The 57671-nt window shown below is 68.8% G+C and carries 47 protein-coding genes (2 of these 47 cut by a window edge); 19 read left to right on the top strand and 28 right to left on the bottom strand.

Translation table 11 applies throughout. From position 1 onward, the window contains the following. The 4 genes from Ate02nite_RS20840 to Ate02nite_RS20825 form a co-directional block, all read right to left on the bottom strand. Window positions 1-984, bottom strand: the 5' portion of a protein-coding gene (locus Ate02nite_RS20840; RefSeq protein ID WP_203808015.1) for an AfsR/SARP family transcriptional regulator. It extends 717 nt beyond the left edge of the window; only the first 984 of its 1701 coding nucleotides appear in the window; its start codon is at window positions 982-984; its stop codon lies beyond the left edge, outside the window. Window positions 985-1025: 41 nt separating this feature from the next. Continuing rightward, entirely contained in the window at window positions 1026-1247 is a 222-nt protein-coding gene (locus Ate02nite_RS20835; protein ID WP_203808013.1) for a tautomerase family protein, read from the bottom strand. A 70-nt stretch (window positions 1248-1317) separates the two neighbouring features. Further along, on the bottom strand, window positions 1318-2307 hold the full coding sequence (gene mgrA, locus Ate02nite_RS20830; RefSeq protein WP_438871235.1) for an L-glyceraldehyde 3-phosphate reductase: 990 nt from the start codon (window positions 2305-2307) through the stop codon (window positions 1318-1320). Window positions 2308-2352: 45 nt separating this feature from the next. Further along, window positions 2353-3198, bottom strand: a complete 846-nt coding sequence (locus tag Ate02nite_RS20825; RefSeq protein WP_203808009.1) for an aldo/keto reductase — start codon at window positions 3196-3198, stop codon at window positions 2353-2355. A gap of 104 nt (window positions 3199-3302) precedes the next feature. On the opposite strand from Ate02nite_RS20825, the gene Ate02nite_RS20820 reads away from it, so the two are divergent. Then, the gene (locus Ate02nite_RS20820) at window positions 3303-4232 is read left to right on the top strand and encodes a LysR family transcriptional regulator (protein ID WP_203808007.1); all 930 of its coding nucleotides are present in this window, start codon (window positions 3303-3305) and stop codon (window positions 4230-4232) included. Here the strand turns inward: Ate02nite_RS20820 and Ate02nite_RS20815 are convergent. The 14 genes from Ate02nite_RS20815 to murD all read right to left on the bottom strand — a co-directional run bounded on the left by Ate02nite_RS20815 (window position 4171) and on the right by murD (window position 19377). After that, window positions 4171-4788, bottom strand: coding sequence for a carbonic anhydrase (locus Ate02nite_RS20815; protein ID WP_203808005.1), 618 nt, complete (start codon window positions 4786-4788; stop codon window positions 4171-4173). The genes Ate02nite_RS20820 and Ate02nite_RS20815 overlap by 62 nt on opposite strands. A gap of 14 nt (window positions 4789-4802) precedes the next feature. Further along, window positions 4803-6356, bottom strand: coding sequence for a GAF domain-containing protein (locus tag Ate02nite_RS20810; RefSeq protein ID WP_203808003.1), 1554 nt, complete (start codon window positions 6354-6356; stop codon window positions 4803-4805). 80 nt (window positions 6357-6436) lie between these two features. Further along, a complete protein-coding gene (locus Ate02nite_RS20805; protein WP_203808001.1) occupies window positions 6437-7096 on the bottom strand; it encodes a response regulator in 660 nt (219 codons plus the stop codon). Then, the gene (locus Ate02nite_RS20800) at window positions 7093-8250 is read right to left on the bottom strand and encodes a sensor histidine kinase (RefSeq protein WP_203807999.1); all 1158 of its coding nucleotides are present in this window, start codon (window positions 8248-8250) and stop codon (window positions 7093-7095) included. The genes Ate02nite_RS20805 and Ate02nite_RS20800 overlap by 4 nt, the downstream gene beginning before the upstream one ends. Window positions 8251-8262: 12 nt before the next feature. Beyond that, entirely contained in the window at window positions 8263-9012 is a 750-nt protein-coding gene (locus tag Ate02nite_RS20795) for an ABC transporter permease (protein WP_203807997.1), read from the bottom strand. Beyond that, window positions 9009-9905, bottom strand: a complete 897-nt coding sequence (locus Ate02nite_RS20790) for an ABC transporter ATP-binding protein (RefSeq protein WP_203807995.1) — start codon at window positions 9903-9905, stop codon at window positions 9009-9011. The genes Ate02nite_RS20795 and Ate02nite_RS20790 overlap by 4 nt, the downstream gene beginning before the upstream one ends. A 79-nt stretch (window positions 9906-9984) precedes the next feature. Beyond that, window positions 9985-10884 carry a carbohydrate ABC transporter permease gene (locus Ate02nite_RS20785; RefSeq protein WP_203807993.1) on the bottom strand — a complete coding sequence of 300 codons (900 nt, stop codon included), beginning with the start codon at window positions 10882-10884 and terminating at the stop codon, window positions 9985-9987. A gap of 11 nt (window positions 10885-10895) precedes the next feature. Next, window positions 10896-11801, bottom strand: a complete 906-nt coding sequence (locus Ate02nite_RS20780) for a carbohydrate ABC transporter permease (protein WP_203807991.1) — start codon at window positions 11799-11801, stop codon at window positions 10896-10898. A 23-nt stretch (window positions 11802-11824) separates the two neighbouring features. Next, window positions 11825-13261, bottom strand: coding sequence for an N-acetylglucosamine/diacetylchitobiose ABC transporter substrate-binding protein (ngcE, locus tag Ate02nite_RS20775; protein ID WP_203807989.1), 1437 nt, complete (start codon window positions 13259-13261; stop codon window positions 11825-11827). 16 nt (window positions 13262-13277) lie between these two features. Beyond that, window positions 13278-14132, bottom strand: coding sequence for a carbohydrate ABC transporter permease (locus Ate02nite_RS20770; protein WP_203807987.1), 855 nt, complete (start codon window positions 14130-14132; stop codon window positions 13278-13280). After that, window positions 14132-15112 (bottom strand): carbohydrate ABC transporter permease, encoded by a 981-nt coding sequence (locus Ate02nite_RS20765; RefSeq protein WP_203807985.1) that lies wholly within the window; start codon window positions 15110-15112, stop codon window positions 14132-14134. Before Ate02nite_RS20765 ends, Ate02nite_RS20770 begins: the two co-directional genes overlap by 1 nt. A 73-nt stretch (window positions 15113-15185) precedes the next feature. Continuing rightward, on the bottom strand, window positions 15186-16499 hold the full coding sequence (locus Ate02nite_RS20760; RefSeq protein WP_203807983.1) for an extracellular solute-binding protein: 1314 nt from the start codon (window positions 16497-16499) through the stop codon (window positions 15186-15188). 78 nt (window positions 16500-16577) lie between these two features. Further along, a complete protein-coding gene (locus Ate02nite_RS20755; RefSeq protein WP_203807981.1) occupies window positions 16578-17528 on the bottom strand; it encodes a MurR/RpiR family transcriptional regulator in 951 nt (316 codons plus the stop codon). 502 nt (window positions 17529-18030) lie between these two features. Beyond that, window positions 18031-19377 carry a UDP-N-acetylmuramoyl-L-alanine--D-glutamate ligase gene (gene murD, locus Ate02nite_RS20750; RefSeq protein WP_203807979.1) on the bottom strand — a complete coding sequence of 449 codons (1347 nt, stop codon included), beginning with the start codon at window positions 19375-19377 and terminating at the stop codon, window positions 18031-18033. A gap of 78 nt (window positions 19378-19455) precedes the next feature. On the opposite strand from murD, the gene Ate02nite_RS20745 reads away from it, so the two are divergent. Together Ate02nite_RS20745 and Ate02nite_RS20740 are read left to right on the top strand one after the other, a co-directional pair. Then, a complete protein-coding gene (locus tag Ate02nite_RS20745; protein WP_203808068.1) occupies window positions 19456-20745 on the top strand; it encodes a MurL-like N-terminal domain-containing in 1290 nt (429 codons plus the stop codon). 47 nt (window positions 20746-20792) lie between these two features. Next, window positions 20793-21110, top strand: a complete 318-nt coding sequence (locus tag Ate02nite_RS20740; RefSeq protein WP_307873286.1) for a signal peptidase I — start codon at window positions 20793-20795, stop codon at window positions 21108-21110. Here the strand turns inward: Ate02nite_RS20740 and Ate02nite_RS48850 are convergent. Both Ate02nite_RS48850 and Ate02nite_RS20730 read right to left on the bottom strand, forming a co-directional pair. Beyond that, window positions 21092-23017 carry an FAD-binding oxidoreductase gene (locus tag Ate02nite_RS48850; RefSeq protein WP_239147554.1) on the bottom strand — a complete coding sequence of 642 codons (1926 nt, stop codon included), beginning with the start codon at window positions 23015-23017 and terminating at the stop codon, window positions 21092-21094. The two genes, Ate02nite_RS20740 and Ate02nite_RS48850, sit on opposite strands and share 19 nt — an antisense overlap. Before the next feature lie 105 nt (window positions 23018-23122). After that, window positions 23123-24013, bottom strand: a complete 891-nt coding sequence (locus tag Ate02nite_RS20730) for an LLM class flavin-dependent oxidoreductase (protein ID WP_203807975.1) — start codon at window positions 24011-24013, stop codon at window positions 23123-23125. Between the two features lie 32 nt (window positions 24014-24045). On the opposite strand from Ate02nite_RS20730, the gene Ate02nite_RS20725 reads away from it, so the two are divergent. The 4 genes from Ate02nite_RS20725 (at window position 24046) to Ate02nite_RS20710 (ending at window position 26356) form a co-directional block, all read left to right on the top strand. After that, on the top strand, window positions 24046-24621 hold the full coding sequence (locus Ate02nite_RS20725) for a hypothetical protein (RefSeq protein WP_203807973.1): 576 nt from the start codon (window positions 24046-24048) through the stop codon (window positions 24619-24621). A gap of 17 nt (window positions 24622-24638) precedes the next feature. Continuing rightward, window positions 24639-24833, top strand: a complete 195-nt coding sequence (locus Ate02nite_RS20720; RefSeq protein ID WP_203807971.1) for a hypothetical protein — start codon at window positions 24639-24641, stop codon at window positions 24831-24833. 18 nt (window positions 24834-24851) lie between these two features. Then, on the top strand, window positions 24852-25646 hold the full coding sequence (locus Ate02nite_RS20715) for a TrmH family RNA methyltransferase (RefSeq protein WP_203807969.1): 795 nt from the start codon (window positions 24852-24854) through the stop codon (window positions 25644-25646). A gap of 170 nt (window positions 25647-25816) precedes the next feature. Then, a complete protein-coding gene (locus Ate02nite_RS20710) occupies window positions 25817-26356 on the top strand; it encodes a cellulose binding domain-containing protein (protein WP_203807967.1) in 540 nt (179 codons plus the stop codon). On the opposite strand, the gene Ate02nite_RS20705 is transcribed toward Ate02nite_RS20710, so the two are convergent. Genes Ate02nite_RS20705 through Ate02nite_RS20685 form a run of 5 tightly spaced genes read right to left on the bottom strand, consistent with a single transcriptional unit; the run spans window position 26290 to window position 33429 of the window. After that, window positions 26290-28353: an alpha-galactosidase gene (locus tag Ate02nite_RS20705; RefSeq protein ID WP_203807965.1), complete on the bottom strand. Its 2064-nt coding sequence runs from the start codon at window positions 28351-28353 to the stop codon at window positions 26290-26292. The two genes, Ate02nite_RS20710 and Ate02nite_RS20705, sit on opposite strands and share 67 nt — an antisense overlap. A 53-nt stretch (window positions 28354-28406) precedes the next feature. Then, complete coding sequence (locus Ate02nite_RS20700) at window positions 28407-29738, bottom strand: ABC transporter substrate-binding protein (protein WP_203807963.1); 1332 nt, start codon at window positions 29736-29738, stop codon at window positions 28407-28409. Between the two features lie 27 nt (window positions 29739-29765). Then, on the bottom strand, window positions 29766-30605 hold the full coding sequence (locus Ate02nite_RS20695; protein WP_239147553.1) for a carbohydrate ABC transporter permease: 840 nt from the start codon (window positions 30603-30605) through the stop codon (window positions 29766-29768). Continuing rightward, window positions 30605-31468, bottom strand: a complete 864-nt coding sequence (locus Ate02nite_RS20690; RefSeq protein WP_203807961.1) for a carbohydrate ABC transporter permease — start codon at window positions 31466-31468, stop codon at window positions 30605-30607. Before Ate02nite_RS20690 ends, Ate02nite_RS20695 begins: the two co-directional genes overlap by 1 nt. Continuing rightward, window positions 31465-33429, bottom strand: coding sequence for a beta-galactosidase (locus Ate02nite_RS20685; RefSeq protein WP_203807959.1), 1965 nt, complete (start codon window positions 33427-33429; stop codon window positions 31465-31467). The genes Ate02nite_RS20690 and Ate02nite_RS20685 overlap by 4 nt, the downstream gene beginning before the upstream one ends. Before the next feature lie 131 nt (window positions 33430-33560). Between Ate02nite_RS20685 and Ate02nite_RS20680 the strand changes: the two genes are divergently transcribed. Next, window positions 33561-34592 (top strand): LacI family DNA-binding transcriptional regulator, encoded by a 1032-nt coding sequence (locus tag Ate02nite_RS20680; RefSeq protein ID WP_239147552.1) that lies wholly within the window; start codon window positions 33561-33563, stop codon window positions 34590-34592. Between the two features lie 2 nt (window positions 34593-34594). Here Ate02nite_RS20680 and Ate02nite_RS20675 read toward each other — a convergent pair whose 3' ends face one another. Then, a complete protein-coding gene (locus Ate02nite_RS20675) occupies window positions 34595-35182 on the bottom strand; it encodes a dihydrofolate reductase family protein (RefSeq protein WP_203807957.1) in 588 nt (195 codons plus the stop codon). A gap of 177 nt (window positions 35183-35359) precedes the next feature. Here Ate02nite_RS20675 and pglW point away from each other — a divergent pair, with 177 nt between their 5' ends. From pglW to pglX, 5 genes are read left to right on the top strand one after another with little or no spacing between them, the layout of a single operon-like run. After that, window positions 35360-39493 (top strand): BREX system serine/threonine kinase PglW, encoded by a 4134-nt coding sequence (gene pglW / locus Ate02nite_RS20670; protein WP_203807955.1) that lies wholly within the window; start codon window positions 35360-35362, stop codon window positions 39491-39493. A 14-nt stretch (window positions 39494-39507) separates the two neighbouring features. Next, on the top strand, window positions 39508-40812 hold the full coding sequence (locus Ate02nite_RS20665) for an AAA family ATPase (RefSeq protein WP_203807953.1): 1305 nt from the start codon (window positions 39508-39510) through the stop codon (window positions 40810-40812). Beyond that, the gene (locus Ate02nite_RS20660) at window positions 40802-41647 is read left to right on the top strand and encodes a hypothetical protein (RefSeq protein WP_203807951.1); all 846 of its coding nucleotides are present in this window, start codon (window positions 40802-40804) and stop codon (window positions 41645-41647) included. Before Ate02nite_RS20665 ends, Ate02nite_RS20660 begins: the two co-directional genes overlap by 11 nt. 12 nt (window positions 41648-41659) lie before the next feature. Continuing rightward, entirely contained in the window at window positions 41660-43348 is a 1689-nt protein-coding gene (locus Ate02nite_RS20655) for a DUF262 domain-containing protein (RefSeq protein WP_203807949.1), read from the top strand. 28 nt (window positions 43349-43376) lie between these two features. After that, on the top strand, window positions 43377-46874 hold the full coding sequence (gene pglX / locus Ate02nite_RS20650; RefSeq protein ID WP_239147551.1) for a BREX-2 system adenine-specific DNA-methyltransferase PglX: 3498 nt from the start codon (window positions 43377-43379) through the stop codon (window positions 46872-46874). A 51-nt stretch (window positions 46875-46925) separates the two neighbouring features. Here pglX and Ate02nite_RS20645 read toward each other — a convergent pair whose 3' ends face one another. Further along, on the bottom strand, window positions 46926-47174 hold the full coding sequence (locus Ate02nite_RS20645) for a GntR family transcriptional regulator (RefSeq protein ID WP_203807947.1): 249 nt from the start codon (window positions 47172-47174) through the stop codon (window positions 46926-46928). Window positions 47175-47554: 380 nt separating this feature from the next. Here Ate02nite_RS20645 and Ate02nite_RS20640 point away from each other — a divergent pair, with 380 nt between their 5' ends. Then, window positions 47555-48445, top strand: a complete 891-nt coding sequence (locus Ate02nite_RS20640; RefSeq protein ID WP_203807945.1) for a hypothetical protein — start codon at window positions 47555-47557, stop codon at window positions 48443-48445. 9 nt (window positions 48446-48454) lie between these two features. Beyond that, entirely contained in the window at window positions 48455-48703 is a 249-nt protein-coding gene (locus tag Ate02nite_RS20635; RefSeq protein ID WP_203807943.1) for a PIN domain-containing protein, read from the top strand. Window positions 48704-48914: 211 nt separating this feature from the next. Here Ate02nite_RS20635 and Ate02nite_RS20630 read toward each other — a convergent pair whose 3' ends face one another. Next, entirely contained in the window at window positions 48915-49577 is a 663-nt protein-coding gene (locus Ate02nite_RS20630; RefSeq protein WP_203807941.1) for a hypothetical protein, read from the bottom strand. A 226-nt stretch (window positions 49578-49803) separates the two neighbouring features. Here Ate02nite_RS20630 and Ate02nite_RS20625 point away from each other — a divergent pair, with 226 nt between their 5' ends. The 4 genes in view from Ate02nite_RS20625 to Ate02nite_RS20610 are tightly spaced (at most 8 nt apart) and all read left to right on the top strand, a layout consistent with a single transcriptional unit that may run on beyond the window. Next, complete coding sequence (locus Ate02nite_RS20625; RefSeq protein ID WP_203807939.1) at window positions 49804-53466, top strand: DUF6079 family protein; 3663 nt, start codon at window positions 49804-49806, stop codon at window positions 53464-53466. Next, entirely contained in the window at window positions 53463-56132 is a 2670-nt protein-coding gene (gene pglZ, locus Ate02nite_RS20620) for a BREX-2 system phosphatase PglZ (protein ID WP_239147550.1), read from the top strand. The genes Ate02nite_RS20625 and pglZ overlap by 4 nt, the downstream gene beginning before the upstream one ends. Continuing rightward, the gene (gene brxD / locus Ate02nite_RS20615; RefSeq protein WP_203807937.1) at window positions 56129-57430 is read left to right on the top strand and encodes a BREX system ATP-binding protein BrxD; all 1302 of its coding nucleotides are present in this window, start codon (window positions 56129-56131) and stop codon (window positions 57428-57430) included. The genes pglZ and brxD overlap by 4 nt, the downstream gene beginning before the upstream one ends. Window positions 57431-57438: 8 nt before the next feature. Further along, window positions 57439-57671 carry the beginning of a DEAD/DEAH box helicase gene (locus tag Ate02nite_RS20610; RefSeq protein WP_203807935.1) on the top strand. Its footprint extends 1873 nt past the window's final position, so only the first 233 of its 2106 coding nucleotides appear in the window; the start codon lies at window positions 57439-57441; its stop codon lies beyond the right edge, outside the window.

The following is a 57671-nucleotide window of genomic DNA, read 5'->3' as shown; positions in this document are numbered from 1 at the left end:
CGCCACGAAGGCCAGTTCCCGCCCGGCGGTGGCCGCGGTCGCCCGGTCACCGGTGCTCCGGGCCAGCTCGGCCGCCCGCCGCAGCGCGGCCACCCCGGCCGGCTCGGTCAGCGCGACCGAGTGCACCATCGCCGCGCCGAGCGCCGCCTGAGCCTCGCCCTGCACGCGCTCGTCGCCGAGCTCGCCGGCCATCGCGGCCGCCGACCGCAGCCGCTCGAGCCCGTCGGCGGTCGCCCCCGCCGCGAGCGCGGCCTTCCCCGCCTCCACCTCGAGCCGAGCCAGCAGCCGCCGCCCGTCCGGCAGCACGGTCAGCCCCCAGGCCGCGTTACCGGCGGCGGCGACCCGGGGTGACGGGCGCACGCCCAACTCGCGTGCGAACAGGGCGGCGCAAGCGGACGCGGCGGCATGCGCGGTGATGCGGTCGCCGGTTGCGGCCAATGCGCGTACCAGAAGCTCGTGATTTTGCTCTTCCAACGGGGCCAGCTGGACCAGGCGGCGGGCCAGTGGCACCGCTTCGGCCGGGCGATGGCCGGCCAGCCGGGTGTCGATCGCGGCGCGCAACGACGCGCGCAGCGCGGCGGCCATGCGTTCGCGCTGGTGGGACAGCCACAGGTCGAACTCGGGGCAGTCGGTCAGGTCGATGCCGGCCAGCAGCTCCCCCGCATCGAGATCGGCCTGGCCGGCCAGCACCTGCTGGGCGTCCACCACGGTGTCGCGGCCCAGGTCGAGGGCCACCGGATCGCCGTCGATGCGGGCGTCGGGGCGCAGGCCCCGGCGCAGCTCGGAGAGGGACCAGCGCAGGGCGGCCGGAGCGTCGCCGGCGTCCGGGAACAGCATCCGCACCAGCTCGTGCCGCGGCACCGGGCGCTCGCTGAGCGAGGCCAGGGCGAGCAGGGCCCAGGTCTTCCGGCCGCGTGGCCGCGGGCCCTGCTCGCCCGGCCGATGAATGCCGGGCCGCCCGAGTAGCTGAATCGTCGCCCCCACGTCGGATGATTCTGCACGGGACGACGGCATCCGGCAGTCGCTCAGCTGACGCCGGCGGCCAGCGCCCGGACATCGGCCGTGGTCAGCGGCTTGCCGGCGATCCCCCATTCACCGCTGGCCACCTCCTCGACCACGACCCAGGTCACCGGGCGCATGTTCTCGCCCTCGATCGCGACCATCGCGTTGGTCAGGTCCTCGATCATGCGATTCTTCTGGGCCGTGTCGAAGACTCCCTCGATGACCCGGACATTGATAAGCGGCACAGTGTCTCCCCCCTTGAACGGATGGGAGCACTGTGCCGCCGCGGCGTGTGCGAAACCGTGTGACGCCTGGTCAGGAGTCGCTGGAGCGGGCCCAGAGGTTGATGCCGGACTCGGTGGCGTACTTGTCGATCTCGGCCAGCTCGTCGTCGCTGAACGACGTGTTGGCCAGCGCGGCCACGTTGTTCTCCAGCTGACGCACCGAGCTGGCGCCCAGCACCGTCGAGGTCATCCGCTGGTCGCGCAGCACCCAGGCGATCGCCATCTGCGCAAGGGATTGACCCCGCCGCCCGGCGATATCGTTCAGCGCACGAGTTTTGTCCAAATTGTCCGCGCTGAGCAACTCGGTCGAGAGCGATTTGTCCTGGCTCGCGCGCGAATCCGCAGGGACTCCGCCCAGATAGCGATCGGTGAGCATGCCCTGCGCGAGCGGGGAGAACGCGATGCACCCAGCGCCGACCGATTCCAGGGCGCCGAGCAGTCCCTCCTCGATCCAGCGATTGAGCATCGAGTAGGACGGCTGGTGAATCAGCAGCGGCGTGCCCAGGTCACGCAGGATCGCGGCCGCCTCGACGGTCTTTTCTGGGGAGTACGACGAGATGCCGGCGTACAGCGCCTTGCCGGAACGGACGGCCGCGTCCAGCGCGCCCATCGTCTCCTCGAGCGGGGTGTCCGGGTCGTGCCGGTGCGAGTAGAAGATGTCGACGTAGTCGAGGCCCATCCGCTTCAGCGACTGGTCCAGCGACGCGGTCAGGTACTTCCGGGAACCCAGATCGCCGTACGGGCCGGGCCACATGTCGTACCCGGCCTTGGTCGAGATCACCAGCTCATCGCGGTACGGCAGGAAGTCCTGCGCCAGGATCCGGCCGAAGTTGGACTCGGCCGAGCCGTACGGCGGGCCGTAGTTGTTGGCCAGGTCGAAGTGGGTGATGCCGAGGTCGAAGGCGCGGCGCAGGATGGCCCGCTGCGTCTCGATCGGCTTGTCGTCACCGAAGTTGTGCCACAGGCCCAGCGAGACGACGGGCAGCTTCAGGCCGCTGCGCCCGGTCCGCCGGTACTCCATGGAGTCGTAGCGGTCATTAGAGGCGGCAAATGTCACGAAAGATCCTCAGGGAAGAAGCGCGAGGTCGGAGGCGGCCAGCTCAAGCTCGGAGGCGGCCGCCGAGTCCTGGATGGTGGCCGGGCGGCTGGCGCCCGGGATCGGGATGACCACCGGCGACTTGGACAGGTGCCAGGCGAGGCAGACCCGCTGCGGGCTCACCCCGTAGCGCTCGGCCACCTCGGCGAAGCCGCCGCCGAGACCACCGGCCCGGCCGATGCCACCCAGCGGTGACCAGGGCAGGAAGGCGATGCCGAGCTGGTCGCACAGCTCCAACTCGGCCGTGGAGGAGAGGAACGCGGGCGAGAACTGGTTTTGCACCGAGACCAGCCGGCCGCCGAGGATCTCGTTCGCCTCGACGATCTGGGCCGGGTCGGCGTTGGAGATGCCGGCCATCCGGATCTTGCCGGCGTCGAGCAGGTCGCGGATCGCGCCGACCGACTCCGCGTACGGCGTGGACGGGTCGGGCCGGTGGAACTGGTAGAGGCCGATCGCCTCGACGCCGAGGCGCTTGAGCGACGCGTCACAGGCCTCTTTTACATACGAAGGAGAGCCGTTCAGCGTCCAACTGCCGTCGCCGGGGCGCAGGTGGCCGCCCTTGGTCGCGACCAGCACCTCGCTGGTGTCCCCGCCGTAGGAGGCGAGCGCCCGCGCGATCAGCGACTCGTTGTGGCCGACCTCGTCGGCGTGCAGGTGGTACGCGTCGGCGGTGTCGATCAGGGTGATGCCGGCGTCGAGCGCGGCGTGGATGGTGCTGATCGAGCGCTCGTCGTCCGGGCGGCCCTCGATCGACATCGGCATGCCACCGAGGCCGATCGCGCTGACCTGGACATCGCCGATCCGGCGGCTCTGCATGAGGGGGTCCTCTCGGGTACGGGTACGAACTCCACCCTCCTACCCAACCGACCGCGCGTCCAACAGAAGAAACCGCTCGGATTCAGCACCTAGACTGCTCAATCATGGAGTTGCGGCACCTGGAGTACTTCGTGGCGGTCGCCGAGGAGCGGCACTTCACCCGCGCGGCGGAACGCATGCGAGTGGCCCAGTCGGGGCTGTCCGCCTCGATCCGGGCGCTGGAGAAAGAGCTGGACGCCGATCTGTTCGTGCGGCACACCCGGCGGGTCGAGCTGACCGACGCCGGCCAGGCCCTGCTCACCGAGGCCCGGCGCACCCTGGCCGGGGCGGCCGCCGCCCGGGACGCGGTGGCGGCGGTGCGCGGGCTGCTGCGGGGCAGTCTCACCGTCGGCTCCGAGCACTGCCTCGGCGTCATCGACCTGCCGCCGATGCTTGCCGCGTTCCGGCGCGCGCACCCGGGCGTGGAGATCCGGCTGGCCTACGCCGGTTCCGGCGAGATCGTCGAACAGATCCGGCTGGGCCGGCTCAACGTCGGCTTCGTCGCGCTGCCCGGGCCGGCTCCGGACGGCGTACGCCTGCTGCCGGTGGCCACCGAGGAGATGATGCTGCTCTGCCACCCGGGCCACCGCCTGGCCGAGAAGGACGCCGTCGGCGTCGCCGACCTGGCCGGCGAGGACTTCATCGACTTCAGCGCGGACTGGGGTGCCCGGCAGGTCAACGATCAGAGCTTCGCCCGGGCCGGCGCGGTCCGCCGGGTGAGTGTCGAGGTCAACGACGTGCACACGCTGCTCGACTTCGTCCACCAGGACCTCGGCGTGGCGCTGGTGCCGGCCCCGGTCACCCGCAAGCCGCATGCGAAAGGGCTGCATGCGGCCGCGCTGCACGGGGGCGGCAGCGCGGCCTGGCAGGTGTCGGTGGCGCTGCCCGCAGCGGCCCCGCCCGGTCCGGCCGGCGAGGCGCTGCTGCGGATGGTCAGGCCGCCAGCAGATGCGGCTCGGACAGCGGAGCAACCTCGCACACCCGGCCGGTCTTGAGGCTGTACTGGGTCGCGACCGCGCCCAGGGCACCACGCCGGATGGCGTTGTCGAGCGCCGAGGAACGTTCCCGCAGCAGCTCCAAGGTGTACGCCGCGTGCTGCGCGCCGACCTCCTCCGGAGTGGACGCCCCGGCCAGCCGGGCCCGCAGCACGTTCGGCGCGATCTTCTCGGCGACGTCGCGGATGTAGCCGTGCGGCACCGCCACCTCGTCGATCACCCGGGCCGCGGCGGCCACCGCGCCGCAGCCCTCGTGCCCGAGAACCACGAGCAGTTCGACGCCGAGCACCTCGACCGCGTACTCCATCGAGCCGAGCACCGCCGAGTCGACCGTCTGCCCGGCGGTGCGGACCACGAACAGGTCACCGAGTCCCTGGTCGAACAGGATCTCGGCCGGCACCCGGGAGTCCGCGCAGCCGAGGACCAGCGCGAACGGGTTCTGCGAAGTGGTGAGCTCCGCCCGGCGGACCGCGCCGCGCTGGCCGTCGGCCCGGCTCCGGCCCTCGACCCACCTGATGTTGCCTTCGCTCAGGCGAGCCCAATTCGTGCTGGTCATCTGTCTCTCCCGAATCAGTTGAGGATGGCGCCGGTGACGGCGACCTGCTCCTTGAGGACTCCGCTGATGAGTTCCTGCGTCTCGTTGATCTGCTCCACCGCGGTGTGGATGTCGGCCAGCGAGGCGGTGACCGCGTCGACCCGCGCCTGGATCGTGTTGACCCGGTCGCTGACGTCGGCGGTGGCCCGCTCGGTCTCGCTGGACAGTTCCTTCACCTCGCCGGCGACGACCGCGAAACCCTTGCCGGACTCGCCGGCCCGAGCTGCCTCGATGGTCGCGTTCAGGGCGAGCAGCTTGGTCTGCGCCGCGATCGACTGGATGGCCTGAACCACCTGGTTGATCTCGGCACTGGCCTGGCCGAGTGCCGCCACCTGCTCGTTCGCCTCGTTGGCGAGCCGCTCGCCCTGCGCCGCCACGGTGGCGGCCGAGCTCACGTTCCGCTCCACCTCGGCGATCGAGTCGAGGAGGGTGCGGCCCGCGCTGTGCAGTTGTTCCTTCGAGGTGAACCGCTCGAGCGCCTGCCCGACCAGGAAGGCCGTGTTGCGCAGGGCCGACTCGCGACCCGGGTACATGATCAGGGTCCGGGTCGCGAAGAAGTCCATCGTTCCGACGATCTTGCCGCCCACCCTGATCGGCAGGCAGACGCCCGACTTAACCCCTGCGCGCTGTGCAGCCGGCCGGCGTACGCAGTCGGTCAGCTCACCGAGATCCTCGACGAAGACCAGGTCGCCGCGGGCCCAGGCCCGGCCGGACAGGCCGACCCCCTTGGCGAACGACGCGGTCATCGTGACCTGGCGGAACTCGGCGCCGGCGTCGCCCGATTCGAGGGCGAAGCGCAGCACGTTGCCCTCCTCGTCGAGCCGCCAGAACGAGCCGTACTGCCAGTCGAAGTCCTTGCGGATGGTCTCCAGCGCGGACCGCAGCGCGTCGTCCTGGCTGGTGGCCTGGGTCATCTGGCGGATCACGGTGGAGACGGCCTCGACGTCCTGGGCCGCCTTCTCCTGCCGGACGCCCTCGTGCAGGCGCATCAGGGTGTTCGAGACGAGCAGGCCGACCGTGCGCAGGACGGCGAGCCGGCCCTCGGACGGGTGCAGCTCCTCCAGGGCGAAGAAGTCCATGGTGCCGACGACCTTGTCGTCCTCGATCAGCGGGAAGCAGATGCCGCTGTGCACTCCGGCGCGGGTCGCGGCCGGGGCCCGGGAGCAGTCGGTGAGTTCGGCGAGGCTCTTGACGAAGACCAGGTCCCGGGCCCGCCAGGCGCGGCCGGAGAGGCCGACGCCCTCGGCGAAGGCGGCCTCGAGCGTCACCCGGCGGAATTCCTCGCCGGCGTCGCCGCTCTCCTGCGCGAAGCGCAGCACCTGCGCCGAGGAGTCCAGCTGCCAGTACGACGAGTACGCCCAGCCGAACCGCTCGCGAACCAGCCGGAGGGCGGCGCCGATCGCTTCGTCGGGGGACGTGGCCGTCTCCATGGCCCGCACGATCGCCGTCACCGCCTCGACGTCCGCTCGTGCCTCATCGAGGTCGGCATTCAAAAGGGCGGATTCTGCCTTGTTCTTCGAGCCGAACACGCTGCTCCCTTCACGCGTAGGGCCCGGTGGGGCCGTCGGTGATGGGACTATCGCCGCGAGGTCGTGCTTCTTGAGAAGAGTTACCGGCCGGTATTTGGTCTGACCAAGCCGTTGTCGTACGCGAAGATCACTGCCTGGATGCGGTCGCGGGCCCCGACCTTGGCCAGGACCCGGCCGACGTGCTTCTTCACGGTCGACTCGGTGAGGGTGAAGCGCTCGGCGATCTCGGCGTTGGTGGCCCCCTGGCCGATCGCCTCCAGCACCTCCCGTTCCCGCTCGCTCAGCGCGCCCAGCCGGGGGTCCTCGACCACCACGTCGGGCCGATCGACGAACGCGTCCATGAGCTTGCGGGTCAGGCTCGGCGCCACCACCGAGTCGCCGCCGGCGACGGCCCGGATGCCGGCGATCAACTCCTCGGGGCGGGCGTCCTTGAGCAGGAAGCCGCCGGCCCCGGCGCGCAGGCCGGCGTAGACGTACTCGTCGAGGTCGAAGGTGGTCAGGATCAGCACGTGGGTGCGGTCGCCGGTGGCGGTGATCCGGCGGGTCGCCTCGATGCCGTCCATGCCGGGCATCCGCACGTCCATCAGCACCACGTCGGGCCGGGTCTGGCCGGCCATCCGCACCGCCTCGGCGCCGTTCGACGCCTCGCCCACCACGGTCATCCCGGGTGTGCCGTCGAGCAGCATCTTGAAACCCAGGCGCTGCAGCGGCTGGTCGTCGGCGATCAGCACGGTGGTCACGCGGGCTCCTTGAGGACGACTTCGACCAGCCAGCCGCCGTTCTCGGCCGGGCCGGCCAGCACCGATCCGCCGTACATCGACGCGCGTTCGCGCATGCCGACCAGCCCGTGGTTGGCCGGGGCGGCAATACCGACACCGTTGTCCCGTACGCGTACCCGTACCTCTCCGGACGACGCAGCGACCGTGACCTCCGCGGTGGCCCCGCGCCCCGCGTGTTTGAGGGTGTTGGTCAGCGCCTCCTGGACGATCCGGTAGACGGCGAGCTGGACACCCCGCCCCAAAGCGTGCAGATCGCCCGAGGTCGAGTAGGTGACCGGCAGGCCGGCCGCCCGCACACTCGGCAGCAGCCGGTCCAGGTCGTCCAGGCCGGGTTGCGGGCTCAGCTGCGGGTCGGCGTCCTCCTCGCGCAGCACGCCCAGCACCCGGCGCAGCTCGGCGAGCGCCTGCCGGCCGGTCTCGCCGATCAGCCGGAGGGGTTCGGCGGTCTGCTCATTCCGGGAAACCGCGAGCGCGGCACCGCCGTCGGCCAGGCCGACGATCACCGACACGTGGTGGCCGACGATGTCGTGCATCTCCCGGGCCACCCGGGCCCGCTCGTCGGCGACGGCCAGCCGGGACTGCTGGTCCCGCTCGGTCTCCAGCCGGGCGGCCCGGTCTTCCAGGGCGATCAGGTAGGCCCGGCGGGTGCGGGCCACCAGACCGAACGCCACCGCGCCGGCTGCCGTGCCGAGCACCAGGAAGAACGTGGTGGTCTGGTGCTCGACCCGCGGTTCGAAGAGGTAGACCTCGGCGATCAGTTCGGCGACGGTCAGCCCGGCGGTCCAGGCGATCGACCGCCAGGTGCCGCGGGAGGCCACCCCGAAGATCATGACCAGGATGACCACCCCGCCGCCCACCCCGGCGTCCAGCGATCCCTCGATGACCAGGATGGCCCCGGTGACCAGGAACGCGGCAAAGGGGTAGCGCCGCCGCCGGTACAGCGCCGGCAGCAGGACCGCGGTCGCGATCCCGGCCGACACCGGCCGGTCGACCAGGCTCGGCAGACTGAACAGCAGGATCGGGATGGCCACCAGGGTGTCCAGCAGCCACGGGCGGTGCCGGTCGAGGGCCCGCAGCCGCTCCTGCCGGTCCAGCAGCCATCCCTGCGCGTTCATGATCCGAGTCTCTCAGGCGTCGGTCTTCTTGAGCCGGTATGCGGCGGCCCCGAGGGTTACCACGACATATCCGGCGAAGACCGCGAGACCCGCCCACGGGCCGAGCGATCCGTCACTGTGGGTGAGCGACATCACGGCGCTGCCGGCGCTGCTCGGGAGGTACGGGCTGATCGCGTCGGAGATCGCGTTCGGCAGCAGCGGGACCAGCCCCGGCAGGATCAGCAGCCCGCCGGCCAGGATCGCGATGGCCCCGGCGCTCGATCGCACCAGGATGCCGAGCGCGACGCCGAGGACCGCGACCAGGCCGAGGTAGAGACCGGCCCCGAACAGCGCCCGCAACACGCCGTCGTCGCCCAGGCTCACGCCGGCGATGGCGCTGTTGAGCACCATCCCGCCGAGCGCGAAGGCTACAAAAGCACCGATCGTCATCACGACGAAGGCGGCAAGTCCGGCAACGAGACTCTTCGACCACAGCACCGGGAGCCGGCGCGGCACCGCGGCGAGTGTCGACCGGATCATGCCGGTGGTGTACTCCCCCGCGCCCAGCAGCACGCCGAGCACGCCGACGGCGAGCGCCGCGAGGGTGCTGCCGCCGAGCGCAAGGTCGACGGCGGACATCCCGTTCCCGGAGAAGGAGGCCGAGGCGATCATGCCGAACGCGATCAGCAGGAAGGCCGAGACGCCGGTGGTGATCCAGGTGGAGCGCAGTGAGGAGAACTTGGTCCATTCGGCGGCGACGACGCCACCCGGGGTGATCTTCATCGGGCAGCCTCGTATTCGACAGCGTCGCGGGTCAGGTCCATGAATGCCTCTTCGAGCGAGGCGGTCTTCGGGGTGAGCTCGAACAGCGGGATGCCGTAGTGCGCCGCGGCCATCCCGATCTCCCGGGCGGTGCGCCCGGCGACGAACAGCTCCTCCGGCCCGCCCGAGGTGATCGTGACGCCCGGGCCGCCGAGCACGTTGCGCAGGTTGGCCGGGTCGCCGGAGAGAACCCGGACGCCCTCGGCGGTGGCCAGCCCGGCGACCGTGGTGTCGGCCAGCAACCGGCCCCGGCCGACGATGACCAGGTGGTCGGCGATCAGCGAGACCTCGCTCATCAGGTGCGAGGAGAGCATCACCGTGCGGCCCTCGGCGGCCAGGCCGGCGAGCAGGTTGCGGACCCAGAGGACGCCCTCCGGGTCGAGGCCGTTGACCGGTTCGTCGAGCATGATCACGGCCGGGTCGCCGAGCAGCGCGGCGGCGATGCCGAGCCGCTGGCCCATGCCGAGGGAGAAGGCGCCGACCCGCTTGTGCGCCACCGAGGAGAGGCCGGCCAGGCCGATCACCTCGTCGACCCGGGAGCGCGGGATGCCGTTGGTGCGGGCCATCGCGAGCAGGTGGCTGACCGCGCTGCGGCCGGGGTGTACGGCCTTGGCCTCGAGCAGCACGCCCATCTCCTGCAGCGGGGCGGCGCTCTGCACGTAGGAGTGGCCGTTGACCAGCACATCCCCGGAGGTCGGCGCGTCCAGGCCGACGATCATCCGCATGGTGGTGGACTTGCCGGCCCCGTTCGGGCCGAGGAAGCCGGTGACCTGGCCCGGCTTGGCGGTAAACGAGAGCTTGTCGACAACCGTCTTCGTCCCGTACCGCTTGGTGACTTCGCGTACCTCGATCATGTGTCAATCGTGGCGGGCGGCGAGGCCGGAACAGCGGTACCACGGGCGGCACTTGCCGGCCGCCCGTGGTACCCAGGTACTACTTGACGGCGCCCGCGGTCAGGCCGGCCTGGATCTGCCGCTGGAAGATCGCGTAGACCACGATCATCGGCAGGATCGACAGGGTCAGCGCCGCGAACAGCGTCGACCACTGCGCGTGGTAACCGGCCGAGGTGCTGATGTTCGCGATGCCCTGGGTCAGCAGGTACTTCGACTCGGCGCCCGGCCCGGTCATCACCACCACCGGCAGCAGATATTGGTTCCATTGCCCGACGATGTTGAAGATCGTGATGCTGACCAGGCCGGAGCGGGCCATCGGCATCATGATCTGGAAGAACTTGCGGGTGTGCGAGGCGCCGTCGACGGTCGCGGCCTCCTCGATCTCGTACGGCAGCGATTTGAAGAACGCGGCCAGGAAGAACACCGTGAACGGCAGCGAGTAGGCGATATAAACCAGGACCAGGCCGGTGTACGAGCCGAGCAGCCCCATGTTCTTGAGGATGTAGAACAGCGGCGCCAGCGCCATGAACGTCGGGAACGCGAGCCCCGAGACGAACAGGTAGTAGATGAACCGGTTGCCCGGGAACCGGTAGCGGGCCAGCACGTAGGCGGCCATCGACCCGAACAGCATCGTGCCCGCGGTCGAGACGATGACAACGATGACAGAGTTCAGGAAATAACGCCCGATGTGCGCCTCGGACCAGGCGTCGAAGTAGGTCTGCAGCGAGAACGACGAGGGCAGCGCGAACGGCTTGCCCAGGAAGATCTCGGTGTTGTTCTTGAACGACGCCAGCACCACCCAGATCAGCGGACCGGCCGTGACCAGGGCCCAGGCGATCAGCGCGATGTGCGCGAGCCCGGTGAACGCGTTGATGTCCCGCTTGGCGCTGGGCTTGTCGCCGGCGCTCTTGGTGGCGGGCTTGTCGGCAACCAGAGTCATCGTGCGCCCCCTCAGGCTTCCACGGAGTCGCGCCGGGTGACCCGCAGGGTCAGCGCCGCGAAGGTCAGGGTCAGGAAGAAGAGCACGACACCGAGCGCGCAGGCGTAACCGGCCTGCGAGAAGTCGAACGCGTTGCGATAGATCATGAGGCTGAGCACCGAGGACGCGCCGTTCGGCCCGCCTCGGTCCACGGTCATGATGTTGACCAGCGCGAACGCGTCGAACGCGGCGATGCCGAGGTAGACCCAGGCGACCTGGATGGTGCTCCAGAGCAGCGGGACGGTGATCCGGAAGAACAGCGTGATCCGGGTGGCGCCGTCGAGTGCCGCGGCCTCGTAGATGTCGGTGGAGATCGAGCCCATGCCGGCCGAGAACAGCACGACGTAGAAGCCGACCGCCTGCCAGACCAGCACGATCAGGATGCAGGCCATCGCGTACCGCTCGTCGGCCAGGAACAGCCACGGCTTCCAGGACGCCGGGAACAGGCCGTTGAGCATGCCGCTCTTGTCCGGCCCGAACACCCGGCCGAAGATCACCGCGACGATGGCCAGGGCCAGCAGCTGCGGAAAGAAGAAGATGATCCGGTAGACCTTGGAGCCCCACACGCCCCGGGTCTGTCCGCCCTTGTGCCCGCCGCCGACGTTCAGCAGGAACGCGAAGACCAGCGCGATGACGATGGTGATGATCGGCAGCAGGATCAGCAGGAACAGGTTGTGCTTGATCGATTTCCAGAAGACGTCGTCGTGCCACAGCTTCACGAAGTTGTCGAAGCCGATGTAATCGATCTTGCCGAGGCCGGACCAGCTGGTCAGCGACAGCTGGAACGTCTGGATGTACGCCGCCACCACGAAGGTGGCGTAGAGCGCCACCGGCACGACAAGGAAACCAATGATGAAGGGGTACTTGCCGTGCCGCATGGCGTCCTACCTATCGAAGAAACTCAGCTGCGGGTGAACTTGGTGATCGAGGAGTCCTTGGCGACCGCCTGGGACGCCGCCTCCATCCGGTCGCAGAACTTCTGCGCGTCGCCGCCCTTGAACATCAGGTCGTTGACCGCACCGCGGGACTCGTCGTCGAGCTTCTTGTACCAGGTGTCGAACAGGTAGCCCACGAAGACGTCCTGGCCGGCCTTGGTCAGCATGTCGTTCGCGCTGGTCAGACCGGGAGAAATGGTCTGGCCGTCGGACGCGCCCGCCACCACCGTAAGCGACTTGGTGAGCTTGGTGAAGCCCAGCGCCGCCTCCTTGGAGAGCATGGCCCGCAGGTACTCCTTGCCGCCCTGCGGGTTCTTGCCCTTGGCCGCCGCGAAGTAGATCTCGCCGGCCGCCGCGTTGATGGCGGTCGCCGGGAGCTTGTCGGCGGCGGTGACGCTCGGGAACGCGGCCACCGCGTACTCGAAGCCGGCCGGGGTGTCCTTGGCCTGCTCGTTCTCCAGCCAGGAACCACACGGGTAGAACGCGACCTTGTCCTGGTCCTGCTGCAGCTGCACCTCGGTGTGCTTGAGGCCCAGGAAGGTCTTGTTGATGTACTTGTTGCCGACCTCGCCCCAGGCCTGCGCGGCCTGCTTGATCGGGTCGGCGGTCCAGGCACCCGGCTTCAGGTTGTCGATGTCCTTGAGCGACTGCTCGGTGCCGATCTTCGCGGCGCTGGTGAGCAGGGCCCGGACCATGTAGTACGACGCGTTGGCGCCCGCGTAGCCGAACGGCGTGATGCCGGCCGCCTTGATCTTGTCGAGCAGCGCGGTGAAGTCGGCCCAGGTGGTGGGGATGGTCCAGCTGTTCTTCTCGAACAGCTTCTTGTTGTACCAGAGGCCGAACACGGTGTACGAGTAGTTCATCGCGAACGGCTTGCCGTCGTACGTGCCCTGCTGAACGGCACCCGGCACCAGGGTCTCGGCAACCGTCTTGCCGGCCACGTCCCAGGACGGCGCGGCAAAGAGATCGGTCAGGTCGGCGGCCTGGCCGGCCTTGACGATCGCACCGAAGTCCATCAGGTTCGAGCCCGAGTTGTTGATCATGTCCGGCGGAGAGCCGGCGTTGATCCGGGGCTGGATGACCGTCGAGATCTGCTCGGTGGCCGAGTACGTGATCTTGGCGTCGGCCCACTTCTTGTTGAACAGCGGAGTGTCCACGTCGGTGGCGTACGCCGTGCCCAGACCGCCGTTGAAGATGACGATCTCGACACCGGCCTTGGTGTCGATGCCCAGCGGGTTGTCCGCCGACTTGGTGCCGGTCGACTGGGTCGTCGGCTCGTCCTCACCGCCGCCGACGCAGGCGCTCAGCAGGCCCACCGCGGGGGTGGCCAGCATGCCGACGGCGGCCGCGCGACGCAGCAGCGTACGGCGGTCGACCTCGGTCTTGGCGAATATCTCGGTCACAGCATCTCCTCAGGTGCTAGCCCTTTACAGCACCGGCCGTGAGACCGGTGGCGATATTGCGTTGGATGATCAGGAAGAAGATCACCACCGGGATCGAGGTGATGATCGCACCGGCCATGAGGGGCCCCCAGGCGGTACCGCGGGTGGTTTGGTTCTGCAGCAGCCAGGCCATCAGGTTCTGCTTGGCCGGGCTGTTGAGCGTGTTGATGATGATGAATTCGTTCCAGGCCTGGATGAACCCGTAGACGCTCGTCGCGACCAGGCCGGGGCCGGTCAGCGGCAGGATGATGCGCCAGAACACCTGGGCCCGGGTGCAGCCGTCGATGAGCGCGGCCTCGTCGAGCTCGCGCGGGATGCCGGAGATGAACCCGCGCAGTGTCCACACCGTATACGGCAAGATCAGGACCAAGTAGGTGATACTCACACCGATCAGACTGTTGGTCAAGGACACCGTCTGCAGCATCAGGAACAGCGGGATGAGCAGCGCGATGAACGGAACCAACTGGACCGCCAGGACGACCAGGATGATCGCCTTGCGGCCGTAGAAGCTGAACCGGGCGATCGCCAGCGCGGCCAGGAAGCCGACCACCAGCGCGCCGGCCACCGCCAGCACCGTCACGATCAGGCCGTTCAGCATGTCCTGCATGAACAGCGGCGCCTTGAACGCCGACGTGAAGTTGGCGAAGGTCGGGTGCTCGGGCCAGAACGTCGGGGTCAGCGCGAGAACCTCGTCGGCCGGCTTGAACGCGGTGTTCAGCACCCAGTAGACCGGGAACAGCATGAACAGCGAGAAGATCACGCCGATCGTGTTGGCGGCGATCGTGCCGGCCATCGACCGGCCGACGGTGACAACTCCCTCGTCCCGGGCCATCAGTCCACCTCCCCGATCTTGAACATCTGCCGGATGTAGAACGCCATCACGCCGAGCATCAGCAGCACGGTGATCACCGAGATGGCCGAGCCGATGCTGTACCGCGATTGGCCGAACGCCTGCGTGTACGAGTAGGTCGCGAGCGTCTGGTACACCGGCTCGGGGTGCCCGTCGCGCAGCGCCCAGTTCTGGGTGAACAGGCCGAAGTCCCAGATCACCGACAGCGTGGTGACGATCGTGATGAGCGGCTTGAGGATCGGCAGGGTGATGTTGCGCAGCACCTGCCAGGGCGTCGCGCCGTCCACCGTGGCCGCCTCGACCAGTTCCTTCGGCACCTGGGTGAGCCCGGCGTTCAGGGTGATCGCGAGGAACGGCACGCCGGCCCAGACCACCAGGGTGGTGATGACCCCCCAGCCCTGCCACGGGTTGACGAACCAGCTGTGGTTGTCGAAGTTCACGCCGGGCAGGAAGTTGAGCACGTAGTTGAGGACACCGAAGTCGGAGTCGGTGATCCAGCGGAAGATCTGCGCCGCGACCAGCTGCGGCAGCGCCCAGACGAACATCATCGCGACGATCATCAGCATCTTCACGCCGCGGTTGACCCGGCGCATCAGCAGCGCGATGCCGAGTCCGATCAGGACCGAGATGATGACGCAGACGATCGTGAACAGGACCGTACGGCCCACGACCGTCCAGAAGACCGAGTCGCCGAGAACCTTGGTGTAGTTGTCGAAGCCGACCCACGGTGGGGTGCGACCGCTGAGCAGCTCGCGCAGCCGCATGTTCTGGAACGACAGCACGACCATCCGGATGAGCGGATAACCGAGCAGGCCGGCCAGCAGGATCAGGGTGGGGATGGAGAGCAGCCACGGGGTGCTGGCGCCCTGACGGCGGCGGCGCGCTCGGGACGCGCGGCCGGGTGCCCGGTGCGGTGCGGGCCCGCCCGTGGGGCGGGTCGCCGGTGATTCGACGACGGACATCAGATTCCTCTTCCGGAAGCCGGGAGCCGGGAGCGGTGCCGCCCGCCCCGGACGGGGGCGGGCGGCGACGGGATCAGCTCTCGTTCAACGTGGTGTTGATCTGGTCGTCGGCCCACTTGGCGCCGTCGGCCACGGACTTCTTGCCGGTGAGGATGTCGGTCAGCATCGTCTGCAGGACGTTGCCCTTCTCGACGTCCGCCCACTTCTCGGCGTTCGGCGGGAACCAGCTGCTCTTGGCGGCGAGCGCGGCCGGCGCGATGGCCGGGTTGTCGGTGGCGGCCTTGTCCAGCAGCGCGGTCGCGTTCGGCAGCGCGCTGGCCTTGATCAGGCCGGCCATCGAGGTGCTGTCGGTGAACGCCTTGATCCACTGAGCGGCCAGTTCCTTGTTCTGGCTCTTCTCGGTGACGCCCAGGTTCGAGCCGCCCAGGAAGGACGGGACCTCGGGCATCGGCGCGGCGGCCAGCTTGCCCTTGACCTTGGTGTCGACAAGCGCGGAGTTCGGGTCGTTCGGGTCCTTCTTGATCTGCTCAGCCGCGCCCAGCTCCCAGGCGTTGCCGTAGAACATGCCGGACTGGCCCTGCGCGAAGATGCCGGCCTGGTCGTTCTCGTTCTTGGTCGGGTCCGCCTTCGAGTACTTCTTGACCATGTCGACCCAGCGCTGCAGGCCCTGGACCGAAGCCGGCTGGGACAGCTGGCCGACCCACTTGTCGCCGTCCTGCTTCGCGATGTCGCCGCCGGTCGACTTGACCCAGGACATCGCCGAGTACCAGTACTGCCCCGGCATGTAGACGGCGCCGAACTTCGAGTCCGACTTCTTGGCGGTCTGCAGCTTGTCCGCGTCGGCCAGGAACTCGTCGTACGTCTTCGGTGCGGCGGCGATGCCGGCCGACTTGAACAGGTCGGTGCGGTAGATCAGCACGCGAGCACCGGCGTAGTAGGGCACGCAGTAGGTCTTGCCCTCGAAGTCGCAGGCGCCCTTGAGGCCCTGCAGCCAGGTGTCCGAGTTCTCGTAGTCACCCGGGTTGATGGCCGCGAAGGCCGAGCTGAACACGTACTTCGGGAACTCGGTGTTGCCGAGCTCGACGACGTCCGGCACGTCCGAGCCGGCCAGCGTCGCGTCCAGCTTGGTGAGGTGGTTGGCCCACTGCTGGTATTCCACGTTGACCTGGGCGCCGGTCGCGTCGGTGAACCGCTTGGAGGCGTCGTCGACGACACCCTTCCAGGCGCTCTGCGCGTCGACCATCAGCCAGACCTTGAGGGTCTTGCCCTTGCCGTCGACCGGGCCGGAAGCGGACGTCGTGGGGGAGTCGTCGTCGTTGGAGCCGCAGGCCGCGGCCCCGAGCAGCGTCGCCGCGAGGGCGGCCACTGCGACGAGTTGGCGCTTCATCGCTTCCTCCTGAAGGAATTCACATATGAGGGGATTTGGGGTTATTCCGATTAAGGTGGTGGTGGGGCCGGTGGTGGTTTAAACGGGGGTGCCGTCTTTTGCGGCCTTGTGGCCGTGGACGGCTTGTGCGGTTTTCTGAAAGGCCGCGTGCGAACGTTCGTGGGTCCGCTGTGCGACCGCGACATAGAGCAGGTCGAGAACGACCAGCTGCGGGTGCCGGGCGCTGAGCGCGTCCGGCCGGAAGGTCGTCGCCTGGGTGGCGGTGAGCAGCACGATGTCGGCCAGCTCGGCCAGCGGCGAGCGAGGAAAGCTGGTCAGGGCGATGGTGGTCGCCCCCCGGCTGCTCGCCTCGGCGAGCAGCTCGATCGTCTCGCCGGTCTCCCCCGAGTGCGAGATGCCGAGCGCGACGTGGCCGGCCCGGGAGAGCGCCGCGCTGGCCAGGCCGTTGTGCACGTCGGTCCAGGCCCACACCGGCACGCCGATGCGGTGCAGGCTGAACTGCATCTCCTCGCCGACCAGCGCGCTTCCGCTGGCGCCGAAGATGTTGACCCGCGGGGCCGCCGCGATCGCCACCGCGGCCCGCTCCACCTCGGCCAGGTCGAGCAGCGCGGCGGTGTCATGCATGGCGCGGGTGTCGGCCGCCATGATCTGCCCGAGGACCCGGGCGAGTGGATCGCCGGGCTGGATCTCCCGGCCGATGTCGACCGTCCAGCCGGCCGACCGGGCCCGGCCGGTCTCGGCCGCGATGCCGAGCCGCAGGTCGGCGTAACCGTCGAAGCCGAGCGCGCGGCAGAACCGGGTGACGGTGGCCGGCGAGGTGCCGCTGCGCTCGGCGAGTTCGACGATGGTGGCCCGGGAGGCCGCCGCCGGGTCGGTGAGGACCTGCTCGGCTACCCGCCGTAGTGCGCCGGTGAATTCCGGCAGCAACGACCGAATCCGCAGGAGCACACCGTCGGACGGCCGCGAATCGACGACAAGCGAGTCGACGATCGCCGTCCGCGCGGCGCCGTCCATCTCTGGCTCGCTCATCGGCCACCCTTTCAGGAAGGACTGTTTACTGTCGCGGTAAAAGTTCTTACTAATCACCCACCTGTGTCAAGGCTGTGGGCGAAGTTTTCAAACCGTTACCTGACCAGCGACGATGAACGCGTGTTACGCGGCAACCGCTTGACGGTCATCGATCCGGAAATGTTCTTTACGGAGTGACCGGCGTCACCTGAAAGGAATTGCCCGCTTTTGTCATAGCCGTTTCAGATGAGGCCATGACGACAAAAGCATGAGAGCACCTGGGCCGTTCGGATGACTTCACGAACGATTCGAAACATCCAGGCAACCCCGGAAACATGATCAAAAAATTTACCGTACGCGTCGGGAACGCTCCCAAACGCAGATAGGAAGTCCCGCCGAGGGGACCGGCCAGGCGGTGGTTGCGCTGGTCACCCGGCCTCCGGCCGGGCCCGATGGCCGGGCTCAGGGCAGCAAACATCGTCACCGCCGGTAATGATTACCGGCGGCTCGACGACGGGGTGCTTCAGGCGGATTCGCGGATGGCGGTAGCGAAGGCCTCGGAGCGGTGCTCGAAGTTCCGGTACCGGCCGTAGCTCGGCGCCGCCGGCGACAGCAGGACGACTCCCCCGGACGGGGTCAGCTTGCGAGCCAGCCGCACCGCCGAGGGCAGATCCTCGGCATTTTCGGTCCGCACCCCGGCCAGCCCGGCGAGCGCCTCCAGGATGCGCGGCCCCGAGTCGGGAATGCCGATCACGGTGAGTTCGCGGTCGGCGAGGAACTCGCGTAGCGGTGCGTAGTCGAGGCCGCGGTCGGTGCCGCCGACCAGCACGGTGAGCGGTCGCGACGCGTACGCCTCGATCGCGTGGATCGCCGAGTAGGGGCTTGTCGACAGCGTGTCGTCGACGAAGGTCAGCCCGGACGGGTCCTCAATCTCGGCGAGCCGGTGCGGCAGCCCCTCGAACGCCTCGACCGCCGCCTCCAGCTCGTCCTTCGAGCCCGGCACGTCGACCCCGAGGCCGTCCAGCACGGCCAGCGCCACGCACAGGTTGCGGCCGTTGTGCGCGCCCTTGAGGTGCAGCGCCTCCCGGTGGAACAGCGGCTCGTCGGAGCAGTAGACCCACTCGTCGTGGATCCGGAACCGGGAGTCGTCGGCGCCGGCCGGGATCGGCGGGAAGCCGTGCAGGTCGCTGATGCCCCGGATCTTGTCGCGCAGCCGCAGGTCGGAGCCGTTCACCACGATCATCTCGGGACCGTGCCGGAGCAGGTTGAGCTTGTCCCGGTAGTACTCCTCCTCGCCCCCGTGCGCGTCCAAATGCTCGGGGAACAGCGAGGTCACCACGGCGACCCGGGGCGAGTCGGTGAGGTCGGCACACTGGTAGCTGGACAGCTCCAGCACGTACTGCGCGGCCGGCGGCAGGTCGAGCAGCGGCACGCCGATGTTGCCGCCGAAGCTGTTGGGCCGGCCGACCGCGGCCAGCAGGTGGCTGATCAGGCTCGAGGTGGTGCTCTTGCCCTTGCTCCCGGTAACGCCGATGGTTCGCGCTGCGTTATCGGCCATCCAGAGAGCACTACCCCCGGTGACCGTGACGCCCCGCTCGCGCAGCTCCTTCATCCAGGGGTGCGTCTGCGGCACGCCCGGCGAGCGGACCACCACGTCGGCCGTCACCAGGGCGGGAAAGGCGTGGTCACCACCGGCCAGCGGGGCGGTCTCGGCGAACTCGTCCCAGGGCACGGAGAGGAAGTTCGCGCTGTCGTCGACCGCGATCAGCCGGGACGGCTTCTGCTTGGCGATCGCGGTGACCGCGGCCCGGCCCTCGCGGCCGGTCCCCCAGATCGCCACTGACCGGCCGTTCAGGTCTGCCAGACGCACGTCGAGCCCTCCTAGTCGAATCGAACTAGTATTGCCGGTCGGCTCAAAGACAGGAGTTTCCGGGTGCGGTTCGACGTCATGCGCTTCCCCTCGTACGCGTTCGACCCGGAGACCGGGGTCGCGACGTTCGACTACGTGCTCGACGGCCCGGAACCGCTGGAGTTCACCGAGACGATCACCTTCCCGGTGCCCTCCGGCCGCACCGCCCCGGACGCGTTCTACCGGGTCCTGGACCTGCTCCACGTGGTCGCCGGGGTCAGTTACTACAAGGTCGGCGCGCCGCCGCGGGTGGTCGCGCCCAAGCCGGTCCCGGCCGCGGTGGGCGACTTCTTCACCGCGATCTACACCCACGGCCTGGCCGAGTACGCGTATCGCAACCAACTTGCCCATGTCCTCGATCTGACAGTCGAGGTGCCCGAGGTGGCGTCCACGGCCGAGCCGGTGGACAACTCGCAGGGCCGGCCGCTCTCCGCGGTCGGCGGCGGCAAGGACTCGATCGTCACGCTGGAGATCCTGCGCGCGGCCGGGCTCGACCCGGTCCCGTTCTCGGTCAACCCCAACCCGGTGATCAAGGCGGTCAACGCCGCCTCCGGCCTGGCCGCGCTGGCCGCCCGCCGGCAGCTCGACCCGCGCCTGTTCGAGCTCAACAAGGCGGGCGCGCTCAACGGCCACATCCCGGTCACCGCGATCAACTCGCTGATCGCGATCGCCACCGCGGTCTGGCACGGCCTCGGCCCGGTGGTGATGTCGAACGAGCGCTCGGCGTCCGACCCCAACCTGGTCTGGAACGGTCACGAGATCAACCACCAGTGGTCCAAGGGAGTGGCCGCCGAGGGCCTGCTGCGGGCCGCGGTGACCGCCCACGCCGGGCTGACCGAGCCCTACTTCTCCCTGCTGCGGTCGCTGTCCGAGCTGCACATCGCCCAGCTGTTCGCCCGGCACACCGCCTACGACGACGTGGTGACCAGCTGCAACAAGGCGTTCAAGCTGCACGATCCGACCGTTCGCTGGTGCGGCGACTGCCCGAAGTGCCGGTTCGTCTTCCTGGCGATGGCCCCGGCAATGGAACGAGACCGGCTCACCCACATCTTCGGCCACGACCTGTTCGCCGACCCGGCCCAGGTGCCCGGCTTCCTGGAGCTGCTCGGCATCGACGCGCACAAGCCGTTCGAGTGCGTCGGCGAGGTCGAGGAGTCGCTGGTCGCGCTGGCGATGCTGGACGACGACGCCCCGGTGCTTGTCGCGCTGCGGGCCGCGGTGCCGGCGCAGGCCTGGGCGGAGGCGTCCCGCGAGGCGGTGCTCACCCCGGGCGGCGAAACGTACGTCCCGGAGGCGTACGCCAAGATCCTGGACGCGGCCCTCGCGTGATCTATTTCGGCAAAGCGGACCTTGACGCTCCGAAGGAGCGGGGTTGGTTGGTCGGGCACTTCCTGCCGCCCGGGGACGCCCGGCACAGCACCGACGTCGAGATCAAGTGGGGCCGGCACGAGGCCGGCGACCGGCGGGCCGAGTGGGTCCGCGGCGAGCACCGCACGGCCGTCCTGGTGCTGATCAGCGGCCGGTTCCAGATGATCTTCCGGGAGCGCACGGTGGTGCTGTCCGAGCCCGGCGACTACGTGCTGTGGGGCGCCGGTGACGACCACTCCTGGCTGGCCGAGCAGGACTCGGTGGTGCTGACCTGCCGCTGGCCGTCGGTGCCCGGTTACGCGGTGCCCTACTCGGGCGCGTCGTGATGGATGTGGTCGGGCGCGACGCCCAGCAGCTGTAGCGCGACGGTCGTGCTGGTCAGCATCAGCGGCGGGCCGGCCAGGTAGACCTCGTGCTGCGACCACTCGCCGTAGGCCGCGACCGCGTCGGTGACCAGGCCCGACGCGTACGGCCCGGGGTCGCCCTCGGAGACCACCGGCACCACCGTGGCCCGTTTCGCGGTGCGGGCGATCTCGGCGATGTCGTCGATGTCGTACAGCTCGTCGAGGTTGCGGACGCCCCAGAACAGGACCGCCGAGCGCGGGTCGCCGGTGTCCGCGAGCTCGGTCAGCAGCGCCTTGAGCGGCGCCACCCCGGTGTCGCCCGCGATCATCAGCAGGTTGCGGTCGGGGGCGACCGGCAGCGCCATCTGGCCCTCGGGCCGGCTCAGCTGCAGCCGGTCCCCCTCCCTGGTGCGGTAGACCAGGGTGCCGCTGACGCCATTCTGCGTTTTGGCCCGCACGTGCAGCTCGATCAGGTCGTTGCGGCGCGGGGCGCCGGTCAGCGAGTACGGTCGCCAGATCCCCGGCAGCTCGGCCACCTCGACCCGGGCGTACTGGCCCGGCCGGAACGGCAGCGGCAGATGCGGCCGCAGCAGGATGACGGCCAGGTCGGGGCGGCGCAGCTCGTGCGACACCACCACGGCGGTCCAGGTGGTGCGGTGGTAGGCGGCGGTGGCCCCGCCCTGCCGGATCCACTCGTACAGGTGCTGCCAGGTGGACCGCCAGGCCAGGTCGAACTCCTGACGCCAGTCCCCCGGCGCCATCCCGGCCCGCATCGCCTCGGCCAGGGCGGCCCCGACCAATTGCAGGCGGTCCTGCTCGACCCCGGCCTCGGCGAGGACCTGACCGAGAGCGGCGCAGCCGGCCACCAGCAGCGGCGGCTGGTCGAGGTGGTGCACGAGCCAGACCAGGCCGGCGGCGAGGCGGTCGGCCTGCGCGTCGGCGTCTCCCGGCAGGATCGCGAGCAGCGACGGGTGTGCCTGCCAGAGCGCCTCGCGCAGCCGGATCGCCACCTCGCCGGCGCCACCGGCGAAGGTGAGGCTGGTGGCCAGCAGCCGCTGGGTCTGGCGGAGCAGGGCGTCGTCGGCCGGGTCCATGCCGTCCACCGAGGACGTACGGGCCGGGGCCGTCACGGTCGGCGACACGACGCCCTCGAAGTGCGGGACCCGGGGGCGGGCAGAGTGTTCCGGCTCGTCGCCGGAGGCCCAGCGGGGGCGGCCCGGCACGGCGCTCTCGGGCTCGTCGGCGGCCGGCACGACGGCCTCGCCTGATGCCTTCGCCGGCCCGTGCGACACCTGGGCCGGTCCGAGTCCGGCGAATCGGTTGCGGCTCGGCTCGCCGACCCGGTCCTCGCCGTCGATCCCGTAGCCGTCCTCGGGGCGGTCCTCGGGGCGGCCCGCGGCCGGTTCGGGTTCCGCTTCGGGGGTCTTCCGCAACGGGTCGATGGACGGCAGGCCCGGCGGGCGGAGCAGCGGCCCACGCTCGGCGAACGAGCTGCCGACCGGAGGTTTCGGTGTCTTTCCGGACAAGTCGGTTCTTTCGGGAGGGCGGGGCGGAGATCCGGCGGCGCTCCGGCCGAAGAAGTCCGCCGCCGAGGCCAGCAGGTCGCCGTCGCCGGGCACCGGCTCATCGGCCACGGCCGGCCCGCCCACGGTCTCACTTGGGCCGGTCGGCTCGCTGTCGTGCGGGCTCTCGGCCCAGCCCGGTCGCTGCGGGGCCGAGGCCGGCGGTTCGCTCGCCGCCTTACGCCGGGCGATATCGGTCAGCGCCGCGGCCGTGTCGGCGGCACCCGCCTCCACCGCCTCCGGCGCGGCCTGCCGCAGCCGAATGGCCCGCAGCAGGGCCAGAAGGTGCTGATCCGCTCCCGAACCAGAACCCGATCCGGACGACACAGTCACACCCCCCGTTCGACGGATCACCCGAACAGTACAACCGTACTGCCGCTCCGGACCTTCTGCCTCACCCCAGGATCCCAGCTCGGATCGGAACTTTCTGGATCATTGCCGGACGCGGCCGAGCGCCTCCAGCGCGATCCGGGCCTGTCCCTCCGGATCGTCGCCCAGCGGGCGCAGGATCACCGTGGACGCGCCGGCCTCGTGCAGGGCGGCCACCCGCGCCGGGATGTCGGCGGCCGGCCCGATCAGGGTGAACAGCTCCTCGGGCGGGACCCCGAGCCAGGCCGCCTGCCCGGTGACCATCTCCCGGGTGGCCTCGGCGGCCCGCTCCGGGTCGTCCGACACGTGCAGGTAGGCGAAGACGATCAGCTCGTGCTCCGGCCGGTCACCGGCCGCCCGGCCGGCGTCGATGTGCTTGCGGGCCGCGATGAGCTCGGCCGGTCCGGCCCCCTCGGCCAGGATGGTCCCGTCGGCGACCCGGCCGGACAGTTCGAGCGACCGCGGCTTCACCACGCCGGTCACGATCGGCGGCACCTCGCGGGCCGGGTGCACCAGGGTCAGCCCGTCCACGGTGACCTCGCGCCCGTGCAGGGTGACGGTCTCCCCGGCGACCAGGCCGCGGACGGCCACGATCGTCTCCTCCAGAAGGGCGAGCTTGCGCGGGGTCTCGGCGCCGACCTTGCGCATCCACTCCGGAACGCCGTGCCCCACCCCGGCCACCAACCGTCCCGGGTGGACCCGGGCCAGGTTGGCGACCTCCATCGCCAGCAGGGCCGGGTTGCGCAGCGCCACCGGCGCGATGCCGATGCCCACCCGCAGCCGGCGGGTGGCGGCCAGCGCAAGGGCGGCGGCACTGATCGACCCGGCCCAGCCGAGGTCCTCGACCACCCAGAGGTCGTCGGCGCCCAGCTCCTCGAGCGCGGCCGCGCAGGCCGGCAGCTCCTCCGGAGCACGGTCGCGCTCGAACATGAAACCGACACGTAACCCGATCATGACGCAACCCTAGCGGCCACTAGGATCCGCGCGTGACCCTCACCGTCGAAGATCTCACCGGCTACGTCGAGCGCGATTTTGACGCCGACCTGACCCGCTTCCTCACCGACCGTCCCGCCCTCGACGACCTGGACCTGAGCGACGTACGCCCGATCGAACCGTTCCTCGCGCGCCTGCCCGCACCGGCCGCGGCCGCCCTGGCGGCCTTCGATCGCCTGGTCCGCTCCGGCACGTTGCCCGAGTTCCTGGACGTCGCCGAGTGGTCGTACGGTTTCGACTTCGCCGCCAACGACTGCGGGATCCTCGACTCCGATTACGAGACCCGGCTGAGCGACGACGACGTCTACTCGATCGGCGCCGACGGCGGTGGCAACCTCTGGGTGGTGCTGACCAACGGCCAGGTGGCCATCTGGTTCCACGAGGAGGAGGTCCTCGAGGAGGGCACTCGCTTCGACAACCTGGACGTGTTCCTGTGGAGCTACGTCCGCTACGAGGCGGTCCGGGACGGCACGCTCGACCTGGCCGAGGTGGAGGCGGACTTCCTCGCTCTGGGCCAGGACGGCGCCCTGCAGCCCGAACTGGGCCTGCTCGCCTCGATGCGCGCCTGATCGGCCATACTTACCTCATGGCTGACTCCGAGCAGGTGGAACCAGAAGCCGAGCAACCCGAGGAGTTCATGAATCGGGCCGCTCGGCGGGCCGCCAAGGGCAAGAAGCACGGGCATTCCGACAGTGGCGTCACCCAGACCGGCGGGCAACCGCACGGACGCGGAACGGTGCCGGCACGTAAGTCCTTCGGGAACCGGCGCAGCGGCGGCTGAGAGAAAGCGAAGGGGCCCGTGGTCGTAATTCGGGTTGAGGGCGCGGACGATCCGCGGATCGGCGATTACCGCGCACTGACCGACCTGGAATTGCGCACCCGGTGGGAACCGCCGAACGGGCTGTTCATCGCCGAGGGCGAGCTGGTCATCCGGCGCGCCCTACGGGCCGGCTATCGGCTGCGGTCGATTCTGGTCGACGAGAAGCGGATCGATCAGTTCGCCGATCTACCGGACGACGCGGTCGTCTACTCGGGCACCCCGGCGGTTCTCGAAGCGATCACCGGCTTTCACGTGCACCGTGGCGTGCTGGGCTCGTTTCACCGCCGGGAACTCCCGTCGCTGGAAGAACTGGTGGCCCCGGCCCGGCGGCTGGTCGTGCTCGAAGGGCTGAACACGCACACCAATCTGGGGGCGTTGTTCCGCAGCGCGGCCGCCCTCGGCATCGATGCGATCGTGCTGTCACCGAACTGCGCCGACCCGCTGTACCGGCGGGCCGTGCGGGTGAGCATGGGCGAGGTCTTCGCCATTCCGTACGCCAAGGCGGAGACCTGGCCGGAAGCCCTCAAGGTGGTCCGCGACGCGGGGTTCCGGCTGCTCGCGCTCACGCCCGGGGCGGATTCGGTGGAACTGCAGAATCTGAGCGCGGCCGACCGGGCCCGGCCGGCATTGATGCTCGGCGCCGAGGGACCGGGGCTGAGCCGGTCGGCGCTGGCCGCGAGCGACGTGCGGGTGGCCATTCCGATGCAGAACGGGGTCGACTCGCTGAACGTCGCGACGGCCGCCGCGATCGCATTCTGGGAACTCAGCCGCTGATTTCCGGAATTGCTTTCACGGTCGAAATTCGGGGCTTTCCAGCGACCCCGGTAATAGCTAGCCTTACGTCCGGTGATGCGGGCTATGACCGGGATGTGAATAAGTTGGCCGAAAAATCGGGCTATAAAGGGTTTTTGCCGTGGATAGTCGCTCTGTCAGTCATCGGAATCATGGCGATCCTCATCCTGCGCAGCGTTCCGGGGCGTTCCGAGCCGAGCACTCTGCTCTCGCCCGAGCCCGCCTTCACCCTCCCGGGGGTCACCTCCGGGCCGCAGATCCCGGTCAGCCTCCTGCCGAGCACCCCCACCGACAGCGGTAGCCCCACCCTCGAGAAGACCACCAAAACGGTGCCGCCCCGTGACCCCACGAGCGACCCGCAACCGACCACCGCCCCCGCCGCCGTCACCGTCAGCGGCACCTACCGGATCCTCAACTCCTACCCCGACGCGTTCATCGGCGAGGTGCTGCTGCGGAACCACACCGGCACCGGACGGTCCTGGACGGTCACCCTCAACTACCCGGGCGCCCTCGTCACGTCCTGGCTCGAGTCGCTCCCCCAGCCCACCCTGGTCCAGCGCGGCACGTCCTACACCTGGACGTCCTCGGTCCCGCTGGCCGCCGGATCCACCGGTTCGCTGCGGTTTCACTTCAAGCTCTCCGGCTCCGCCGGACCGGAGAACTGCGCGGTCAACGGGTCGGCCTGCAGCTGAACGAGCGCGCTCACCGGGCCCTCGCCCGGCGGCAGCTCCACGGTCAGGCCGGCCGCCATCAGCGCGGCCCCGGAAACTCCCTGGTAGGTCACTGCCGGATCCAATCCTCGCAGCCGCACACGGACCGTCCTCGCGGCGCCGGAAACACGCCACACGAAGACAACGATCCGGCCGTCCAAAATGTATTGGGACGCGGACAGTGAACCTTCCGGCGGCAGCAACCGGTACAGCGTTCCGTGCTGCACGATCGGCCGGATCTCCCGATAGCGGGCGACCATCTCGGCGGCCAGGTCCAGTTCGTCCGGCGTCCAGGTGGTCAGGTCGCCGCCGAGCCCGAGCACCCCGGCCATCGCGACGTGGAACCGGAACGGCAGCGGCACCCGCCGGCCGGTGATCGAGTTGGGACTGTCGGTGACCCAGGCGACCATCGTCCCCGGCGCGTACACCTGGGTGTATCCGTGCTGGATGCCGAGCCGGTCCACCGCGTCGGTGTTGTCGCTGGTCCACACCTGATCGGTACGGGCCAGAATTCCGAGGTCGACGCGACCCCCGCCGCCGGCGCAGGCTTCCACCCGTACACCGGGATGGGTTGTCCGAAGTTGATCTATGACGGCATAGACGCCTTGCGCGTGCCCGATCGCCGACTGCGGCCGGGCCTGGGTGAAGGACCGGTTGAAGTCCCACTTGAGGAAGGACAGGCCGGTCTCCCGGATGATCCGGTCCAGCGTGGCGAACGCCCAGTCCCGGACGTCGGGCCGGGTGAAGTCGAGGACCAGCTGGTTGCGCAGCTCGGTGGCGCGCACCCCGGGTTGGTGCAGGGTCCAGTCGGGGTGCGCGCGGTACAGATCGCTGTCCGGGTTGACCATCTCGGGCTCGACCCACAGTCCGAAGTCCATGCCGAGCGACCGGATGTGATCAGCGAGCGGCCGCAGGCCGTCCGGAAAGCGGTGCGGGTTGGGGAACCAGTCGCCGAGCCCGGCCCGGTCGCTGGTGCGCGCGCCGAACCAGCCGTCGTCGACCACGAACAGTTCGACGCCCAGCTTGGCGGCGCGTTCGGCGAGGGCCCGCTGCCCCTCGTCGGAGACGTCGAAGGAGGTGGCCTCCCACGAGTTGTAGAGCACCGGCCGCAGCTCGCCGGCGTGCCGCAGGACGTATTTGGCCTGGTAGTCGTGCCAGGCGCGGCTGGCCGCGCCGAAACCGTCGCCGGTGTAGAGCGCGGCGAAGATCGGCGAGACGGCCTGCTCCCCGGGGAGCAGGCGGGTGACGGTGCGGTCGTGGCCGGCGGCGCCGAGGACCGAACAACGACCGGCCGAGGTACGGGACACCGTGATGCGCCACGAGCCGCTGAAGGCGAGCGCCGCCGTCCAGACCTCGCCGGACTCCTCGGTGGCGGTGCCGTCGTCGAGCATCACCCACGGGTTGGTGGCGTGGCTGGTGACGCCGCGCCGGCTGATCAGGGTGGTCTCGGCCTCCGGCACCTCGACCCGGTGCAACCTGCCCTCGCGGACCCAGCCGCCGGTGACGTGGGTGAGGCGGTAGTCGTCGCGGACCGGAACGCACCAGACCGCGGCCGCGTGATCGGTGAGCACGACCTCGTGGCCGGCTCGAACCACCGACCAGCGCTCGATGACGTCGGTATCCGGTCGCACCCGGTAGTGCAGGTCGGCCTCCAGGGCACCGCGGAGCCGGACGATCAGCTCGTCCCCGCGGATCTCGTGCCCGGCCACGTGCAGGTCGCCGCCGTCGAACGACAACGCGGCCGGCCCGAACATGGCGCCGCCGCCCACCGGGAAGTCCTCGGCCCCGTCCAGCCACCCCTCGAAGGTGTCCTGGTAGGGCGAGTCCCAGGCCGGGATCTCGGCGGCCTCGGCGGCACTGATCCGCGGCCCCCAGTGGATCGGGCGGACGGTTCTCTCGTCCAGTCGCACCGCATAGGTGGTGTTCGCGGTGTGCAGGGCGATGGTGACGCCGTCCGGGGACGACTCGATGAGCGACAAAACGGAACTCCAGTAAGAATGGGCCGGCCCGGTTCCGGGCCGGCCCCCTAGATCTATTCCTTGACCGGGATGGACTGCGACTTCAGCGTCGAGATGGTCTTCGACTGGGCGTCGGTCAGGGCCTGGGTGAGCGTGCCCTGGCCGGTGACCGCCTTCTTGAAGCCGTCCGAGGCGTCGGCGTACGTCTGGGTCATCGTCGGTCCCCAGGTGAAGTCGGCCTTCACCTCGGTGGAGGCCTCCGCGAAGACGTCGTAGATCTTCTGGCCGCCGTAGAAGTCAACGCCCTCCTTCAGGGCCGGCAGCGAAGCGCCTTCCTTGGTGGCCGGGTACAGGTTGGCCTCCTTGTTCAGCAGCGTAAGCGCCTCGGTGGAGGTGTTCAGCCAGAGCGCGAACTTCGCGGCCTCGTACGGGTGCTTCGAGGTCTTGAAGACGGCGGTGGACGAGCCACCCCAGTTACCGGCGACCTTGTCGCCCGCGGTCCACTGCGGCATCGGGGCAACCGCCCACTTGCCGGAGGTCTTCGGCGCGCCGCTGGCGATCGAGTTGGCGCCCCACACCGCGGAGACCCAGGTCCACGCGCTGCTGGAGTTGTAGGCGTTGTCCCACTCCGGGGTCCACGGCGGGACCGAGGAGACCAGCTTCTTGTCGATCAGGCCCTGCCAGTAGTCGGCGACCTTCTTGGTGGCGTCGTCGGTCATGCTGACGGTCCAGTTGGTGCCGTCGTTGCCGAACCAGTGGGCGCCCGCCTGCCAGGCCAGGCCGGCGAACTGGTTGATGTCGCTCTGCGAGAAGTTGGTGATGTAACCGCCCGCGGCCTTCACCTTCTCGGCCGCCGCCGCGTACTCGTCCCAGGTCGTCGGGACCGGGATGTTGTTCTTCTCGAACAGGTCCTTGCGGTAGAACAGCGCCATCGGGCCGGCGTCCTGCGGGATGCCGTACACGTGGCCCTGCTCGCCGAAGCTGACCTGGTTCCAGGTCCAGTCGATGAACTTGCTCTGCGACTGGGCGACGATGTCGCAGCTGCCGAGGTCGGTCAGGCCGTCCTGCACCCGGAAGCTGGGCAGCGCGTCGTACTCGATGTGGCCGAGGTCGGGCGCGTTGCCGGCCTTGAGCTGGTTGAAGAAGTTGGCGTAGGTGCCGCCGTTGCCGTTCGGGCCGGTCTGCACCTTGACCTGGATGTCGGGGTTCGCCTTGTTCCAGACGTCGACGACCTTCTCGATGTTCGGGATCCAGGTCGTGTAGGTCAGCGTGACCGGGCCGCTGGAGGGAGCGCAGGAGGCCGTACCGGTGGTGGTAGCGGCATCGTCGTCCCCGCCGGAGGAACAGGCGGTTATCGAAAGAGTGGACAGAAGCAGAATCGCGATGGAGCGAGCGCGAAAGCGCATTTTCCCTCCCGGGATTTCATTACTTTTTTACTTGATGGATCCGGCACCAAGGCCGCTGCGCCAGAAGCGCTGTAGTGAGAGAAATGCGATAACCATCGGAACGATTGACACAAACGCTCCGACAAGAACCAGGGCGCGCAGCTCCGGATGCTGGTTGACCTGGGTGTTCCAGGAATAGAGACCGAGAGTCACCGGGAACAACCGCTCATTGCCGAGCATGATCAGCGGGAGCATGAAGTTGTTCCACACCGCGACGAAATGGAACAGGAAGATCGTCACGAAGGCGGGCGCCATGAGACGCGTGGACAGGGTGAAGAAGGTCCGAACCTCGCCGGAGCCGTCGATCCGGGCCGCTTCCAGCAATTCGTCGGGAACGCTGGCCGCGGCGTAGATCCGGCCGAGGTACACGCCGAACGGGTTCACCAGGCTGGGCAGGAAGACCGCCCAGAAGGTGTTGGCCAGCTCGACCTTGCTGAACATCAGGAACAGCGGCAGGGCCAGCGCGGTCGCCGGCACCAGCACGCCGCCGAGCACGATGTTGAAGATCAGTTCCCGGCCGCGGAACACGTACTTGGCCAGGGCGTAGCCGCACATGCCGGCCAGCAGGGTGCCGAGCAGCGCCGCCCCGACGGTGTAGGCGATCGAGTTCGCCATCCAGCGCAGGAAGATCCCGTCGTTGTAGCGGAACAGCTGGGACAGGTTCTCGCCGAGCGAGAAGTGGTCCGGCAACAGCGGGCTTCCCTCGGTGACCTGCCCGTCCTTCTTGCCGGAGGCGACGAACAGCCACCACAGCGGGGTCAGGAAGTAGAGCGTGAAGACGGCCATCACGAGCATGGCGCCGTACTTCGGCAGCTTGAAGGCAGCCATCACTGCACTCCCTTGCGCTGGGTGAACTTGAGGAACGCGAACGAGAGGATGAACGTGGCCAGCGCCAGGACCACCGAGAACGCGGCGGCCAGGTGGAAGTTGGGCACGGCCGAGGTGGACAGCACGGTCAGGTTCGGCGTGTACGTGCTGGACACCGCGGAGCTGAAGCTGCGGAAGACCTGCGGCTCGGCGAGCAACTGGAGCGTGCCGATGATGGAGAACACCGTGGTCAGCACGATCGCCGGCAGCACCATCGGGATCTTGATGGACCACGCGGTCCGGAAGACCCCGGCGCCGTCGATCTTGGCGGCCTCGTAGATCTCGGTCGGCACCGCGAGCAGCGCCGAGTAGATGATCAGCATGTTGTAGCCGATGTAGACCCAGGTCACGACGTTCGCCATGGCCCAGAGCACGAAGCTCGGGGAGAGCAGATCGGCGCTGGCGGTCACCGCGGTGAACGGCGACAGGTTGGGCGAGTACAGGTAGCCCCACATGATCGCGGCGACCACCCCGGGCACCGCGTACGGCAGGAAGAACGCGAGCCGGAAGAAGCCCTTGCCCTTCACCAGGCCGGAGTCGAGCAGCAGCGCCAGGAACAGCGCCAGCCCGAGCATGACCGGCACCTGCACGATGCCGAACAGGAACACCCGCTCGATGGACTCCCAGAACGGCCCGTTGGTGAAGACCTCGCGGTACTGCACGAAACCGCCGAAGACATCGGTGGCCGGGCCGAACGTTCCGGTGCGCTTCACCGTGTAGAGCGACTGCCACACGGCGTAGAAGATCGGAATCAGATAGAAGAGCGCGAACAGTACGCCGAACGGCGTGACGAAGAAGAAAATCGCGCTGGCATGGCGCTTCACGGCTGGACCTCCTCACGGACGACGCGTACGCCACCGGGCGGCACCCGGAGCCGGCCACGCACGTTCTCGCCGCTGATCAGGTCGCTGCCCGCGACCGCGTACTCGATCTCGCTCGCCCCGTGGTTGATCACGAAGGCGTACGTCTGGTCGGTGGTCCTTCGTCGGACCACCTCGATGGACCCGTCGTTCTCCGGGCCCTGGTTTTGCACGCCGGCCTTTTGCGTGGCCTCGCGCAGCACCGCGCGCATCGCCGGCCGGTCCAGCGCGGTCGCCACGTACCAGGCGTTGCCGTTGCGGGTGATGGCCGGGACGCCGGGCAGCGGGCCGTCGATGTAACTGGCCCAGACCTCGGCGGTGGTCGTGCGCAGCCGCTCCGCCCACAGGCCGGCCTCTCCGCCGTTGTCGAGCGTCACCGTGGTGTCCGGGGAGAGCGGCGCGAACTCCTCGACGCTCACGCCGAGCAGGTCGCGGAACGCACCGGGGTAACCGCCGAGCCGAATCCGGTCGTCGCCGTCGGCGATTCCGCTGAAGAAGGTGACCAGCACGTGGCCGCCGTTGTCGACGAAGTCCTTGATCGCCTTGGCTTGCGCATCGGAGACCAGGTAGAGGCAGGGGATGACCACGAAGCGGTACTTGCTGAGGTCACCGTCCGGGCTGATCACGTCGGCGGTCACGCCCAGTTCGCGCAGCCCCCGGTACGCCGAGTGCACCTGCTCCAGGTAGTTCACCGCCGACGACGGACGGCCCTCCTGCTCGACCGCCCACCAGGATTCCCAGCTGAAGATGACCGCGGTGTCGGTCTCGACGGTGGAACCGGCCACCTCGGCCAGCCGGCGCAACGAGTACGACAGGTCGAGGACCTCGCGCCACTGCTCTGTCTCGGTGCCCGCGTGCGGCAGCATCGCCGAGTGGAACTTCTCGCTGCCCTGGGCCGAGGCCCGCCACTGGAAGAAGCAGATCGAGTCGGCACCCCGGGCCACGTGGGTGAGCGTGTTGCGGAGCATCTCGCCCGGCGCCTTGGTCAGGTTGACCGGTTGCCAGTTGACCGCGCCGGTGGACTGCTCCATCAGCATCCACGGCTTCCCGCCGGCCAGGCCGCGGGTCAGGTCGGCGGCGAAGCTCAGCTCGGTGGCCGGGTGCCCGAGGCGGTGGTCGAGGTAGTGGTCGTTGGCGATGACGTCCATCCGCGGCGCCCAGCGCCAGTAGTCCATGTTGCGGATGTGCGCGGTGACCATGAAGTTCGTGGTGACTGGTATAGAGCTCTGCTTTTTGATGATGGCGGCCTCGGCCTCGTAATAGCCGAGCAACTCGTCCGAGGAGAAGCGCTGGAAGTCGAGCATCTGGGCCGGGTTGCGCAGCGACAGCGCGGCCCGCGGCGGCAGCACCTCGTCCCACGCGCCGTACCGCTGGCTCCAGAACGAGGTGCCCCACGCGGCGTTGAGGGCCTCGACCGTCTGGTAGCGGTCGGTGAGCCACTCACGGAAACGCTCGGCGCTGGCGTCGCAGTAGCAGAGCGCATTGTGACAGCCGAGTTCGTTCGAGACGTGCCAGAGGGCCACGGCCGGGTGCTGGCCGTACCGCTGGGCCACCTGCTCGACCAGGGCGAAGGCCCGCTCGCGGAAGACCGGCGAGCTCGGGCACCAGGCCTGCCGGCCGCCCGGGTAACGCCGGGTGCCGTCGGCCGCCATCGGCAGGATCTCCGGGTGGCGGCTGGCCAGCCACGGCGGCGGGGACGCGGTGGCGGTGCCCAGGTTGATCCGGATGCCGTTCTGGTGCAGTAGTTCGATGATGCGGTCGAGCTGCTTGAAGTCGTACTCACCGGCGCGCGGCTCGAGGTCCGACCAGCCGAAGATATTGATGGCCACCAGGTTGATTCCGGCGGCCCGCATCAAAGCGACGTCCTCGGCCCAGACCTCGGCCGGCCACTGCTCCGGGTTGTAATCGCAGCCCAGGGTGATCACGGGCGTCTCTCCTTTACCTGTGCACGTGCACACATTTCCGGCCGGAAAATTCCGCAGGTCAGATGTGTGAACGTGCACACAGTAGGATTGCCGCTGACCAGCGTCAAGACGCAAAAAGATAAAGTCATGACGTGAGTTCGCCAGGACTGCCGAACAAGACCGGCAAAAGGGCCACCGTGCACGACATCGCCGCCGCCGCCGGGGTTTCCCGGGGCACGGTGAGCCGTGTGCTCAACGGCGGCTACGTGTCGGCGACGGCCCGGGCCGCCATCGAGCGCGCCATCCGCGAGGTCGGTTACGTGCCGAACACCGCGGCGCGCAACCTCGTGATGCAGCGTTCCCAGGCCGTGGGTTTCATCGTGCTGGAGCCGCACTCACTGTTCCTGGAGGACCCCAACATCGGCGGCATCATGCTGGGTGCCAACTCCACGCTGTCCGCCGCCGATTACCAGATGGTCAATCTGGTGGTCGACTCCGAACGCGACACGGCCCGGATCACCCGATACCTCTCTGGTGGCTTCGTCGACGGCGCGATCATCGTCTCGGCCAAGAGCCACGACCCGATCATCCAGGTGGTCGGCAGCCTCAACCTGCCGGCCGCGTTCGTCGGCCACCCGCGCGACCTGCACCCCGACATTCCCTACGTCGGAATAGACAATCTCGCCTCGGCCGAGGAGATCACCCGCCGCCTGCTGTCGACCGGCCGCCGCCGGGTCGGCATGATCGCCGCGGCCGTCGACCGCGACTCCGGCGCCGACCGCCTGACCGGCTTCCGGCAGGCCCTCGGCCCGCTGTTCGACGAGAGCCTGGTGGCCGAGGTCCCGCTGTACGACTTCGCCTGCGGCGCCAAAGGGATGCGTACGCTCCTGGAGCGCGACCCCACCATCGACGGCGTCTTCGCGGCGTCCGACGCGGTGGCGGCCGGCGCCATCGAAGCGCTTCGCGAGGCGGGCCGCAGCGTCCCCGACGACGTGGGCATCGTCGGCTTCGACGACAGCTCGTGGGCCACCCGCACCCGCCCGAACCTCTCCACCGTCCACCAGCCGGCCGACGACATCGGCGCCCACGCCGCCGACATGGTCCTGCGGCGCCTGCGCGGCGAGCAGATCCCCCAGCAGGGCCTCCTGCTCCCCTCCCCGATCGTCTGGCGAGCCTCGGCCTGACCTCAGTTCAGGCGGTAGGTCACGTGGGTGGCCTGGCCGGAGGGGCGCACGTGGATCTGCCGCAGCGTGCGCGGGGTGGCGCCGGCGAAGAGCGGCCGGCCCGCCCCCAGCAGCAGCGGCGCGACGTGCAACCGCAGCTCGTCGACCACGTCGGCCTCGATCGCCCGGCGGATCGTCTCGCCGCCGCCCATGATCACGACGTCGCGGTCCTCGGCCATGGTGATGCCCTTGGCCACCGCGCTGGCGATGCCGTCGACCACGAAGGTCATCCGGTCGGCCAGCCGCACCTCGTCGGGCGGGGTGTGGGTGACCACCAGCACCGGCGGCTCGGCGGCCAGGTCGGCGCCGTAGCCCATCTTGTCGTTCCACCCGGTCGGCGCGTCGACGATGTCGAACAGCCGCCGCCCCATGATGACCACGCCGGTCGCCGCGACGGACTCCTCGAGCACCGCCCGGTCGATCGCGTCCGGCTTGAGGGCCCAGTTGTGCAGCGAGTCCCCGCCGACCCCGAGCCCGCGTTCGGGCCCGGCACCCGTCCCGGCCACGAACCCGTCCAGCGACACCGTGATCTCGGCGATCACCTTGGTCATGACCTGCTCCTTCCCGCCGCCCGCCGGCCGCTGAGCGGACCTACTCCCCGAGCATGCCACCAGCATGTGACAGTTCCGCGCCGCACGCTGCCAATCCCCCACGTCGCGCCGGGGGCGCCGCTGGGCCGGCCGTCTAGAGTGTTGGTCTGACAACCGTGCGGTGGAAGGTCTTGGCCGATGCGTGAGGATTCGCCGCGGTGGGAGCAGATCAACGCGAGTGCCTACCTCCACGAGCAGGACGGTCTGCGCGAGCTGGCGTCATACCTGCCGGACTCCGATCCGTACCACGTGTGGGCGAACGTCGAGTTCGTCGCCGGTGACGGGTCGATCAACGAGATCGACGCCCTGGTTCTCACCCCGAGCGGCCTGTACGTGTTGGAGCTCAAGCACTGGCAGGGAGAGTTGCGTGGGGACGGCAGCCAGTGGGTGCGCCGTGCGCCCAACTCCCGGCTGATCCCCGAGGACAACCCGTACGTTCTGGCCAACCGAAAGGCGAAGCGGCTGGCCAGCCTGATCAGCCATTACGCCCGGCGGCAGGGCCGGGCCGCAGCCAGCCCGTACGTAGCAGCGGCGGTGTTCCTGCACGCGAAGAATCTGACCGCCGATCTGGACGCGATCGGCCGGCAGCACGTCTACGGATTGCACGGCCGTGCCGAGTCCGGACTGCCGAGCTTGCGAGAGATGCTTCTGGCGCAGCCGCTCAACCCGAAACACCGGATTGATCTGGACCGCGGCCGCGAGATCGTCGAGCTGGTCAAGGGCGCCAAGATCCGGCCGTCAGTGGCGAATCGCAAGGTCGGGCAGCTCATCATCCATGCCCGGCCGATGGCCGAGGGGCCGGATTGGCAGGACTTCCTCGCCGCTCACATGCTGGACACCGGGCTGCTGCGACGGGTCAGGTTCTATCTGACCAGCCGGGCCGCCGAGGAGGACGTGCCGGCGATCCGCAGCGCCGCCGAGCGCGAGTTCCGGCTCCTGCAGGGCATCCACCACCCTGGCATCGCTGGGGCACACGACCTGGTGGAGCACGCCTGGGGCCCGGCTGTGGTCTTCGACCACGAGAAGGACTGGGTTCGCCTCGACCATTGGCTGGTGCAGCGCGGCGATCGGCTGACCATGGCCCAGCGGTTGCACCTGATCGGCGATCTCGCGGAAATCATCGATTACGCGCACTCCCGGCGCCTGGCACACCGGGCGTTGCACCCCGCTGCTGTGTACGTGTGTGACCCCGATGCCTCCCGGCCCCGTCTGGTGGTGACGAACTGGCAAACCGGCGGTCGCCTGCCGGCGGGGACCAGGATGACCCGCACCAGCTCCGTCAGCGACCCGTCCGGTCTGGAGCTGTTCTTCGACGACGAGGTAAGGCGGTATCAGGCCCCGGAGGTGGCGACCGCCACCCGCCCGCACGGCCACCAACTGGACGTCTTCTCCCTGGGCACGATCGCGCACCGGATCTTTGCGGGTAGCCCGCCGGCCAGTTCGGCGGAGGAACTCGCCACCGCGGTGCGCGACAGTGGGGTAAATCTGGCGGCTGCGGTCGACGGCATGCCCAGTGCGCTCGTGGACGCCCTGTACGACGCGACCCGTGGCGACCCGGCTCAACGTCTGGGCAGCGTGGCGGCCTTCCGCAGCCGATTGGATCGGGTCTGGGAGGAACTGACCGCTCCAGAGCCCGAACCGGTCGTGGACCCGTTGACCGCGCACCGGGGCGACCGGCTCGACATGGGTCTGACCGTGGTCAGCCGGCTGGGCGCCGGGGCGACGGCGGTGGCGCTGCTGGTGAAGGAGGATGCCGCGGAGGGTGAGCCGGCACGCGAGCTGGTACTCAAGGTGGCCCGCGACGAACGGCACCACGATCGCCTGATCGCCGAGGCCGAAACCCTCCGGCAGCTTCGCCACCCACAGGTGGTCGCCCTGGTCAAAGAACCGATCGAGGTCGGCGGCCGAACCTCGCTGCTGATGGAGTCGGCCGGCCCCAAGACCCTGGCCCAGGATCTGCGCGACGGCCGCCTCGCCCTCGACCTGCTGGGACGCTACGGCCGCGATCTGCTGGAAATCGTCGCCTACCTGGACGGCGAGGGCGTGTGGCACCGGGACCTGAAACCGGCCAACCTGGCCGCCCGACCGAGGCCGAAGGACAAACAGCGGCACCTCTGCGTCTTCGACTTCTCGCTTTCCTCCACTCCGGCCGATCAGTACCAGGCCGGCACCACCGGCTATATCGATCCTTTCCTCGGCGATCCTCGCCGGCCCCGCTACGACGCCGCCGCCGAGCGATTCACCGCCGCGGTGACGTTGTTCGAGATGGCCACCGGCACCCTGCCGGAGTGGGGCGGCGCCAACCCGGCCTCGGTCAGCGGTGAGGTGACGCTCGACCCGGCGATGTTCGACCAGGCGGTCGCCGACCGGATGGTCGACTTCTTCGGTCGCGCACTGGCCCGGGAGGCCGGCGACCGCTTCCACACCGTCGACGAGATGCTCGACACCTGGCGGGCGATCTTCCGCGCGGTTCCGCCCGCGGGGGCCACCCCGGCCGAACCGGGTGCCGCGGCACCGATCACCCGCATGTCGCCGCTGGCTGTCACGGACCTGACCGCTCGGGCGCGTTCGGCGCTGGAGAGGCTCGGCTTCGTCACGGTGGGCGATCTGCTGGACGCCCCGCAGTCCGAGCTGACCCGGGCCCGCAACATCCCGGACGCCACCCGGAAGGAGATCCTGGCGCAGGCCCGCGCCCTGCGGGCCGCCGTGGCCACTCCGGCGGCGGCACCGGCCGCCCAGGACGACTCCGGGTCGCAGGCCATCGAGACCCTGTGCGCCGCGCTGCTCCCGGCTGAGACATCCCGCAACCGCAAGACCCGGACCACCCTGGCCGTCCTGCTCGGCCAGTCCTCCGGCGGCGGCGACACGCTGCTGCACTGGCCCACCCAGTCGGAGGTGGCCCGCTTCACCGGCCAGACCCAGCCGCAGGTGTCGGTTCTGCTGCGTAAACAGATCACGCCGTGGACGGAGGACGCCGGGTTGTCCGCCGTCCGCGATGAGATCGTCGGCCTGCTGGACGCCCGTGGCTCGGTGATGTCAGCCGTCGAGATCGGCGAGGCGCTGGTCGCGACCCGCGGCTCATACACCCCCGAGCCGAAACGCACCACGCAGGCCATCGGCCTCGTCCGCGCCGCGGTAGAGGTGGAGCTGTCCCTCGGCGGCGACGCGCGGGTGGCCATCCAGCGGTTCCGGCAGTCCGACACGGTCCTGGTAGGTCGGGAGCCGGACGATCCGGCCGCCGAGACCACCGCGGCCGACCTGCTGGGCTACGTTGTCGCACTCGGTGACCGATCGGCCGTACTGGCTGCCGCCGACCCGCTGCCGTCACGCCAGCGGGCCGTCGAGGATCTGCGAACCCTGCCGGGGCCGGCCGGCATGCCGGCCGTCACCGACCTGCGGTTGCTGCAGCTGGCGGCGGCCGGCAGCAACGGGCGCGTCGACGTCAACGCGCAGGGCCAGCTCTACCCCGACCGGATGGCGGCAGACCGGGCACTGCGGCTGACTGCCGGCAGCCTGATCGGCCAGCGACTCAATGCCGAGGAGGTCCGCGACCGGGTCCGGGCCCGATTCCCGCGCGCCGAGCCACTGCCACTACGGCCCGGCCTCACCGATCTGCTGCGCCGCTGCGCGGTGCCGCTGACCTGGAACGCCAACGAGCGTCTCTACGGCCCCCCGGAACAGCCGTCGCAGCTGACCGGGATGACCGGGTCCCGCACCGGCATCACCGGCGGCACGCTGATCGGCACCGCCCAGCCGGACGAGGTCGCGGCCCGGTTGTCCACAGTGATCGACCGGCACGCTTTCCTGGCGGTGCTGACGTCGCTGCGGCGACTCACGGCCGTGCGGCGGGCACTGCTGGACCGCCTGGACCTCGTCGAGGTGGACGTCACCGCGCTCCTGCTGGACCGGTTGCGCGGCCTCGGCTACCCCTGGGAAACGATCGTCAAGGCCGACAACGGGTCGGCCACCGACCCCGACTTCCGCAGTCTCGTGGAGCTGGTGCAGCACGACGTGGTGCCGGCCATCCGCGAGGCCCTGTCGGCCGAGTCACCGCTCCTGATCACCGAGGCCGCCCCACTGGCTCGTTACGGGCAGATGCAGCTGCTGCAGGAGCTGGCCGACCCGACCCGGCCACGTCCGGCGGCCCGTCTGCTGCTCGTCCCGGCCTGGCGACCGGAACCAGCCCTTTTGGACGGTGTGCCGGTGCCGCTCACCTCTCCGGCAAGCCAGTTGCTGTGGGTTCCGGACGGGTGGCTGAAGGCAACCGTCTGATAGAACTGTCCACTATGGCAATCCGCAGCCTAGTCCTGGGTAACTACCGCAGTTTCCGGGATCGGCACGAGATCGAGCTGGCCCCGGTTACCGTCATCCTGGGCAAGAACAACTCCGGCAAGAGCGCGCTGACCCGGCTCCCGCTGCTGCTGGCCACCGGCTTCGGCACCCGGTCGCCAGCGCCACTCGACCTCGACCGTCTTGGTGCGGATGCGGTGGACGACTTCCGGGAGCTGTTGTTCGAGAACAACACCCTGCGTCCGTTGGAGCTGGGGCTGTCCGTCGACGCTCCGCAATCGTTCCGGCTCAACGCCGAGTTGACCTACGACGACGCGACCCGCCAGGCGGTCGTGACCCGGCTGCACCTGAACCGGGACCGGGACAGGGGCTGGCTCGATCTCGTGTCATCCGGGCTGGCCGCCGCGGAGGCCGCAACGCCCGACATCGACGGCATCGCCGAACGGCCGTCCTTCGGCCCCTTCCACCCAGATCACCCCGGCGAGTACGAGATCCGGACGGAACACGAGGCGAAGCCGCGCACGGGGGAAGTCGGCTTCTCCGGGCTCATCCCGCATCTCACCGTACCGGACCTCAACCCCGGACCCATCCGATACCTCGGGCCGTACCGCGAGGTGGTCGGCCGCCAACACCGAAAACCGCACGGCGATCCCGTCGGGATCGGCAATCGCGGGCAGGGGCTGCCGGCGCTGCTGGCGCACGACCGGGACCGCGGCGACGGTGAGCTGCTCCGGTTGATGAATCGACGGCTGGCGGCGATCGTGCCGGGCTGGCAGATCGACGAGGTGCCGGCCGGGCCGTTGCGCTCGACGGTGCTGACCCGGGCCGGCAGCAAGGTGCAGGTCAACCTCGCCGACGCAGGCAGTGGTCTCGCGCAGGTGCTACCGATCCTCGCTCAGTGCGCGTTGGACGAGATGAACGGTGAGACATGGTGGACCCCCCTGCAGATCGTCGAGGAGCCGGAGTTGCATCTGCACCCGGCCGCCCACGCCGAGCTGGCCGACCTCTACCTCGCCACGGCACGGGACACCGGCACCCGGTTCCTGATCGAGACCCACAGCGAGACCCTGCTGCTGCGGCTGCGCCGCCGGATCGCCGAGGTCGACAACGACTACGGTCCCAACACGGTCGCCATCTACGTGGTCGAGCAGGTCGACGGTGTGTCGACCGTCCGCCGGGTGGGGCTCGACGATCTGGGCAACCTGGACGAGAGCTGGCCGGAGGGCTATTTCTCGCAGGACTACCACGAGGTGCGGGCGCTGGCTGCCGCCCAGGCCGACCGGAGCGACCGTGCTTCTTGACATCGACGTCGCTATTTTCGAGGTCGACGACAACGGTCTCGCCCTGGACATTCTCCGGATGGTCGCGGAACACCGGCACGACTGGCGCCCGAAGCCGCCAGAGGCCATCAAGGCGGAGCGATTCGTCGGCCGGGTAACGACGGTGATCGGTGTTCCGGCGCTCGCCGAGTGGGCGCGGGAGGCGGTCAAGGAGTCCGCGTACCCGACGAAGGGTGCGGCCGCACCGATCAGCGTCAGCGTGTCGAACCTGACCGAGATGGCCAACGACCTCGCCCACCCGGCGGTCCTGGTGGTCGAGAACAAGCGGGCGGACGGCGGATTCCTCCAGCGGCTGGCAGCCGTGCTCGACGGCAGCCGGATCGGCGACGCGATCACACGAGGCTGGTTGCGGATCCAGCACGGCGGTGGAAACTCCCAGATGGCCTGGCTGGTGTTCGAGGAGTGCAAGCTGTTCCGGCGGCACGCCCGAGTGGCTGCGCTGCTGGACAGTGACGGCGGAGCCGGCTCGGAGAGCAACAAGCAGGCGGACGAGATCCGGGCCGACGGGCGAGCGCGGGTGCACGTGTGGAACTGGCGCAGCGTGGAGAACTACGTACCGTTCCCGGTGTGGGAGTTTCACCTGTCCACCGATCAGCACCGCCTCCGGGAGCTGTCGGCTGTCCGCGCGATGGCGCCCGAACAGCGGGGAAAGCTGAAGATCCGCGACCGGCTGGGAAAAATTCACCCGCTCATCCCGCACCAGGTGTCGGTCACCGAGGACGACTTCGACGAGCTTGGACCGGGAGCCGTCGATGAACTGCGCCGCGTGCTCAACATGATCCGCGAGATTTTGTAGGAGACTGGCGGCATGCTCAGCGACGACGCCGACAGCCGGCTTGCCCCGTCCGTTGAACTGCTGAGCGACATCCTCGAGGACATCGCTCGCGGGCTGATCCGGGTGCCCAAGTTCCAGCGACCGTTCGTCTGGCGGCCCGAGCAGATGCTCGACCTGTTCGACAGCATCGAGCGCGGCTACCCGATCGGCAGCATCCTGCTGTGGGAGACCACCGAGAACGTCCTTTCGCTGAGCAGCGTCGGCGAGGTCGAGGTGCCACCGCCGCCGCTCGACCGGCCCGCGTCCTACGTGCTCGACGGTCATCAACGCCTGTCCACCCTCTTCGGGGTGCTGCGCCGGCTCGGGCGGACGCCCCGCTTCGACGACCAGCGGGAGTGGAAATGGCGGATCTACCGCGACCTGGACCTGAAGGAGCATCCGAGCCGGGACCGTTACCGGCACTTCCGGGCCGAGGGATCGTCGCCGGCTCGGGTGCCGGAAACGCTGATGCCGGTGCGGGCCGTCGCCGGCACCATCGACTTTCTTCGGTTCTCCCGCAATCTCGAACTCCAGATCGGCGACGGGAAGCGGCTCGAACGCCTGATCAATGAGGCCGACCAGGTCGCCAGCCGGCTCCGCAGTTACAAACTTGCGGTGATCAAACTCCGCGGCGGAAGCCTCAATGAGGCCGTGGAGGTCTACACGAGGCTCAACCGGCGCGGCGTGCGGATGGAGGCCGACCAGGTCGTCTCGGCGCTGACCCACCGTTCCGACCAGCCCACCATGGCCGAGCACATCGAAACCATCGTCGAGGCGGTGGCCAACACCGAATTCGGCGAGCTGCCACGCACCGCGGTCTTCCGGTCCATCCTGGCCGTCGCGGGCGAGGTCGACGTGATGAGCCCGCGGTGGGAACTGGTGGCCGACCGGATGCAGAAGAGCATGGCCACCGCCGTACCGAAGGCTACCGAAGCCATCCATGCCGCGGTCGAGTTTCTGCAATGGGCCGGGCTGCCGCTTGCTTCGCTGCTGCCGTACGCCCATCAGCTGGTGATCTTGACCGGTTTCTTCCACCGTTGCAACGAGCGCGGGGCACCCCCGACCGGCAATGAGCGCTACGAGTTGCGCCGGTGGTTCTGGGTCACCTCGTGGGCCGGTTCCTACGCCGGAGCCACCTCGACGACCCTCCGCCGGGCATTGCAGGAGATGCGCGATTTCGCCGACGGACGAATCACCAGGCTGGCACTCGACGTCGCGGCCGTACAGCCGGTGCCCGACCAGTTCAACCTCAACAGCGCGCGAACCCTCGCCTATGTGGCCTGGGAGGCAGGCGAATTCCGCCATCGCCTCGATTCGCTCGGTCAAAAATTCGATGTCCTGCAGCGGCTGGCGGCCGGCGCCGCCCAGGCATACCGGCCCGTCTACCCGCGCGACCCCAGGCCAGCCAACCGCCTGGTCCTGCCCACGCCGCCCGGGCTCCGGCTGGAAACGGCACTACGGTCCCTGCGGGACGACCTGTGGGGCCGGGCCTCGGAGATCCTGGAGAGCCACGGCATTCCGGAGATCGCCTGGCAACGCATGCTGGACGGAGACGAGGAACTGTTCCTGGACTACCGGGCCCGCTTCCTCGGCGAGAAGCTGCGTGCGTTTGCCGGTGACATCGGGGTGGAACTCACCCGCGATCTCATCGGAGTGGCCGACGACGACACGGAGCACGAATAGCTCACCGTCTCGGCCGTAAGATCTGCCTGTGATTGACGAAGCCACCCGCAAGGCCCTGCAGGGGCAGGTCCGGTTCCTCGTGGAGGATCTCCGAGATCAGCTCGCGCAGTCGCCCGGCCTGCGCTCGGAACTGCGCGCGGAGCATGACGGCGCCAGGCAGGCCGAGCGTACGGCCAGCGGTTTCGAGGCCTGGTTGGACGACCAGCTCGACCAGGCCGCGGTGGCCTGGGTACTGGGTTGCGTCTTCGTCCGGTTCTGCGAGGACAATCGCCTGGTCGACGGTCTGTGGATCGGCGGTGACGAGCCCGCAGCCCGCTCCGACGACGCGGTGCAGGGGCGGCAGGCCTACATCATCGCCAATCCGCGCGAGAACGACCGGGAATGGCTGCGCGAAGCGTTCCGCTATCTGGCCCGCCTGCGGGCCACCGGCAAAATCTTCGACAACCACAACCCGATCTGGCGATACGACATCTCCGGCCCCGCCGCCGAAAGCCTCAGCGACTTCTTCCGCAAGGGTGCCGGCCGTGGCTCGCTACGCAGCGACGAACTGGACACCCGCTTCCTGGGCGACCTCTACCAGGACCTGAGTGCGCACGCCAAGAAGACGTACGCGCTGCTGCAGACCCCGGAGTTCGTCGAAAAGTTCATCCTCGACCGGACGTTCAAGCCCGCCGTGAAAGAGTTCGGCCTCTCCGAGACGTCAGTGATCGACCCGACCTGCGGCTCCGGCCACTTCCTGCTCGGCGCCTTCGACCGCTTGGTCCGTCAATGGCAGGCCCGGGAACCGGCCGGTGACATCCGCCTGCACACCGAAAAGGCCCTGAGCCAGGTAACTGGTGTCGACATCAACCCGTTCGCGGTAGCCATCGCCCGGTTCCGCCTTCTGGTGGCAGCCATGAAGGTGTGCGGGCTGACTAAACTCGAACGCACACCCGCCTGGCCGATCCGGGTCGCGACCGGCGACTCGCTGCTGCCCTGGGGGTCCGGCAAGTCGGTCGAGCAGACCGACCTGCTGCGCTGGCAGACCGACAAGCCTTTCGCGTACGCGAGCGAGGACGACGACCTGCTCACCGAATACCTACGGCCGGGCCAATACACGGTCGTGGTCGGCAACCCGCCCTACATCACGGTGGCGGACTCGGCTCTGAACAAGAAATACCGGGAGCTGTACCCAACGGTGTGCTACCGGCAGTACGCCCTGACGGTCCCGTTTGCGAAGCGCTTCTTCGACCTGGCAAAACGCTCCGACGAACACGGCGACGGCGCCGGCCACGTCGGCCAGATCACCGGAAACGCGTTCATGAAACGCGAATTCGGCAAGAAACTGATCGAGGACTACTTCGCCCACGAGGTAGAACTGACGGAAGTAATCGACACATCGGGTGCCTACATTCCCGGTCACGGCACACCAACGGTTATTCTTATTGGTCGTTCAAATTTTCGTCGACGCTCTGCAACCGTCATCGCCGTCCTAGGCATTCAGGGTGAGCCCACGACGCCCGAAATTCCAGCTGACGGCGTTGTATGGAATGCCATCGTACGCCAACTCAACGAAGGCGAATCAGAGTCGCCATGGGTAAGCACCATCGCCCTCGGTCGAGACAACCTTCAACGGCATCCGTGGAGTTTGTCGGGTGGCGGAGCTGTCGATCTTCTTAAGAAGATTAAGATGACCTCGCGCAAGTTGGCTGATTTCGCAAAACCAGGATTTGCGGTCATTACGGGCGATGACGACGCCTACTTACTAAACAATCGGGCAGCGAGCCGGAAGGCCATTGAGCCGGCCAGGGAAGCAGTACTTGGCGAAGGGGTCCGCGACCACCTTATCGAGACTGGCCTGGTATGTGTGTTCCCATATGACGACCACTTAGAGCCACTACAGCCAAGTAAAATCCCTCAAATCATAGACTACCTGTGGCCCTCCCGAACGGTTCTTGAAAATCGACGGAGATTTGGCATATCAATCAAGGATATTCCGAATCTTTCTTGGTATGAAATACGTGAACTCTACCGCGAAAAGATTCGCACTCCAACAACAATAGCGTTTGCTTTCGTCGCTACACATAATCATTTTGTGCTAGACAGACGAGGACGGCTCTTCAATCGTTCAGCACCTGTGATCAAACTGCCGGAGGCCGCGACGGAAGAGGACCATCTCCGGCTGCTTGGGGTGCTCAACAGTTCCACCGCCTGCTTCTGGCTCAAGCAGGTCAGCCAAAGCAAGGCTGGTAGCGGAATCGGGAGGGGAATCCAGCCAGAACCCTGGATGGACCGGTGGGAGTTCACCGGCACCAAACTTGAGGAGTTCCCCCTTCCTGCGAGCCTTCCAGTTGATCGGGCTCGCCTGCTGGACGGGCTTGCGCAGCGGCTGACGCAATTGACACCCGCTTCGGTTGCCGGTTCGGCGGCGCCGACACGGGAGCGACTGGTGGCGGCTCGGGGCGAGTACGAGCTGATTCGGGCTCGCATGATCGCCGTACAGGAGGAATTGGATTTTGAGGTTTATCGCCTTTATGGGTTGATCGACGATGACCTTACTCATCCTGATCCGCCTGGGATCAGGCTTGGCGATCGGGCGTTCGAGATCGCCATGGCGCGCAACGACGTAAAGACTGAGTGGTTCAACCGGCATGGGTCGACGCCTCAGGCCGAGGTGAATTCGGACTGGCCGGCTGAATACCGTGAGTTGGTCGAGCGGCGGATCAAAGTCATCGCGGAGAATCGTCACCTCGCGCTGATCGAGCGGCCTGAGTGCAAGCGGCGCTGGGCCACCGAGGGCTGGGACAAGATGCAGGCCGAAGCCCTGCGGGACTGGCTGCTCGACCGGATGGAGGCTCCCGAGCTGTGGGCCGGCCAGCCGTTGCCGCTGTCCGTGGCGCAGCTCGCCGACCGGCTCGGCGGTGATGCCGACTTCCGGCATGTGCTCGAACTGTGGATGGGGCACGACGACTACGACCTCACCAAAGCTCTGTGGCAGCTGCTCGGTGACGAGCACGTGCCGTACCTCCCGGCCCAGCGTTACAAACCGTCCGGGCTGCGCAAACGGGGCTTTTGGGAGCGCACCTGGGCGTTGCAGCGCCGCGAGGACGACGGCGAGTCGGTCGAGATCGACGTGCCGCCGAAGTACACCTCCGCGGACTTCCTGCGGGCCTCGTTCTGGCGGGCACGCGGCAAGCTCGACGTGCCGAAGGAGCGGTTCATCTCGTACCCGAAGGCGAGCCGGGCCACCGACGGCAGCGAGTTGCTCGGCTGGGCTGGGTGGGATCACCTGCAGCAGGCGCAGGCGCTGGCCACCGTCTACCTGGACCGCAAGACGCAGGAATCGTGGCCGGCTGACCTGCTGCTGCCGTTCCTGGCCGGTCTGGTCGAGCTGGAGCCGTGGCTACACCAGTGGTACGCCGAGGAGCGACCCGAGTTTCCGGGCTCGCCCGCGCAATTCTTCACCGACTTCATCAACGCCGAGCTGAGCGCGCTCAGCTCGGACCGGTCAGCGCTGGCCCTGTTGCGCGGAGTGCCCGAGCAGTAATGCCAGCCCCTTTTGCTCACAGACCGAGCCTTGAAAGATCGCTGCCAGTCGCTACGAGTGTGGACTGACGAAGGAGCCTCGCCCGGGCACCGTGTAGACGAGGCCACGGTCTCGTAGCTCGGCTATCGCGTGCCGGGCGGTCGCGCGGGCAACTCCCCACCGCTGCTGAATGTCCTTCTCACTGGCGATGGGCGAGTCAACCGGCGCCTTGGCAATCTCGGTAGCGAGTTCGTCCGCGATCATCACGTAGACCGGGCGTGGCGTCCGGTGACGGTACTGCTCTAGCGGATCATCGCTCATAGATCGGACAGTAGGCGACCGGTTACGTACACCTCCCGGCATCAACGCACACGTACGTATGTAGACAGGGGTAGACGGGTCGAGTAGGTTGTACTCATCGGACCGGACAAGGTCCGGATCCGCGGGAAGGCCCCCGCAGGCAGCTCGGCCCCGGCGTCCCACAGGCGTCGGGGCCAGTGGCCGGCGCAGCGACGAGAAGGACCCACCTGACGGAAATGGCACGGACCGGTTGGGTGCACCCTGCTGACGGGTCCATGGTTTCTCGCAACGGTCGGGCATGATGGCAGATGCGGCTCCTCCCGCCCGCGGTGGCCGACGCGAAGATCGCCGGCAGGGGCGGGAGGCGAGGAACCGTGAATGATCAGTTGGAGGTGAGATCGGTGAGCCAGCCACAGCACGCGCCGGACGGCGACCTCGATCTCGTGATCAAGGCGGTGGGTCCCTCGACCGAGGGCGGCCGCCTACCCCTTGCCGAACTTGCTCGCCTGGCCTCCGGGTTGCAGGCATCGCTGGAACGGATCGCGCTGAGCCTCAGCGGAGGCACCGCCAGGCCCGGGCGGCGACCTCGCGAGATCGTGGACGCGGTCCGTCTCGACATCGTTGGTTTCCAAACCGGGTCGGCGATTCTCCACGTCGAGCGCACCGGTCAGCTTGGCTTGGACGATCTTCTGGGCAGGACACTCGACGCACTGGAAGAGGGCATTCTCTCGCTTCTTCGCGATCCGTCGACTCTCCCGGCGCATTTCACCTCACCCGTGATCAACGGTATTCGTGATCTGACCGGCGGCATCAGTCCCGATGGGATCACCCGCATTGAGTTCGCCCGTGGTGGCACAACGCGATTCACGGTCGACGCGGCGCTGCAGTCCGCGATCCGCTCGATCGGCGCGACGCCGGTTCAACAGATGGCAACCGTGGTGGGCCGGCTACATATGGGCGACTTTTCCCCTGCCGCCCTGCGCTGCCGTGTCGACACCTACGCGGGCAGCGTGCTGTGCGATTTCGGGCCAGATCTGCGCGACGCGGTCCTGGACGCGATGGACGAGATGGTGATGGCCGAAGGTATAGGTGAGATCGACCCCAACGGCGCGTCGATTCATCTGCTCCACCTGACCGGGTTGGGGAGGCTGGCCAGCGCGCGGCCGGAGTCCTTGGATACCCTGGCGCGTCAACAAGAGGTTCAGCCCTTGAGATCCGTCGATGAACTCGGCGGAGAACAGATCGGCGACCTTGAGGACTTCATGACCGCCATTCGTTCGGCACGTGGGTGACTGATATCGATGAAGTATGTGGTTGTGGACACGGATGCCTTCTCACATCTGTGGACGAATACGGTTGCGGCCAGCTCTTTCGCTCAGCATCTCATCGGCGCGGTCCCGGTGATCAGCTTCACCACAGTCGCCGAGGTTCATTTTGGTGCGGCCAAAGCTGGCTGGGGCCAACGACGCATTGATCAACTCGATCAGGCGGTTCGGCGCTACGTCGTCGCCCCTACGACGATGATCTTGCCCGGCTGTGGGGTCGACTAAAGAGTCAGGCACAGAGCGCAGGTCATCCACTGGGACATAACAGCCAGACAAATGATTTGTGGATCTGCGCAACCTCGATCTACCACAACGCTCCCCTACTGACCCACAACCGGCGGCACTTCGAAGGCTTCCCAGGACTTGCGTTTCTCGTCTAGCTGCAACGTCGGTGAAGGGCGGGTGAGTTCGAGCTATAGGCACCATCGGGCGAAAGTCAGGGTAGTGGGCGTCTGGCGAGTAGCTGTGGCACGCGGCACTGGGCGTCCATCCAGTCGCGGCTGGTCGGGCAGATCCAGCCGGCCACCCTCAGTGCGGTGGTCTGCAGTGTGCCGATCGGCCGGTTAAACATCGGCTCCAGGTGGGCCATGCGGTTGCGGGCCTGGTGCAGCTCGCTGACCGCGGCGTCGACGTCCCGGCGCATTCCCTGCCGGTAGAGGCCGGGGAACGCCGGCCGCAGGCAGCCCAGCCACAACGTACGTTCGTAGTGGCCGGTCAGCAGGTAACGCCAGAAGCCGAAGGTCAGCTCCGCGGTCACCCGGCCGGTGGTCTCGGCGCGTCCGCCGCGGGTGGCGCGCCGCCGGGCGGTGTCGATATCGCGACCGGCCTGATAGTTCAGCAGCGCCCCCGGGTCCACATACCACCGTGGTTCGCCGAACCGGGCGGCGGACCAGGTGGTGAGGGTGTCGCTCAGGGTGTTGCGCAGGAGCACCTCCAGATGCCCGAGCGTGCTGCCCAACGCGGCCGAGATCTCGGTGTTCCACTCGTACAGCCGGACGGCGAGTGAGAGGTCTCCGCTCGCCGCTGTCCGGTACGGCGCCAGCCGCTCGACCGACAGCTTCTGTTCCACCTGCGCCAGCTCGGCCGGCCCCATAATCATTGATCCGCCTCACGGTGACTGCATGACCGCGCTATGCTAGCGAGCGAAGACCCCGGTCGCCCCTACCCCTTGTGGGTATGCCGCCGGGGTTTCGCTTTTGCCGTTCCGGGTCACCACACCGAACCGAATCACGCTTGCGGGCCGTGGTGGCCGCAGCCCAGTCTCGTTGGCGGAGCATAGGATCGGTGGCCGGCGGGCGCGCCGACGACAGCCTGGGGGATTACTGATGACGCTGTTGCGGGATCTGATCGACATCCCGACCTCGGTGGGCGACGGTGACTTCGTCGTCAAGGCCGCTGAGGGAGCCGACCTCGGCCACTACGTCGTCACCGACCAGCTGCGCGAGAACTTCACGGATGCGCTGCGCCGGATCGGGCACGCCGTGACGACCGGCCGGTCGCAGGCCGCCTTCCTGCACGGCTCGTTCGGATCCGGCAAGTCGCACTTCATGGCGGTGCTGCGGGAGATTCTGCGACACAATCCGGAGGCTCGGGGGATCCGCGGCCTCGCCGAACCGATCATCGCCGCCGATCCGTGGCTGCGTGACCGCAACATCCTGACGCTCACCTTCCACATGCTCGACGCCCGTTCGGTCGAGCAGGCGATCCTCGAGGGCTACCTCACCCAGATCACCGCCCGGCACCCCGGCGAGCCGGCCCCGGCCGTACACCGCTCTGACGCTCTGCTGGAAGACGCGGCCCGGCTGCGCGACCGGATGGGTGATGCGGCGTTCTTCGCCGCGCTCGGCGGCCCGGCCGCGCCGGGCGCCGGCGCGGGCCTGTCGGTGCAGCGGGCCCAGCGCCAGGGCTGGACACCACAGACGTACGCCGAGGCCGCCGCAGCGCCGCCCGGCACCCCGAACCGCGACGCTCTGGTCACGGCCCTCACCACGGCTTTCTTCACCGGTGCGGTCCGCAGCGGCGAGTACCTCGACCTCGACACCGGCCTGGCCGTCATCACCCGGCATGCCAAGGCTCTCGGCTACGACGCCATCGTGCTCTTCCTGGACGAGTTGATCCTGTGGCTCTCCGGGCGGATCAGTGACCACACGTTCGTCAACACCGAGGGTGCGAAGCTGAACAAGCTGGTCGAGTCGGCCGATGCGTCCCGGCCGCTGCCGCTGGTGTCGTTCGTCGCCCGGCAGCGCAACTTGGAAGATTTCCTCGGGCCACAGGTCGGCGGCACCGAGCGCGAGGCGCTCGCGCACGTCATGCGCAGCGTGCAGGGCCGGCTGGGCGAGATCGCGCTGGCCGACACCAACCTTCCGGAGATCACCGAGAAGCGACTGTTGCGGCCGATCGACGCGCAGGCCCGCGCGACCATCGACAATGCCTTCGCCGCGGTGCGCGGCAACCGGCAGGTGTGGGACACACTGCTGCTCGGCGCTCAGTACGGCGACGCCGGCATCGGCAGCGACGCGGATGCCTTCCGCAAGCTCTACCCGTTCTCTCCGGCGCTGGTGGCGACCCTGGTGGCACTGTCGCAGGCGTTGCAGCGGGAGCGGACGGCGCTGAAGGTGATGACCGAGCTCCTCGTCGATCGCCGTGCGACGCTGCGGGTCAACGACCTGATCGGCGTCGCGGCCCTGTTCGAACCGCTGGTCCTCAACGGCGAGTTGCCCGACCGGCCCAAGCTCAAGCAGCAGTTCCAGGCCGCCCGCAGTCTGTACCGGCAGAAGTTGCGCCCCCTTCTGCTGCGACTCAACGGGATCGCCGACGACCAGACGGCCGGGCACGTCCAGTTCCAGCTCGACGACAAGCTGATCAAAACGGTGCTGCTGGGCGCGCTGGTGCCCGAGGTGCCGGCCCTGCACAACCTGACCGCGGCCAAACTGCATGCGCTGAACTTCGGGACGATCACCTCGCCGATTCCCGGCTACGAGAACCAGATCGTGCTGAACCGGCTCAACAAGGTGGCCAACGACGCCGGCGAGCTGCATCTCAGCGACGGGCCCGACCCGGTGGTCACCCTCAAGCTGAACACCGTCGACTACGACAAGCTGCTCGACCTGGTGTCCGATCAGGAGACCACCACGACCGGCGCCCGGCAGCAATTGCTGCGCGAGCTGATCACCAGCGAGATGGGCCTGACCGGCGCCGAGGGGCAGCTCGGCGAGTTGCAGCAACCGCGTGACTGGCGCGGCCGGCGGCACCTCCTCCAGGTCAAGTTCGGCAACGTCCGCGACCAGGACACGATGCCGGATGCGGCACTGATCGCCACCGGGGACGCGTGGCGCATCATCATCGACTACCCGTTCGACCCACAGGGCTATCCGCGCAACTCGGACCGGGCCCGGATAACCGGCCTGCCGCGCGGGTCGCACACCGTCTTCTGGTTGCCGTTCTACCTGACCGACGAGCTGATGGGCCGGGTGGCCCAGCTGGCGAAGGTCAACTATCTGCTGGGCGGCACCGGCGACCGGTTGAACGCCCTCGCCGCCGACTGGCCCCTCGCCGACCGGCAGCAGGGCCGCATCTACCTGCAGCAACGCCAGACCCAGCTGCGAGGCAGCCTGCTCACCGCCCTCAAGCAGGCGTACGGCGCGGCCAAACCGCAGTCCGCCGACGTCGAGGAGGACAACGTCGGGGTCCTGCACACACTCGACGAAGGGTTGCTCATCGGCGACCCGCGCGGCGGGACGTTGAAGGAGGCCTTCGACAACCTCACCGGCGAATTGCTGGCCTGGGCGTACCCGGGGAAGCCGGCCCTGCCGGAGGACGAGAAGCCGATCACGAAGGCGGAACTCGGCAAGGTCCTGCACTACGCCCGCGAGGCGTCCGCCGATCCGACCCGGGGCGTGAATGTGCCACCGGCCGACCATCGGGTCATCCGCCGCATCTGCAACAACCTGGAACTGGGCGAACTCGTAGACCACCGGTACGTCCTGACCACCAGCACCTGCTACTGGAGCCGGCATCTCCTGCAGTTCGCCGCCGACGCGGGCGACACCGAGAAGTTCCCGGTTCGGCGGCTCCGCGAGTTCCTCGACCAGCCCGCCCCACGAGGATTCGACCGGGACCTGCAAAATCTGATCATCTCGGTCTTCGCCCTTGAGCAACAACTGGCCTGGTACCTGCACGGCGGTAAGGTGCCCGTCGATTCCGTCGCGGCCGTCACCGACGATCACGAACTGCGCCATCCACCGATGCCGGAGGAGAATGACTGGCGCCTCGCTGTGCAGCGGGCCCAGCCGATGTTCGGGCTGGCGCTCCCGGCCTGGCGGACCCCGGCCAACCTCGGCCCGCTGGCCTCCGCGCTGCGCACCGCGGCGGCGAAGCATGCCGCCGCCGCCGCCGACCTGGTCGGCCGGTTGAACCGGCACGCCGACATTCTGGGTCTCGACCCCACCGCGCCGGACGGCCGGCTCGCGACCGCACGCCGCGTCGCCGACCTGCTGCAGGACCTCCAGCACGAACGGGACGACGTCGTCACGGTGTCGCTGCTCAGCCGCACCGACCTGGGCGAGATCGACGATGACGCGGCCGGAGCCGCGATGGCCAGTGCGGCCGCCGTGGTGCGTGCTCTCGATCAGGCGCAGTGGTCGTTGCTGAGGCCGATCGCCGGCCGGGAAGGCACGGACGAACGGGCACGGGCGGCGATGGAGCGGCTACGGGCATCGGCCCGGCGTCAGCAGCATGCCGCCGATCTGGTCAAGGAGATCGAGGTGGCGGTCGCCGCGGCGGCCGCCCTGCTGGCCGAGGACCGGCCCACCCCGCCGGCCGGGGACCCGGCACCCACGCCGCCCCGGGTGCCGGAGCCCGGGCCAGGGCGTCGTTCGGTACGGCAGGAAGTCGTCAATGACGAGGAAGGCTGGCGCCGGGTCGCCGAACAGATCAGTGCGGAGATCACCGCCGGCCGCCGGGTGACGGTCACCTGGGAAACCACGTGACACAGGTGCAGCCGGACGCCATCCGGCGGAAGGTCGCGGCGTGGCTCGGCGAGCAGGACGACGCCGAGGCCATCGCGCTCGCGGCCGCCCCTTCCTGGGCCGGGGACCCACATCTGGTCATCGGTGACACCCGGCTACGAGTCGTGCCGTGTGAGACACCGCTCGCCGCCCGCGCTGCCCTGCACGACCGGACCGGCGACGAGAGACTCGTTCTGCTGACCGAGCTGACCGACGCTCAGCTCGGTGAAGGGCTCCTGGCCCATCTCAGTAAGCAGACCGTCCGCCGGGTGGACGCCTGGGAACTGGTACGGCAGATGTTCGGCGGAGTCTCCCTCGACCCCACCCTGCCGCGGACCGGGAACTGGGTGGCCGCTGCCCTCGGTGACCACATTCCGCTCGACGGCTGGCCCGCGCCACCCGGCACCGTACTCACCCGGGCACATGCGCTCAGCTGCCTGGCAACGACGGTTCTGGACATCCCGCATGATCGCCTCGACGTGGCCGGGCTCCTGCAGTGGACCAGGGATGCCACCGCCCAGATGGCGTTCATGGCGTTGCCCGCGGAGGTGGCTAAGGGTCTCACCGACTACCTCGTCGACACCGCCGGGCAAGCCGCAGTCCCGATCATGGCGGCCGCTCGAGCCGGACACGGTTTCGACGCGATACCGATGGGTCTGCTCACCGCCGTCCTGTGGCCACGCTCCGAGTCGGCGGTCGCCGCCGTCGACCTGGCGGTCGCACGCACCAGGCTGGAACCTCGTTTCGGCGGCGCCCGGCTGACATCCGGGCAGGTCGAGGCGTTCCACGACGCGGCCGAAGCCTGGGTGGACCGGACTGTCGACTCGGACGACGTGCACGACCGCCGGCAGGCCAGGCAGATCCTCCGGCAGGCCGAAACCATCGCCGCTGAGATCGACATCACGGATCACCTCGGCTCCTCCTTCCTGTTGCCGAGCGGCTTCGTGCATCGTTTGCGGACCTTCGCCGAGGCCGTTCGTGCGGCGGTGGCAGCTCCACCCGCACCGGCGGCGGTGATCCGGGCGCAATCCGCCCTCGGCGACGTCGAGTCGCACCGCGCGGCCGACCGGCAACGCCTGGAGAAGGCACGCATGGCCCTGCGGCTGCTCCGGTGGCTCGCCACCGCCGAAGCCCCGCCACCGGACACCCTTCTGGACGCCGTGCACCGCCACGTACGCGTCGACGGATGGGTGGACCGCGCCCGGTTGGACCTGTTCGCCGGGGACGTGGACCCCATCGTCGGACAGGCCTACCGGGACCTGCACCGCGCTGTCGACAATCGCCGCCGCCGGCACGACGAGCAGTTCGCCGAGCTCCTCGCCGTCGCCACGATGGCCGACCAGGCACCGGGTGCCCTGCTTCGTGTCGAGGACGTCCTCGACCGGGTCGTCCAGCCGATCGTGGACAGCGGACGCCGGGTTCTCCTGCTGATCCTGGACGGAATGAGCATGGCCGCCGCCACCGAACTGGGCGAATCCCTCGCCCGGCACGGCGCGTGGCTGGAACTGACCCGGAGCGGTGGCCCTCGTACGGGCATCGTGGCCGCGCTGCCGACGGTGACTCAGGTCAGCCGTTGCAGCCTGCTGAGCGGGCGGATCGCCGTGGGCGAACGCCGAGCTGAACGAGCCGCGTTCATGAAGCGGTTCCCCGACGGGGTTCTCCTGCACAAGGGTGACCTGCGGACCACCTCCGGAGAGGCGGTCGATCCTGATGTGCGGGCCGCCCTGGAGGAGCCGGGCCGGCGAGTGGTCGCCGCGGTGATCAACACCATCGATGACGCTCTGGACCGCAGCGAACCCGGCACGATCGTCTGGGACACCCACACCGTCCCGGCCCTGCCCGACCTGCTCACCGCGGCTCAGGATCGCGTCGTCATCGTGGTTTCCGATCACGGCCACGTCGTCGACCGCGGGCCGGAGGCGATCATGCGGGGCAGCGACTCCGACGAGAACCGCTGGCGCCCGGCGACAGAGCCCGCCGCAGACGGTGAGATCGTCGTGTCCGGCCCGCGGGTGGCGCTGGGCGACGGGACGGTGGTGCTGCCGTGGCGCGAAGAGATCCGGTACGGCCCGCGTAAGGCCGGCTACCACGGCGGCGCCGCACCCGCCGAAGCTGTCATCCCGCTTCTCGTCTTCACCGCCGGCGACGAGGATGCATTGCCCGGCTGGGCCGCTGCACCGATCGCCAGCCCTGACTGGTGGCGAGAACCCCTGCCGGTGCCGGTGGAACAGGCAAGGGTGACTGCCAAGCCGGGTAAGGCGCCGAGCGCGCCCCAGGCAGCCGTACTGTTCGAGATGCCGGAGCCGGTAACCGGCACGCTCCCGGCGCTGCCGGCCGAGAATGCCCTCATCACCGCCCTGCTCGGCAGTCCGCTGTATCGGCAACGGCGCGGGAGCCGTGGTGTCCTGCCGGACGAGCGGGTGGCCGCGCTACTCAAGACGCTGTTGGCCGGTAACGGCCGAGCCACCCTCGACACACTCGCCGCACGCACCCGGATACCCGCTCATCGGATCCACGGAACGGTGACCGCGTTGCGCAAGTTGCTGCAGGTGGAGGGCTATCCGGTGGTGACGGTGGACGCTGACGGGACAACCGTGCTGCTCGACCAGACGTTGCTCGTCGAGCAGTTCGGTCTGGTCCTGCCGTGAGCGTGGAAATGTCGCCGAGGCGACGGCGGGACGTCATCGACGCGTTGCGCCGCGGAGTCGTACCGGTCAACGGTTTGGACGCCTTGGCGGTCGGACTCGACCGATTCGTCGCCGCCCTCGACGACGACCTGGACCGCGCCGCCGGCGGCGGCAGCGTCTTCAAAGCCATCCGCGGCGAGTACGGCGCCGGAAAGACCTTCTTCACCCGATGGCTGGCGGAACGCGCCAAGCGTCGCGGCTTCGCGGCGGCCGAGGTGCAGATCTCGGAGTTGGAGACACCACTGCACCGGATGGAGACCGTCTACCGCAGGCTGGTGGAGAACCTGAGCACCGAACAGTTCTCGCCGAGCGCCCTGCGCCCGATCCTGGACGGCTGGATCTACGCGCTCGAGGACGACGTGGTGGCCGGTGGCAAGGTCGCCGAGGACGACGCCAATGCGCTCGAGACTGCCGTGGGCGCACTGCTCGAAGTGCGGCTGGCCGAGATCTCCCGCAGCACGCCGGGCTTCGCGGCGGCGGTCCGCGGCTACCGGGCCGCGACGGCCGGCGGCGACCATGCCACCGCGGACGGGCTGGCGGCCTGGCTCAGCGGCCAGCCGCACGTCGCCGCGGCGACTCGCCGGGTCGCGGGCGTCAAGGGCGACCTCGACCACTTCGCCGCCCTCAGCTTCCTGCAAGGCCTGCTCACCGTGCTGCGCGACAGCGGTCATCCCGGCCTGCTGCTGGTGCTCGACGAGGTCGAGACCCTGCAGCGGGTCCGCTCTGACGCGCGAGACAAGGCCCTCAACGCGTTGCGCCAGTTCATCGACGAGATCTACGCCGGGCGCTTCCCCGGCCTTCTGCTGGTCATCACCGGCACACCAGCTTTCTACGACGGCGCTCAGGGTGTCCAGCGGCTCCCCCCGCTCGCCCAGCGGCTGGCCACCGATTTCGGCTCTGACGCCCGCTGGGACAACCCGCGTGCCACCCAGGTGCGGCTTCCGGGCTTCTCGCTGGACGCCCTCGTCGAGCTGGGCTCCCGGGTCCGCGACATCTACGGCAGCAGTGCCGTCCAGGACCGGATCGACGACAGTTACCTGCGGGAACTCGCCGTCGCCGTCACCGGCAAACTCGGCGGTCAGGTCGGGGTGGCGCCCCGCATCTATCTCAAGAAGCTGGTGGCCGACGTACTGGACCGGGCCGACCAGTTCGACGACTGGAACCCGCGCGAGCACTACGCACTGACCGTACGCTCCGACGAGTTGACCGCGGTGGAACGCAACGTCGCCGCTGCCGACGACATCACCCTGCAGTTGTAGCGGCCGACATGAGCGTCGCGCTGGACCCGGTGCTGCTGCACCACATCGTCAACACGCTGGGCTGGCCCGACCTGCGGCCCCTGCAACGCGCCGCCGTCGCCCCACTGACCGCCGGAGACGACGCGCTACTCCTCGCCCCCACGGCCGGCGGCAAGACCGAGGCCGCCATCTTCCCGATCCTCACCCGGATGGCCACCGAAGGCTGGACCGGGCCGTCCGTGCTCTACCTGTGCCCGCTCAA

This window comes from Paractinoplanes tereljensis, assembly GCF_016862435.1.
In the GTDB taxonomy this organism is placed as follows: domain Bacteria; phylum Actinomycetota; class Actinomycetes; order Mycobacteriales; family Micromonosporaceae; genus Actinoplanes; species Actinoplanes tereljensis.
Note: the sequence above shows the minus strand (reverse complement) of the source record. Positions and strands in the feature narration are given on the sequence as shown.

Excerpts from the sequence above, each read along its gene's own strand:
- mgrA (WP_438871235.1), bottom strand. The coding sequence starts at position 2,307 with ATGGAGTACCGGCGGACCGGGCGCAGCGGCCTGAAGCTGCCCGTCGTC.
- Ate02nite_RS20825 (WP_203808009.1), bottom strand. The coding sequence starts at position 3,198 with ATGCAGAGCCGCCGGATCGGCGATGTCCAGGTCAGCGCGATCGGCCTC.
- Ate02nite_RS20820 (WP_203808007.1), top strand. The coding sequence starts at position 3,303 with ATGGAGTTGCGGCACCTGGAGTACTTCGTGGCGGTCGCCGAGGAGCGG.
- Ate02nite_RS20815 (WP_203808005.1), bottom strand. The coding sequence starts at position 4,788 with ATGACCAGCACGAATTGGGCTCGCCTGAGCGAAGGCAACATCAGGTGG.
- Ate02nite_RS20800 (WP_203807999.1), bottom strand. The coding sequence starts at position 8,250 with ATGAACGCGCAGGGATGGCTGCTGGACCGGCAGGAGCGGCTGCGGGCC.
- Ate02nite_RS20795 (WP_203807997.1), bottom strand. The coding sequence starts at position 9,012 with ATGAAGATCACCCCGGGTGGCGTCGTCGCCGCCGAATGGACCAAGTTC.
- Ate02nite_RS20790 (WP_203807995.1), bottom strand. The coding sequence starts at position 9,905 with ATGATCGAGGTACGCGAAGTCACCAAGCGGTACGGGACGAAGACGGTT.
- Ate02nite_RS20785 (WP_203807993.1), bottom strand. The coding sequence starts at position 10,884 with ATGACTCTGGTTGCCGACAAGCCCGCCACCAAGAGCGCCGGCGACAAG.
- Ate02nite_RS20780 (WP_203807991.1), bottom strand. The coding sequence starts at position 11,801 with ATGCGGCACGGCAAGTACCCCTTCATCATTGGTTTCCTTGTCGTGCCG.
- Ate02nite_RS20770 (WP_203807987.1), bottom strand. The coding sequence starts at position 14,132 with ATGGCCCGGGACGAGGGAGTTGTCACCGTCGGCCGGTCGATGGCCGGC.
- Ate02nite_RS20765 (WP_203807985.1), bottom strand. The coding sequence starts at position 15,112 with ATGTCCGTCGTCGAATCACCGGCGACCCGCCCCACGGGCGGGCCCGCA.
- Ate02nite_RS20760 (WP_203807983.1), bottom strand. The coding sequence starts at position 16,499 with ATGAAGCGCCAACTCGTCGCAGTGGCCGCCCTCGCGGCGACGCTGCTC.
- Ate02nite_RS20755 (WP_203807981.1), bottom strand. The coding sequence starts at position 17,528 with ATGAGCGAGCCAGAGATGGACGGCGCCGCGCGGACGGCGATCGTCGAC.
- Ate02nite_RS20745 (WP_203808068.1), top strand. The coding sequence starts at position 19,456 with ATGCGCTTCCCCTCGTACGCGTTCGACCCGGAGACCGGGGTCGCGACG.
- Ate02nite_RS20730 (WP_203807975.1), bottom strand. The coding sequence starts at position 24,013 with ATGATCGGGTTACGTGTCGGTTTCATGTTCGAGCGCGACCGTGCTCCG.
- Ate02nite_RS20720 (WP_203807971.1), top strand. The coding sequence starts at position 24,639 with ATGGCTGACTCCGAGCAGGTGGAACCAGAAGCCGAGCAACCCGAGGAG.
- Ate02nite_RS20710 (WP_203807967.1), top strand. The coding sequence starts at position 25,817 with ATGGCGATCCTCATCCTGCGCAGCGTTCCGGGGCGTTCCGAGCCGAGC.
- Ate02nite_RS20700 (WP_203807963.1), bottom strand. The coding sequence starts at position 29,738 with ATGCGCTTTCGCGCTCGCTCCATCGCGATTCTGCTTCTGTCCACTCTT.
- Ate02nite_RS20695 (WP_239147553.1), bottom strand. The coding sequence starts at position 30,605 with ATGGCTGCCTTCAAGCTGCCGAAGTACGGCGCCATGCTCGTGATGGCC.
- Ate02nite_RS20675 (WP_203807957.1), bottom strand. The coding sequence starts at position 35,182 with ATGACCAAGGTGATCGCCGAGATCACGGTGTCGCTGGACGGGTTCGTG.
- pglW (WP_203807955.1), top strand. The coding sequence starts at position 35,360 with ATGCGTGAGGATTCGCCGCGGTGGGAGCAGATCAACGCGAGTGCCTAC.
- Ate02nite_RS20665 (WP_203807953.1), top strand. The coding sequence starts at position 39,508 with ATGGCAATCCGCAGCCTAGTCCTGGGTAACTACCGCAGTTTCCGGGAT.
- Ate02nite_RS20655 (WP_203807949.1), top strand. The coding sequence starts at position 41,660 with ATGCTCAGCGACGACGCCGACAGCCGGCTTGCCCCGTCCGTTGAACTG.
- Ate02nite_RS20645 (WP_203807947.1), bottom strand. The coding sequence starts at position 47,174 with ATGAGCGATGATCCGCTAGAGCAGTACCGTCACCGGACGCCACGCCCG.
- Ate02nite_RS20635 (WP_203807943.1), top strand. The coding sequence starts at position 48,455 with ATGAAGTATGTGGTTGTGGACACGGATGCCTTCTCACATCTGTGGACG.
- Ate02nite_RS20630 (WP_203807941.1), bottom strand. The coding sequence starts at position 49,577 with ATGATTATGGGGCCGGCCGAGCTGGCGCAGGTGGAACAGAAGCTGTCG.
- Ate02nite_RS20625 (WP_203807939.1), top strand. The coding sequence starts at position 49,804 with ATGACGCTGTTGCGGGATCTGATCGACATCCCGACCTCGGTGGGCGAC.